Raw genomic sequence first — 57,671 nt, 5'->3', positions numbered from 1 at the left:
GTTCAGCCCTTCCTCGATCAGGGTATCGGCCAGAACTTTTGCGTTCTTCACCACATGCTCCGCATAGGTCTTGAAGGACGGATCCAATGCTTCACCAAGGGCCACAGCCTTGGAAGCAATGACATGCATCAGCGGTCCGCCCTGGGAACCCGGGAATACCGCTTTATCGATCGCTTGTGCCCAAGCTTTTTTGCACAGAATCATACCGCCGCGAGGCCCGCGAAGCGTCTTATGCGTTGTGGTGGTAACAAAATGAGCATGTGGAACCGGACTCGGATGAAGACCCGCCGCAACAAGACCTGCAATATGAGCCATATCGACCATGAATAACGCACCAACGTCGTTCGCGATGGCCGCAAGTTTTTCAAAATCAATGATACGTGGGTAGGCACTTGCTCCAGCCACGATCATGCGAGGACGATGCTTGAAGGCCGCTTTGCGAACTTCATCGTAATCGATCAGGAACGTATCTTCTTGCACGCCGTAAGCAACGAAGTTGTACAGAAGGCCCGAAGCGTTAACAGGACTTCCGTGAGTCAAATGGCCGCCATGAGCGAGGTTCATGCCAAGAACGGTATCTCCAGGCTTGAGCGCAGCCAAATACACCGCCATGTTCGCTTGTGCACCGGAATGCGGCTGCACGTTCACATGCTCGGCACCGAACAATTCCTTGGCACGGTCACGGGCGATATCCTCCACGATATCCACACGCTCACAACCACCGTAGTAGCGTTTGCCAGGGTAGCCTTCCGCATATTTATTCGTCAGCACGGTCCCCATTGCTTCCATAACCGCTTCGCTGACAATATTCTCCGAGGCGATCAGCTCAATATTGCTGCGTTGACGCTTCAGTTCCAAATCCATTGCTTCCAGTACAGCCGGGTCATTCTTCCGCAAATGTTCCATCATGTTCATATCCTCCCATAATCCATCGTTATTTTGGTTGCCAAATTAAAACTACAGATATAACAAATAACAAAAAAGCGAGCTTTCATTCGAATCAATCGCACTGCGCCCCATCATCCTTCTGCTCGAACCGGTACACCGCACGCTCCCCGCCAATCAGCTTCGGCCGGGTATAGGCAGCCGTAACGCGAGCCTCACCAACATAACGCACGCTTGGCCGGAAAGGTACCGCCACTCGCCGCAAATGCATGCCGATCAGCGTCTCGCCAATATCGACTCCTGCATGAGCTTCAATGGATTCCGCAAGGCAAGGCTCCTTCATGCTGCGATAGGCCGCCGAAGCCATAGATCCGCCTGCTCCCGGTATGGGAACAGCCGCCACTTCCGTCAAGCGCAGCCGCTCAAGCAGATCGCGCTCCATGACAAGTGCACGGTTCAAATGCTCACAGCATTGATAAGCCACAGCAAAACCGAACTCCGCTTGAACTTCGGCGATGCCTTGGAGAAGCTGCTGCGCAGTCTCAAGCGCGCCGCCTGTACCGATCCGGCGGCCGACCACTTCGCTGGTGCTGGCCCCGATGACCAGAACTTTACCCGGGCCCAAAACAGCCGCTTCGGCCAGTTCGCGGACAATGCCCGCTGTCTGTTCATTCAAGGAAATCTTGGAGATGTCCGTCATGTCACAGTCCTCCCGATGTTTTTTTCACAGAAGCACTTCATTCCCTCATCACGATAAGCCGCGATGAATAACATACTGATCGACACGAACTATCGCAATCCGTTCTTCAGGTAACGCTCCTCGATGGCTTTGATCTTGTTCACTCGGCCGACATGGCGTTCGCCTTGGCTGAAATCCGTTGTCAGCCATGCGCTTACGATCTCTGCTGCAAGTCCGGGACCGACTACGCGTTCACCCAGTGCAATCACATTGCTGTCATTATGTTCGCGCGTCGCTTTTGCCGAGAACACATCATGGGTCAGCGCGCAGCGGATACCGGGCACCTTGTTGGCCGCGATACTCATGCCAATCCCTGTACCGCAGATCAGAATGCCGCGATCCGCTTCACCCGAGACCACCTTCTCGCACACCGGAAGCGCATAATCGGGATAATCCACAGAATCGGAGCAGCCGCAGCCAAGATCCTCCACCTCATGTCCCAGACCCCGAATGACCTCCACGATCTCCTCTTTCAGACGAATGCCGGCATGATCCGTACCCAATGCGATTTTCATCTATGAAAAACCCCCTCGTATGTTCGCTTTTGCGTTTTAGCTTGTTCCATTATAACTCAAATTCCGCGCAAAAGACGAAAAAAGAGCAGTCGGCGCACGTGTTGTGCTCCAAATGCTCTTTGCCCAGGCGACCGGCCGTATATTCCGATGCTCCATCGTGGTTTCATCCACTTCGTCGCCAGTTACACCGGATCCTTTGTTTTTCACCTTCATCTTAAATCAATACGGGGTGAAAGGCAAGCGGCTTTTTAGCCCAATTATACGCTCGCTTCTAAACACAAAGGGGTCGCCCTATTTATGCCGCTCGGACTCCAGCTTGTCCAGCAATCGGAATAACGCCGTCCGAATTTCGGCCGCTGTCGCTTCGTATTCTTCCCGCGAACCGCCGAACGGATCGGAAATATCAAAGCTCGGAATGCGCTGACGCAGCTCAATCAGGCGTTCCCGATCGCTGTCACTTACATCCCTTCCGAGAGATCGGGCCAGCTCCAGCGTTGCATATAGGCTATCCTGCTCCTGCAGATCTTCGAGCACCCTGCGGTCATCCTCAACGAATTCCTTCAGCGTGTGCATCTTGTCTGCCGCATGCGGAAACTGACGAATGGCATACTGCTTATGCGACTGGGTCAACGTAAGAATCAGATCTGCCCACTCTACCAGTTGCGCCGTCAGAGGTTTGGACACCAAGCGGTCCTGGATATCCTGATCCCGAAGTATCGATTCCGCGTGATGGGACACCGGCATTCCATCCACGGCCGATACACCTGCCGAACGAATCTCCAGCGGAGTTCCCCGCTGCTTGGACAGCTTGCGCAGCATCCCTTCAGCCATTGGACTGCGGCAAGTATTTCCCGTGCAAACAAACAGTATATTTTTCACAGTCCCGTTCCTCCTGTTAGTAGGTTCTTTGGGGATATTGTATCAAATATTGCGTTAAATGATAAACATGATGCCGAAGATGACCAAAATGAGTCCTCCGAGCATCTCGCCATACTCCCCCAGCTTATCGCTTACCTGGCGACCCAGCAGCAAGCCGAGAATCGACATCAAGCCGCCCACGATACCGAAAGAGACCACAATCAACCAAACATCATCCACGAACATGCCAAGCGAAACCCCCACCGAGAACGAATCGATGCTGACGCTGAGGGAAAACAGCAGCATGGCCAAAAAGGCGGTTGGATGAATTCGCTGGCCTTCTCCGCCACGCAAGGCATTATAAATCATATGTCCACCCAGCAGGAGCAGCAGCCCACCGGCTGCAAGCCCTGTAACGTGGCCCAATAATATTCCCACATAATGGCCGGCAAATAAACCCAGCAGGGGCATTAGCATATGAAACAGCGCAATCATGAAACTAATGCCCAGCATATAGCCAAGGCGCATGCCGCTTCTCATCCCGACTCCGATTCCAAGCGAAAATGCGTCTAGCCCGAGTGCAACCGCCATCAGCAGAATCGCCGCAAGCTGTCCCGATTGGACAGACGCCTCCAACATGCTCATTCCCCCAAGTCCCATGGTCTTGTACACCATATGCGGACAAGGGTTAAATGATTCCAAAACCGTTTATTCGACTGGGGAATCCCGGCAAAGCCTCCCCTTTCTCTTGCAGATTACGAGAAAGGATTGAGAGAATCACTCACAAACTGGTGCCAGGACTTGGAGTTCAATCTACATTGATGATGTGGTGTCCCGCGGCCTTCAGCAGCCGGTTCATGACGGCTGCGCCAACGCCCCGATCCGGGCACGCTTCGGCCAGGATGAAGGTCGCGCCTTCGTCATCGAAGTGACGAAGGCCGGCGTACAGCCGGCGGGCCGCTTCCTCCGGCGCGGCCAGGCTGCCGAGCGAGACGGCAACGTCCGCGCGGTAGTGGCCGATGTGCTCGTCGAACGACAGCACACCGGTCACTTCTCCGCGCCGGGCGGCCGCCTCAAGCTCGGCCGCAATGCGTGCCGACACGGCGTCGGCACGCGGGCCCTGCACCACGCACATCGCACCCTTCGGTGCGTAGTGCGTGTACTTCATGCCCGGCGAGCGCGGCGCCGGGCCTTCCGCCTCCCCGGCGGCGCGCTGCAGCGCCGGGTCGAGGCGCACGCTTGCCGCTACGGCGGCAAGCTGCTCGGCCGTGACGCCGCCGGGGCGGAGCACCGTCACGGCGCCATCCTCGCCGACCTGCACAACGGTCGACTCGACGCCCACCCCGGCAGGGCCGCCGTCAAGCACGCCGTCAATGTAACCGGCGAGATCTGCCAGCACATGGCTGGCCAGCGTCGGGCTCGGCCGGCCCGAGCGGTTGGCGCTCGGTGCAGCAAGCGGACGCCCTGCAGCGCTGATCAGGGCAAGCGCAACGCTGTGATCAGGCATCCGCACAGCAACGGTATCCAGACCAGCGGTTACACGCGGTGACACAGCGTCCCGCTTCACGGGTAGTACCAGCGACAAAGGTCCGGGCCAAAAGGAGTCCATCAGCGCCCTTTCCGTTTCGTTCACATGCTGGACCAAACCCTCAAGCTGCGCAAGCTCCGAAATATGGACAATCAACGGATTGTCCGCCGGACGCCCCTTCGCGGCAAAGATGCGCTCCACCGCTTCGGTATTGCCCGCATCGGCACCGAGGCCATACACCGTTTCGGTCGGAAACGCCACCGTGCCGCCCTGGGCCAACACCAACCCGGCTTCCTGAAGCTCCGGCTCCGCCGCCATTTTCAAGCTCTCCTGGAAGAGCGAGGTTGGTACATGCCAAACCTTGGTTGTTGTCTCTGAATTATGGATGCCGCCATTCCGCTGTCCTTGTTGCAATACGTCATTTCCGTTCTGTTCCATACCTACCCCAAGCTTTCTGTATATAAAATATATAAACATCAAATTCCGTTTTGCGCTTACTTCAAAAATAAAAAGTGCTTTGGTTCTTCAGTCCCGTGCCAGTTCCAATCGAAACCAGTCGCGCCAAAGAGAAAGCACTCTTCTATACTAAAGTTTATCATACACCGTCAGGATTGAACATCAATCCGCTCCTAATCCTTAAAACAGGCTCGCCACCCAATTCCAAATCCCCAGAAACATATCCCACAGAAAGAACCGAACTTCAGGTTTACTATCGCCTGCATTCTTCGGAGTTTCCTCCTGAGGCGTTTCGCCAGCGTCGGCAGAAGCCGTTTGGACACCCGTGTCAACGGATTGTGCCGCAGCATCCCCGCTGCCGCCATCAATGAAGCAGAGCGGCGGGAACAAAACACACCACCAGTTTTGGCCTTGGCCTTCGCCTAAAGTGATCCGCAGCGCATCATAGTCGCCGGCCGGATAGACCGTTCCCCCGTACAGCTTGGTTGGGAACGGCACTACGCCAAGCTCCACTTGATAACTGTAGGTAATGCCTCTTTTTCTCAATTCTTCCCCTACCAGCTGACGGATTTCCGGAAGATGCTGACGGGTTTCTTCTTTGGCATCTTCAAGGCTCTGCGGATTCTCCAGCTGAAGAACCCAGAGCTGCATTTGCTCAACGACCGCGTCACGAATCTCTCGTTTCACGAGCTGATCGGACGGGTTATCTGAATTCGCGAGAATGCGAAGTCGAATCGATTCCTGGGGGATTGGACCGCCAACAACGGATGCATCAATCTGCTGTCCTTCCCACGTCATGATAACCATAAACATACAGGATAAGAGCACAACCATTTTCTTCACAATAATACGGAGGGTCTCACTATAATTCTTCATCTATGCCAGCCGCCTCTCTCAAACGAATAATCTATGATGCTATCAGTATGTCCGGCTGAGAGAGTTATAAACGTGGACTCTAGCAATTTGTTGCAATAATCATAGATTCGCACAAATCAGGTTGCAAAAAAATAAAGATGCCCTCCCCAGGAACAGGGAACAGCATCTTTCGTTTTAGAGGGATATGGGTGTTCAGTGGGATTTCAAGTTAATGGACATGGCCTATCTCAGATTAACTTGCGATACGCCATGATCATGTGACTCCTCATCCGAACAGGCTATGCCTGCTTAGGCGAAGCCGGACGGTAAGCGTGGGGATCGGGCATATCTTCCTCCACTTCCTGCCCATGCAGTTTCACACTCATGGCTACCCCCAGACTGGCCATGCTGATGACGAGCGAGGTCCCCCCATAACTGATGAAAGGAAGTGTAATCCCGGTCAGTGGCATTAAACCGATGAACATCCCGATATTCTCGAAAATTTGGTACAAGAACATGGCAACGATCCCTATGATAAGAAACGGCCCGGCACGTTCTCGGGATTCAAGCGAAATCAGGATCAGCCGGTGGATCAATATGAAATACAACAGCAGCAGCACCGATGAGCCAATAAAACCGAATTCCTCGGCAATCTGTACAAAAATCGAATCCGAATACGCATACGGCACTCTGCCGGATTGGATCGACGACCCCTGCATATACCCCTCACCGCTCATGCCGCCTGAGGCAATAGCCAGCTTCGCGTTATTGGTATGATAACTTGCCTTTGCAGTTGCCTTCTCCGGGTATAGCCATGGATCGATCCGCTCCACCCAGTGGGGCTTAAGTATTTTTGATTCAAGCAGTTCATCATGATAATGAATGTAGGCCTGCGCTCCGCCGAAGGCTAATCCCGCCACAAGTGCAAGACCGATTAGCGCATGGGAGAACTTCACATTCCCGATCCAGAGCAAACCCAGCAGGATGATCACATAACTTAGCGCATTCCCCAGGTCATTCTGAGCCATGACAAGCACAAAAGGTATGAACGCCAAGAGCCCAATCGGGATAATATCCTTCCAGAAGGACAGCAGCGGTTTGTTTTTGCGCACCAATACATAGGACAGGAAAATAATAAGGACCAGCTTGAACAATTCGGCAGGCTGAATGCTTAATCCCCCAATATAAATCCAGCCCTGGGCACCGTTGATATCCTTTCCGATGAACATAACGAGGACCAGTACGGCCAAACCGCCCAAGTAAATATATTTGGCATATTTAATCAACAACCGGTAATCCAGCAGGCTTATGCCGAAAAAGGCAATGAAGCCGACAATGTAAAAAGCAATCATGCGGATATGAGAGCCTTCAAATTTGGTGTCAACGGTCGTGCTGTATATCGACGTAATGCTGATACCCATCATCAAAACCAGTACAAAAACAATAACGTAATCCATCTTCTTGAATTTCTGAAGCATGCTTATGATCCCCCTGTGCCCGGAGTCGTCAAACCCCGGTTTGCCTATACAGGCATATAACGATTCTTCGAACAGAAAGTTTGCCTTGTTTCCTTGTTTGCTTTGGCTTGTTGTCGATACATGATCATAATAAGCCCCTAATGAATTATTCTAAAAGATTTTCCTCCTTAACACAATTCAAGGACGTCCATCCTGCAATCGCTGGGCAGAAAACACAAAAGAGATGCTGCTTTCGATAGCATCCCTTGGATTCCCCGCTATGATCTTGTAGAAACACAAGCATCCCGAATCAAGCCTGTTGGGATGGTGCGGCAACGTACGTTGGAGAATTAGGATTAGGCAAATCCTCCTCCACTTCCTGTCCATGCAGCTTCACACTCATCGCCACCCCGAGACACGCCATGTTAATAATAAGCGATGTTCCGCCATAACTGATAAAAGGCAGCGTGATCCCTGTCAATGGCATTAACCCAATAAACATGCCGATATTCTCAAAGATTTGATACAGCAGCATGGCAACGATACCGATGATAAGAAACGGCCCGGCTTTCCCCCGGCTTTCCAGTGAGATCAGGATCATCCTGTGAATGAGTATGAAATATAAAAGCAGCAGAACGGAGGAGCCGATAAAGCCGTATTCCTCAGCAATCTGCACAAAAATCGAATCCGAATACGTGTACGGTACGCGTGACGTTTGCACGGAGCTCCCCTGTAAGTACCCTTCACCACTCATACCGCCTGAAGCAATGGCCAGCTTCGCGTTGTTGGTATGGTAACTCGCTTTCGGAGTTGCTTTTTCCGGGATCAGCCACGGGTCAATCCGTTCCATCCAATGTCCGCGGCTCTCCATAATCTTCGATGCTTTAATCTCATCATGATAGTGGATATAGGCCTGTGCTCCGCCGAAGGCAACACCGGCTACAATCAGCAGCCCGATAAGCGCGTGCGTGAGCTTCACATTCCCGATCCATAACAGCCCAAGCAGGATGACGATATAACTTAGTCCATTGCCCAAATCATTCTGAACCATGACAATGGCAAACGGGATGAACGTCAACAATCCGATCGGAATGATATCCCGCCAAAAAGAAAGCTTCGCTTTATTCTTCCGAAGAAGAACATACGTTATAAATATGATGAGCACAAGCTTGAACAGCTCTGCAGGCTGAATATCCACGATACCGAGATCGATCCAACCCGTAGCATTGTTTTTGGTTTGACCGATGAAGGAAGGCAGCAGCAGCATGACCAATCCGCCGATGTATATGTGTATTGCGTATTTGGTCCAGATTCGGTAATCAATCAAGCTCAACCCGAAAAAAACTGCAAATCCGAGGATATAAATGACGGCCATCTTGATGTAGTGTCGCTCGTAGCCGGTCGTGTCAAAGGTGGCACTATATATCGATGTGATGCTGACAACCATCAGCATCAACAGCACAAAAACAATGACAAAATCAATCTTTTTGAGTTTCTGGAGCATGCTCTGGTCCCCCTGTGCCTGGAGCTGTACACACTGAGCTGTTATCAGTCCGTATCTACGATCTGAACGGAATAAAGATTACTCCGCCAAGTCCACTAACTATTCTAAAAGAAATCCACCCCGAATACAATTAACGGCAAATTCCCAGAACATGCCTGTCAATCCCGGCCAAATCCGGTACTGTGACGATTTCCTGCCAATGCCCTGTCTGGCGCAGCAGCTCGGCCACATCCCCGGCCTGGCCCATGCCCAGCTCAAAAGCGATCAGCCGCGGCGGCGCTGACAGCAGAGGCAGCTGTGCCATCATGATCCGGTACGGGTTCAATCCGTCGCGACCGCCGTCCAGAGCCGTGCGCGGCTCGTAATCGCGCACTTCCGGCTGCAGGCCCTCGATGTCCTCCGCCGGTATATAGGGCGGATTGGAGACGAGAATGTCCGGCGCAAGGCCGGCAAACGGCTCCAGCAGGTCCCCCTGCCGGAACTCCACATTCGCATGGAGCTGCTTCGCATTACGCGTGGCAACTTCGAGCGCTTCAGGCGAAATATCACTCGCCAGGAGTTCCCAGGAAGGGGCCTGCAGTGCCAGCGTAACAGCAATAACCCCGCTGCCGGTGCCAATGTCCATTGCCTTCAGCCTTCCTTCTGAACGCGGGGCAAGCTCCTGCCCATACTTCAGCACCGCCTCCACAAGCAGCTCGGTTTCCGGACGCGGAATGAGGACAGCCGGCGTAACTTCAAACGGCCGACCGTAAAATTCCTGCTCGCCGATAATATACTGCGCGGGAACGCCTTCCGCCTTGCGACGGATCGCTTCTTCCAAAGCGTGGCGGCATTCCGCCGGGAAAGGCTCCGGCAGGGCCATGTAATATGAGGATCCCGACAATCCCAGCACATGCTCCAGCAGCAGCTGCGCATTCCGCTGGGGCTCCATTACCCGCATGGCATCTAAAAAAGAAGAAGCCTCCACAAAGGCTTCTCTTATGCTGCGCTGCGGCGTCAATTCAAATATCGTCCGCTTCAAAGCGTTATACTCCTTTTTCCATCAGTTCAGCTTGCTCTGCAATCGTCAGTGCTGAAACGATCTCTTCAATCTCCCCGTTCATCACCTGATCCAGCTTGTGAACGGTAAGTCCGATCCGATGGTCCGTTACGCGGCTCTGCGGGAAATTGTACGTCCGAATCCGCTCGCTGCGGTCGCCCGTACCTACCTTGCTCTTCCGCTCCCCGGCATATTTCGCTTCTTCCTCTTGGCGCATCATATCAAAGATACGGGCACGAAGCACCTGCAGCGCCTTATCCTTATTGGAGTTCTGCGATTTGCCGTCCTGGCAAGTAGCCACGATGCCCGTCGGTATATGCGTCACACGCACCGCCGACTTGGTTGTGTTAACGGACTGGCCGCCTGCACCGCTGGAGCAGAACGTATCCACGCGGATATCCTTATCGTGGATTTCAATATCCACTTCTTCCGCCTCCGGCATAACGGCAACGGTTGAGGTGGAAGTATGAATACGGCCGCCGGATTCCGTTGTCGGAATGCGCTGGACACGGTGCGCGCCGCTCTCGAATTTCATTTTGCTGTAGGCACCGCGGCCGTTGATCATGAAGATGACTTCCTTGAATCCACCCAGATCATTCGTGTTAACGTCCATCAGCTCGACCTTCCAGCCTTGGGTATCCGCATAGCGGGTATACATCCGGTACAGGTCGGAAGCAAACAGGGCCGCCTCGTCTCCGCCAGCCGCTCCGCGAATTTCGATGATTACGTTCTTATCATCATTCGGGTCCTTCGGCAGCAGCAAAATACGGATTTTCTCCGCCAGCTCTCGCTCGCGCGTGGAAAGTTCCTCGATCTCCATTTTCACCATTTCGCGCATTTCGTCGTCCATCTTCTCGCCCTGCATGGTTTTGGCAGCTTCGAGTTCTTCAATTACATTTTTATATTCAACATAAGCCTCATATGCAGGCTGCAAATCGGATTGTTCTTTGGAATAATCCCTGAGCTTCTTGGAGTCATTAGCGACATCAGGATCGCACAACAGTTCACTTAATTTCTCGTAACGGTCCGCAAGGGATTGTAATCGGTCCAACAAAGGAATTCACCTCTCTAAGATATATTCCTGAAGATATGCCATTTCGCACTCCATATCCAAACAAAAATGAAGTGCAAACGACTTTTTATTTTACCATGAAACAACACATTTGACTAGCAGGCTGTTGACCTGGATAAACCATTCTTTCCTTACAGGGCTCCACCACTAGAAAAAAACCACAGTCCCATGCACAAAGTGACATGGAGCCATGGCCTTTGAAACCTCTCGTTTCTAAACGTTGAAACGGAAATGCATCACATCGCCGTCGCTGACAACATACTCCTTGCCTTCCAGACGGAGCTGTCCGCGTTCTTTCGCTCCGTTCATCGATCCAGCCGCAACCAAATCATCGTATGCGACTACTTCAGCACGGATGAAGCCCCGTTCGAAGTCCGTATGGATAACAGCTGCCGCTTGCGGTGCCTTCGTTCCTTTGCGAATCGTCCACGCACGCACTTCCTGCACGCCAGCTGTAAAGTACGTGTACAGTCCAAGAAGGCTGTACGCTGCCTTGATCAGACGGTTCAGGCCGGATTCTTCAAGTCCCAGCTCCTCAAGGAACATCGCTTTATCCTCGCCTTCGAGCTCGGCAATTTCGGCTTCCACCTTCGCGCTGATCGGAACCACAATCGCATTCTCTGCCGCCGCGAAATCACGAACCTGCTGCACAAACGGATTGCTGTCCGCTTCCGCTACTCCGTCCTCGCTCAGGTTAGCCGCATACAGAACCGGCTTCAATGTCAGAAGGTGCAGGTCGCGAACAATCAGCTTCTCATCATCGCTGAGTTCCACACTGCGTGCAGGCTGGTCGTTGTAAAGAGCTTCCTTCAGGCGCTCCAGCAGCTCAACTTCCTGGGCATACTGCTTGTTGCCGCCCTTCATATTCTTCTTGGCACGGTCAATCCGCTTCTCCACGCTGTCGAGATCAGCCAGGATCAGCTCCAGATTAATGGTCTGGATATCGCTCACCGGGTTCACTTTGCCATCGACGTGGGTAATGTTCTCATCTTCAAAGCAGCGAACCACGTGAACGATGGCATCCACTTCACGAATGTGGGCAAGAAACTTGTTCCCAAGCCCTTCGCCTTTGCTTGCACCGCGAACCAGACCCGCGATATCCACAAATTCAAAAGCCGTCGGAACCGTCTTGTTCGGTTGAACGAGCTCCGTCAGTTTATCGAGGCGCTCATCCGGCACTTCCACGACACCGACGTTCGGGTCAATTGTACAGAACGGGTAGTTAGCCGATTCGGCGCCCGCCTGTGTAATCGCATTAAACAATGTAGATTTGCCGACGTTTGGCAAACCGACGATCCCTGCCTTTAAAGCCATTTATGTGACAACTCCTTATTATAAGTTACTCTTATTAGTAAGTATTCAAAGCTTGGGTTCATATCACCTAAGCTGCCAATCCCAGCTAAACAATCTTATTAATTATAGCAGATACCCCATAGACTTCAATACGAATATACTGCCATCACTCCGTCCCGATTCCGGCAGTCAAGCCGGTCAATTCAGGCACGAATCAGACGCGCGGTGGACCTCAGAGCTTCGATGTTCCCTGCGCCAATTCCAAACATGGCTGTCTGCAGCTCCAATTCCACCTGCGCCAGCCGCTGGTCCAGCGCCTCTACAGAGTCAACGGCGGAGCCCAGCAATCCGCGTCCGAAGCCAGCCAGGTCAGCGCCCAGCGCTATCGCTTTCGCCGCATCAACGCCGTTTTGCAGCCCGCCACTGCCGATCAGGGTACAGGCAGGAGCAGCTTCCCGCACCTCCACAATGCATTCTGCGGTGGGATTGCCCCATCCGGCAAAAGCTTCCGCAGCGCCGCGGCGTACCGGGTCCTTGCTACGGAATTTCTCCACCTGGCTCCAGGAGGTGCCGCCCGCACCAGCCACATCGATGAACGCTGCCCCGATATCCAGCAGTCTTCGCGCGGTTTCTCCATCAATTCCCCAGCCGACCTCTTTAATGCCCACCGGCACTTCCAGCGTTCGGCACAGATCCTCAATTCGGCCAAGCAAACGGCCAAACCGGGTATTCCCCTCCGGCTGAAATACCTCCTGGAGTCCATTCAGATGAAGAACGAGCATATCGGCACCCGCGATATCCACCGCCCGCTGGCAATCGTCAAGACCAAAGCCATAGTTCAGCTGTACAGCCCCCAGGTTTGCGATAACCGGCACACTCGGTGCACACTCTCTCACGCGGAACGTAGGAGCAAGCTCCTCCTTCTCCACAGCAGCCCGGACAGAGCCCACCCCAAGCGCCCAGCCGCGGCGCTCCGCAGCTTCGGCCAGCCTCATATTGATCTCTCCGGTCGCCTTGCTTCCTCCCGTCATGGAGCTGATCAGCAATGGCGTTCGTACCGGAATATCCAGAAACGTGGTGTCCAGTTTAATATCTTCAAAGTCGATCTCCGGCAGCGCGGAGTGACGGAAGCGGTAACGTTCAAAGCCTGATGTTAAACCGACGGAACCTACCTCCTCATCAAGGCATAGGCGCACATGCTCTATTTTTCGTTCACCGGTTGGTACTTCCGGCAGCAGCCGGCCCTCGTATCTCCCGGTTCCACTGCCAGTAATGGTTTCAGCGGGCATGCCCGCAGTATCTTTATGTTCTGAATTCATTCCGTGCCTCCTTGTTCAAGTAATTCATCCTTAAATTAACCATCTTATTAACGTGCACAGGGTGCCGGATATGGCCGGTTGTATGATATGAAGAACAACAAGCAAAAATATAAGCCAGATGTCCGTTTTCTGCCGCATGGAATGAAACAAAAAACCGTATATTATCATTCTACCCCTGAAACGGGTCAACAACCCGGCATAAGGAGCCTTATCACATATGGCAGACGGAGTGCGTCATGTCCAGTGATTGATGTTAATTAACGTTATACAACTGAAAGTTATAGGAGGATGGGCTATTTTGGATTTCCGTCATTTATTTCGCAGCCGCACTTCAGATCATCCGCATCCCCCTGATGGAGATACTCCACTTATGCCAGGTAAAGCGCATACCAAAGGTTCCCGAACACGAAAATATATTTTTACCGGCCTTGTCCTTCTCATTCTATGGCTGATCGGCGTGATGATCTATCAGACTCACAAGCCTCTGCCCAAGGGGATTTCTTACGAAAGCCCGCTCTATCAGAGCGAGGTTGCCATGTGGGTCGACCTGACCTATCCCGGTCCGGACGGTCAACCGGTCCATGATCGCGAGATCGGACCGCGCATCGGCCAGATTATTGATGAATCCCGAAAATTCCTGGTCATCGATATGTTTCTGTTCAACGGTTACGCCCATAAAGGCCAGACATTTCCGAAGGTGAGTGAGGAGCTCACCGATCGCCTTGTGAAGCATAAACAAAAATATCCCGATATGGACATCTTCTTTATCAGCGATGAAGTCAACACCGGATATGGTTCCTATCCGCTTCCGGAGTTCGAGGCCATGAAGGCCGCGGGCATTCAAGTCATTATAACCGATGTCAACCGGCTGCGGGATTCGACGCCGATCTATTCCGCTGTATGGCGCACCTTTTTCCAGTGGTTTGGTCAATCCGGCAAAGGAACGCTCCCCAATCTGATGGCAAACGAAGCGCCCGATATTACCATTCGCTCCTATCTGAAGCTGCTGAACGTGAAGGCCAATCATCGTAAGGTCGTCATCAGCGAAAACACAGCGCTTGTCACTTCAGCCAACATTCATGATGCCAGCGCTTTCCACTCGAACATCGCTTTTGAAACAAGCGGCGACATCATTGGCGATATACTGGCCACTGAGCAAGCTGCCGTCAATCTTTCAAGCGATATCAAACTGCCGGCATATGAACCGAAGGCGGCAGCTCCCAAGCAGCCTTCCGGGCAGGCTGGCAGCGTCGATGTTCGGTACCTGACGGAAGGGAAAATATACAAATACGTTTTGGAGTCCATTGAGCAGTCTCAATCCGGAGATACACTCTGGATGGGGATGTTCTATCTGGCTGACGGCAAGGTGATGGACCAGCTTCTGAAAGCCTCGGAGCGCGGCGTCGACATACGCCTTATCCTGGATCCGAACCAGAATGCATTCGGCAGGGAAAAAATCGGGATCCCCAACCGTCCGGCTGCCGCTGAACTCATCAAGAAATCAAAGGGCAATATCTCCGTTCGTTGGTACAACACCGGTAAAGAGCAGTATCATACCAAACTGATGTACATTGCCAAACCAACTGGCAAGTCCGTAATGACGGGCGGATCCACTAATTTCACCCAGCGAAATCTGGCCGATCTGAATCTGGAGAACAACCTGTGGATCGCCGCCCCAAAGGATCATCCGCTTGCCCGGGACCTGGACCGGTATTTTAATCAGATATGGTTCAACGAGGGCGCCGAATTCAGTCTTGATGCCGGAGCTTATCAGGGAAAAACCACCTGGATCAAAGATGTTCTGTTCCGGATTCAGAAGTTCCTCGGGTTCACAACCTTCTAACAATTAGGCCGACATGAACGCGCGTTGAGTGCAGCTGCATTCAACGCGCGTTCCCCTGCCGATTTACAACAGAGGTGACATCAGCCGGGCTGCCGATTCCAGCAGCCTGGTCATGATCCTCTTCTTGCGGGTATGGTTGCGGTCATACACGATGGCCGATTCCAGATCCTGCTCGAAATCCGACACAAGCTTGGCCACGCTTTCCGTATGTACCAAGAGTGCGTTAACCTCGAAATTAAGATGAAAACTCCGCATGTCCATATTGGCGGTGCCAATCGTCGCGATTTCCCCGTCCACGATCAGCAGCTTGGAATGCATGAAACCTTTCTCATATTCATATACCCGCACCCCAACATCCAGCAGAGCGGGAAAATAGGAGTGGGAAGCCAGGAAGGGCAGCCACTTGTCCGGTTTCGACGGAAACAGGATCCGTACGTCAAGCCCTGACAAGGCAGCAACCCGGAGCGCGGTTAGAATATCTTCATCCGGTATAAAATAGGGTGTCGCCAGCCAGACGGATTTGCGAGCCGACACAATCATGGAGAAGAAAATATTTTTGAGCGCCCTCCGCTCATTGTCCGGTCCGCTCGCAATAATCTGGACCGCTCCACTGCGGTTCTCCAGCAGATCCGGTGAATAATAGATCGGCTCGCTCGGCTGCTCTCCTGTCATGTACTGCCAATCCTGCAGAAATACAACCTGAAGCGTCCTTACAGCCTCTCCACGGATAAGCATATGGGTGTCTCGCCAGAAACCAAAGGCCTTGCTGCGGCTCAAGTACTCATCACCTACATTCAATCCGCCAACGAATCCAACACTGCCGTCAATGACAACGATTTTGCGATGATTGCGGTAATTTACACGGCTGGTAAAAAATATCGTTTTCGGACTGCCAAACACGGCGACCTGTATGCCGGCATCCCTCATCTCCTGAAGGAAGGCCGGCGGCAGCTGCAGGCTGCCCACGGCATCTACCATAAACCGAACGGCAATGCCTTCCCTCGCCTTGCGGATCAAAATTTCCTGAATCTGCGTGCCGATGGCATCCGGCCGATAAATGTAATACTCCATATGGATATGATGCACGGCCCGTTCCAGCTCCGCTATCAATGCCGCGAACGTCTCTTCCCCATCGGTCAGCACCCGCGAGTCACTGGAGAAGGAAATCGGCGTGCGCGCCAGCCGGGAAGACAGCTGAAGCAGCTGCTGCGTTTCAGGCTTAAAGCAGGAAACGTCAGGGGTGCTCTTGCGGAGCACCTCGCTGGTGTATACCAGGACGTCCTTCTGTGCTTTTTTATCATATTTTCTCCGTTTGAAGTAGTTCTGCCCGAACAAGAAATAAAAAACAAGCCCGACGATGGGAACGAGCGCAAGCAGCAGAATCCAGGCCATGGTGCTGGAAGGATGGCGGTTCTCCATAAAAATCATGAATCCGATAGATACTACGGTGAGGGTGGAGAAGATCCCGATGACCGTCCCTGTCGTCTTTCCGAAATAATGCATGCCAAAATAATAAAACGCGATCAAAAGCGCGGTGATCAGTACAGCCTCTATTCCCTTTCTCATATCAGTTTACCCCTTGTTATTCATCGTTTCTGTCTCTTTTGTATGGACGATGTCGATCACACATATTCTACATGATCTCCCCCCGGAACTAAAGACTGTTCTCTTGCAGATAGTCAGACAGCACCAAGCCCAAATATTGACATTGACAATACTGGCATCATTTGATAAAAATATAACTAACGACCGTTAGTTAGGAGGAGTGTTATGAGTGCCGCCAATATTAAACAGTCCGCCCTTGCCCATTTTGCCAAGAACGGTTATGAAGGGGCATCGCTGAAACATATCGCCGACGATTGCGGAATCAAGAAACCGTCTATTTACGCTCATTTTTCAAGCAAGGAGGATTTGTTCCTGCAGGTGCTTCAAGACGTATTCCAACGACAAGAGAAATTAATGGTGGGCTATTTCCTTAACCACACGGATTTGCCGCTGGAGCAGCAGCTGCATGGATTTCTTGAGAACAGTCTCCAGGCTTACCAAGGGGATGATGAAGTGCGATTCTTCATGCGGATGGCCTTCTTCCCGCCTAGCACCTTCTACGATGAGGTGATGGCTATGTTGTATCCGCTGCTGGACGAGCAGGAGAACAACCTGTCCAGACTGCTTGCGGCAGGCTGTCCCGTGCATGGGCGTATCATTCGATACCCACGTAAAGCAGCCATCGCCTTTATGACCCTGCTCGATGGAATTCATCTGGAAGCCGTTTACGGCGGGGAGGAACGCGCCTTGAAACGTCTGACCGCCGCTTGGCCGATATTTTGGTTAGGGGTAACGAAGCAAAGTTCTAACAGCAAGAGTTAAATTATCGCAGAACTACGCATGATAAGTATAAATTTCAAGGAGAATAAGGGTCTGCAGGTGAGATAACAATTCTTTTTCATTAAAAGGAGTGACAATCATAATGAATCGCAACTGGATTTATGTACTGCTGGCTGGATTGGTCGAGGTCATATGGGTTATGGGTCTGAAGTATTCCAACAACACGTTGGAGTGGCTGGGTACTATAGTCGCCATTACAGCCAGCTTCTATCTTATTATCGAAGCAGCCAAACGCCTGCCGGTCGGAACGGTATATGCCGTCTTTACAGGTATCGGAACCGCCGGAACGGTGGCATCGGAAATGCTGTTCTTTGGAGAACCGTTCAAATTGGTCAAGGTTCTTCTGATCTGCGTGCTGCTTGCAGGTGTAGTCGGCCTTAAGCTGGTTACGAGTGATCATGCAGAACCGGAGGTGAGTAAATAATGGCTTGGGTTGCGCTTATATTTGCCGGATTATTCGAAATTGGCGGTGTCATTGGTATTAAAGGCGTGTCGCAGCGCAAGGGATGGCATTATACACTGATTCTGGCCTTATCGTTTGGTATCAGCTTCTCCCTCCTCTCTTATGCCATGACCGTGCTGCCGATGGGGACCGCTTATGCCATCTGGACGGGAATTGGAACAGCCGGTGGAGCCATGGTTGGGATGTTTCTGTTCGGAGAGCCGAAGGATTGGCGGCGAGTGGTGTTCATTTCCATGATTCTGTGCTCGGCTGTCGGTCTGAAATTGATAAGTTAGGCGATTTTTCTAGAAAATTTCATATATTTTCAGAACCAAGAAAAGGGACGACCGTAGTAAAGTTGAAACGGTCGTTCTTTTTCATATATACTTATTCTTGACCATATGGTCAATCCCAGAACTGAAAAGTTCTCAAGTGAGGTGAGCTTTTGATTGGCTGATAAAACGGCAGAGAAACGACAGCAAATTCTCATCACTGCGATGCAGCTGTTTTCCGCGAAGGGCTCTTCGGTTACCTCCATGCAGGAAATCGCCGAAGTATGCGGGATGTCGAAAGGCAGCCTTTATCTTCATTTCAAGTCCAAAGAGGAACTGGAAAAGAGCATTTACGAGCATATCGCAAACCGGATTAAAGATGAGATCCTCCGTGTCGATCACGATCCGCTGCTTGAGCCTAAGGAGCAGCTGCGCAAGCAGACGGAAGTGCTTCTTGTCCATTTTCTGGAGATCCGGGAATATCTCCTGAAGCAGTTCCATGATCAGATGCCGGGGAAACCGCCTATTGACAAGGAAAACATGCGGCAGGAAATGCTCGCTGCATTGCAGTGGTTTAACAATAAGCTCAAAAGCATTTATGGACCGGACGTAGAGCCTTATACGATGGAGATTGGCATGTTTATGGCCAGCATGCTGGGTTCGTATATTCGCTTCCTGTTCATGCCAGGGTTTCATTTGAATGTGGGAATCACTGCAGACCACCAGATCCAGCTGCTCGATGATATTGTAAACAGCATTCTGCGCAGACGTCCCGAACCTCTGATTCCGATGGAGGCGATTGGGCAATTGAGTCAGTTATGCCAGGCCGACATTCGTACAACCCGTCACCCGCTTATCGTCATTAAAGCAATGAAAAATGAACTGAAGAAGAGTACGGTAGAGACGGAAGTCCGGGAAGATGCTATGGAGTCGCTCAATATTATGGAGAAAGAGCTGCTTGGCCTCCAGCCCAGCAGGGCCGTTCTAAAGGGAATGCTTGCTAACCTGGAGGGGATCGAGGACCTGGAGGCACTGTATACCGAGCTCAAGGGCACCATTGTTACCGTGCTGGAAAGCTATCTTACCCCTGGTGGAATTATGCAGGGAAACGGGTCGAAGTTAGAGACATAGCGTTATTTTGGAGAGGAGAGAGAATCACCTAATGAAAGGAATTATCAATTTTTCCCTGCGCAACAAGTTTGCGATCTGGCTGCTGACCATCATCGTCAGCTTTGGTGGATTGTACAGTGGACTGACAATGAAACAAGAAACCATTCCGGATATTAACGTCCCATTCTTAAGCGTCACCGCCATCTATCCGGGTGCAGCTCCTGAAGGAGTTGTAGAGGATATAACCAAACCGCTTGAGACAAGACTGAGAAATATCGACGGCGTAAAAACCGTAACCTCCACTTCCATGGAGAATGCAGCCAACGTGATGGTTGAATTTGATTATGGTAGTGATCTGGACAACGCTACAGCAGCTGTTCGGGAAGCAATCAATGAAGTCAAGCTGCCTGAGGATGCTCAGAAACCTACCATATCCAAATTCAGCATGAGCTCCATGCCGGTTGTCTCCTTGAGTATATCGAACAAAGACAACATGGCACTGGATGAATTAACCCGTATCACAGAGAATGACATTGTACCCGAGCTCGAGGATTTGGATGGAGTTGCTTCCATTCAGGTAGCCGGACAATTTGTCAATGAAGTCCAACTGAAATTTAACCAGGACAAAATGAACGAGCTTGGCCTGACCGAAGATACCGTTAAAGGCATCGTGCAGGGTTCAGCGCTGTATGTTCCGCTCGGTATGTTCGAAATGGAAAAATCTCAAAAGGCCGTAGCCATTGATGGCGGCATCATCGGCATTGACGATCTGAAGAATATCGCCATTCCTGTTATTCCAGGCGGAGGCGGTGCCGATGCATCTGCCGGTGCTGGTGCAGCTCAACAGCAGCAACCTCCTGGCGATGCGGCTGGGGCTGCAGGTCAGCAGGGAGCTCCCGGTGATGGTGCCAGTGCTGGTGGACAGAATGGCGCTCCATCCGCTCCCACCGGCATTCCAACCGTAAAACTCAGCGAGATTGCCAAGATTGAAGTTATCGGAACCTCGGAATCCATCTCCCGCACCAACGGGAAGGAATCCATCGGTATCCAAATCGTTAAGGCGAACGATGCCAACACGGTTGACGTTGTTAATCAGGTAAAAGACAAGGCAGAGGAATTGAAAGGCCTATTCCCTGGCATGGATCTGACCATCATGCTGGATCAAGGTAAACCGATCGAGGACTCCGTTCATACCATGCTCTCCAAGGCATTGTTCGGTGCATTATTTGCTGTTCTGATCATCATGATCTTCCTGCGCAATATCCGTTCGACCATCATATCGATCATTTCCATCCCGTTATCCTTGTTGATTGCGGTACTGTGCTTGAAGCAAATGGATATTACCCTGAATATGATGTCACTCGGTGCCATGACCGTTGCCATCGGCCGGGTTGTCGATGATTCGATTGTTGTTATCGAGAATATCTACCGGCGCATGTCCCTCTCGACCGAAAAACTGACAGGCCGAGAGCTCATTAGTGCCGCTACACGTGAAATGTTTGTTCCCATCATGTCTTCCACCATCGTAACCATCGCGGTATTCCTGCCGCTTACACTGGTTAGCGGTATGGTCGGCGAGCTGTTCATGCCATTCGCATTGACGATGGTCTTCGCGCTGCTGGCTTCCCTGGTCGTGGCGGTTACGCTTGTACCTGCTATGGCGCACAGCCTGTTCCGCAAAGGCTTGAAGAACAAGCATGATCATGAGGAGAAGCCGGGCGCAATGGCCCGCGGCTATCGTTCGATCCTGAAATGGACTCTGAATCACAAAGCCATTACATTCCTGGCAGCCATCGTGCTGTTGGTAGGAAGCTTGTTCCTGACCAAGTATCTGGGGGTTAGCTTCATCCCGGAACAGGAAGACAAATACGCAATGGTGACCTACTCTCCTGAACCTGGCGTTATGCTGGAGGATGTAGAGGAACGTGCACTAAAAGCCGAGAAGCTGATTCTGGATCAACCTGGCGTACAGACAATGCAGTACTCCATCGGCGGAAGCAATCCGCTTGGAATGGGCTCCGCTAATTCCGGATTGTTCTACATTATGTACGATCCGGACACGAAAAACTTCGAAGATGTCAAAACGGCACTTATCGAGGATCTAGCCAAGGAAGTTCCGGATGGCACCTGGTCCAATATGGACATGGCAGCCGGCGGATTCGGAGGCAGCCAATTGACGGTTAACGTCTTCGGCGACTCCCTGGAGCAGATCAAGCCTGTGGCTGATCAAATTGCCGAGCTTGCGAACAAGGATACCGCTACCTTCGACAATGCGGAGACCAGTTTATCCGAGTCATTTGAGCAGTACACGCTGGTTGCCGATCAAGAGAAGTTAAGCTCTCTTGGCCTCACAGCCGGACAATTGGCTATGAAGCTGGCACCCGTACGGGAGCGTCCAGTCTTGACGGAAATTAAGATTGAGGACAAAACCTACAATGTTTACATTGAAACCGACAGCAAAACCTATAAGAGCATTAAAGAAATTGAAGACGAAACGGTAACGTCTCCACTCGGTATGGAAGTACCGATCAAGGATGTAGCCAAAGTTGAAAAAGGAACCACGCCTGACTCCATTACACGCATCGACGGTAAAATGGTTGTGAGTGTCACAGCCGATATCCTGTCCAGCGATGTAGGCTCGGCTTCCACCAATCTGGAATCCGAAGTCAGCAAACTTGAGCTTCCAGACGGGGTATCCGTAGAGTTCGGAGGCGTTACCGAGCAAATCAATGAAACCTTCGGACAGCTTGGACTCGCCATGCTGGCGGCCATTGCTATTGTATACTTTGTACTCGTGGTCACGTTTGGCGGGGGTCTTGCACCATTTGCCATCCTGTTCTCACTGCCATTCATCGTCATCGGTGCCATTATCGGCTTGCTCATCACAGGCGAGACACTGAACGTATCTGCTCTCATGGGCGTACTCATGTTGATTGGTATCGTAGTCACGAACGCAATTGTATTGATCGACCGCGTTATCCACATGGAACGCGAAGGAATGAGCACTCGCGAAGCCTTGCTCGAAGCCGGTGCAACCCGTCTTCGTCCAATCCTGATGACGGCACTGGCCACCATCGGTGCGCTGCTGCCTCTCGTATTCGGTTGGGAGAACAGCGCGGGTATCATCTCACGCGGGCTCGGCATAACCGTTATCGGCGGTCTGATCAGTTCGACGCTGCTCACACTCGTTGTTGTACCTATCGTGTATGAGTTCCTGATGAAGTTCAGCAAGAAAAGAATCGAAGATTAATCCGATATAACACAAAAGCCCCGGCCTCCTATTTAGGAAGCCGGGGCTTTGTTTTTGTAGATGACTGCGATTCGCATGATAACTTGCTATGGTTTTCTTATCTGCTGCTCTAATGCACCAGTACAGCTTCCCTGGATTGCTTCCACGTCTTCAGCATGTTCAGATCCTGTGCGAGGAACTCCTCGAGCAGGCTGAATAATGCCTGATACAGCGGACTCTCCGTAGAACCTTTCAGATCCTTGCAGAGAGAGGGCACCCATGACAACAGATGCTCTTCCAGAAACTTCTCCTGAACCTGCATTAATTGCAGCATGCTGTGTTCACAATACGTATTGTTCAGCATACGGTCATGAAGCAGTGTCATAAATTCCAGTTCGAGGGCTATATGATCGTCCGCTTCGCCATGCAGTTTATTGAATGCTACACCAGCGGATGCATAACACTCGGCCAAATCCTGAGCGCATCCATCCTGGGTATAATGGGACTCAGCGGCCTGACGCTGTTTGGTCTGCTCAAGCAGTCGGCGGTATTCCGCCCCTTCATACTCGCAAATCCGAACCAATTCCTCAGGCGAGCGTCCGCACAAATATTTCATCAGGTCTGAACCTGCCTTCGAACACTCCGCAGCCTTGCTAATTCCGCTTCCGCGGCTCCATTCTGCAATCATAGACAAGCTGGGCCAGTTGCCCAAAAAATCAATCAGCAGCTCATAAACCGTTCCCCGGTTTTCAAGCCACCTGTGACAGACGTCAGGTACCTCCAAAGTTTGAACAGGTGATATCCCCATATCGAACCTCCTACTTTGTAACCTCTCTTGTTGGATGTGATATCCTTGACAGTATATCTTAGATGAACGTCTAATGAAAGCAGCTTGAATTGATTTCCGAAAATTTCGGAAAAATAAGGAAACTTTCGGAAATCTAGAATGTCACTACTCGCTTTCAAGGGGAGAAAGCTTTTGTCCACAGGTTCAATATACATGATTTCGAAAGCGTTTTCTGTGATACTTGTCACAAAATCATGACCATCTGCCTGCAGCTTGTCCGCCGGGAGGGACCTAAATGCCGCATTGACTCCGATTCAGGGAATAGCTACAATGTGACCATGTATGCTACGAAAGGGGGATTTCCATGATTGAACCGCTTAAAGACTCTTTCGGTCGGGTCCATGATTATATTCGTATCTCGGTGACGGACCGATGCAATCTGCGTTGTGTCTATTGTATGCCGGAAGAAGGAATGGAATTCCAACCTCACGATCAGATTATGAGTTACGAAGAGATCGCCGCGATCCTCCGCGTTCTTGCCCCCATGGGCGTATCCAAAGTACGTCTTACCGGCGGTGAGCCGCTCGTGCGCAAGGATCTGGAGAACTTAGTCCGTATGATTGCTTCCATAGAAGGAATTCAAGATATATCCCTCACAACCAACGGGATCATGCTGCCATCGAAAGCCCGGCTTCTTAAGGAAGCAGGACTCACGCGAATCAACATCAGTCTGGATTCGCTTCACGAGGAGCGTTATGCACGCATTACGCGCGGCGGCCATGTGTCTAAAGTGCTGGAAGGCATCGAAGCAGCCTATGAAGCCGGCCTGAATCCCATCAAGCTGAACATGGTGCTGATGAAGGGCTTTAACGAAGATGAGATCCGCGATTTCATCGCCATGACACTCGATCGTCCCTTACATGTCCGCTTTATTGAATATATGCCGATTGGTCAAGCATCCGATGTCTGGCGCGATTCGTACCTGCCACTAAGCCGAGTATCCGAAGTGTGTCAGGAGGCCGGATGGAGCATCCAGGAAGAGCAGGGTCCATCCGGCAACGGGCCCTCTCGCAACATGAAGGTTGTCGGAGCTACAGGGACGTTTGGCTTGATCCATCCGGTCAGCGACCATTTCTGCGACTCCTGCAACCGGCTCAGGCTGACTGCGGACGGCCATATCAAGGCTTGTCTGTACTGGTCCGACGAGTTTAACGTTCGCCGCGTCATCGATGATCCCCAGGCGGTTGCGAACCTGTTCCGGAAAGCGCTGGGTGCAAAGCCGCTCAATCATGAAATGGCACTGGCACTTGAGAAGAAAGCGCAGAGCCACACCCCCACTGTGCGGCGCATGTCGCAGATCGGCGGCTAGCCCTCTGCGAGCTGTAAGCGAGCGGAAGACAGATTGTATTTTAGGCTCAATAATAGAAGTGAATAAGCAAACCCCCGCCAGCATCCAACGGGCGGGGGTGTTTTTTAGGATGAGGAAATCCCTCTTGCTGTCTCATAATCATCTGGCGTATTCATATTAAATAAGACCTTTCGCGGATCAAGACCTGTCATGTGCTCTAATTGCTCTTCGTTCACGTATGCAGCCTTTAGCTCCTCCACCCATTCGACCATGCGGTACTGTTCCGCCTGAAGCTTTCGTTCGAGACTCGTCATAACTTCCCTGCGATATACCGCCAGCAGCGGGTGCATTCTCCCTTGAACAACCGGGATTACGGCCTCTACCGTGTCCTGCGTAATCGCCAGATTCAGCAGTCCCTGAAGAAACTGCTCGTGAATAAACGGCATGTCGCATGCTGCAACCACATTCCATGGAGTATTCGACGCCCCAAGTGCTGCATAAAGACCCGCCATGGGGCCCTTCCCCGCGTGGATATCCAGAACGCATTCCACTCCCAAAAAATGATAGGATTTCGGATCGTTGGTCGATATGATCACCCGGCTGCTCACCTTGCCTATAGCCTGTACCGCCCGCTCGATCATACTCGTTTCTCCCATAGGCAGAAGGGCTTTGTTCCTCCCCATCCTCCGGGAGGCTCCTCCTGCCAGCACGATGCCCGTCACCGAATCGGATGGCAGATTGACAACGACGGTTTGACCACTCATTCGTTTCACCACACTTTCTTAACAGGTTGTAAAAACATCATTCAGTCTATGGGATAATAACCAGATAAATGGAAAATTATTTAAAAGATGGTTTGTATCCCTTTTCAATGCGTGATACATTGAAAGGAAAGCGGCTTTTTTGGACACCGTTATTTTTGATTGTATTCGGTTTGAAAGGAATGACCTACTTGCAGAATATGGACAATGCTCAACCTTCGCTGACATCGCTCAAGCTGTTCAACTTCTTCATTTACGGAACCATGGTCATCTTCACTGGTTTCTTTCAGCTGTATTTGCAAGATATCGGCATGAGCAAAATTGAGATCGGCAGCCTGATGGCCATCGCGCCATTTGTGTCCATCTTTGCAAATCCTTTCTGGGGATTTTGGAGTGATCGGGCGGCAAACATCAAACGCGTGCTTCTGATCATGATGACCGGTACACTGCTGCTGGTTCAGTTTGTATTTCAAGCGAATACCTACGCAATGATATACATGACGATGATTTTCTTTTATTTTTTCCAGACTCCGATGTTCTCGCAGACGAATTCACTGATTCTAACCTATATTGATGGAACGCAGCAGAAATTCGGCTCTTTTCGGCTATGGGGCTCCCTGGGATGGGCCTTGACAGCAATTGTCGCAGGACCAGTAATCGATCAACTCGGATCCGGACGCATCTCCATTGTGTTCTCGATCATGCTGCTCGTGGCGGCTTTGTTCATGTTCACACTGCCCTCCATTCAGAAAACAACAGCATCGGCAACCGTCAACCTAAGAGGACTTACCCGACTGGTCCTGAATCCCCATTTTGTCTGGTTCATTCTGTTAGGCATCATGGTATCCATCCCGAACACGGCCAATAATACCTTTATGTCCTTATACATTCTGGAGCTTGGCGGCACCAAACAGATGGTCGGTCTTGCAATCTTCCTCTCATCGATATTTGAAGTGGCGATCTTCATTCTGTTTGATCGCTTCCTGAAGCGGAAGATCAATGTGCTGGTCGGCTGCCTGACCATTGTCAGCCTGCTCTTCGCGCTCCGCTGGCTGCTTATGGCGGAAGCCAATGGCCCGCTCGAGGTAGCCTTCATCCAGCTTCTGCACTGCGTAACCTTTGGCGGATATTTCTATGTCGGCGTACAGCTCACGATGCTGTTTGTTCCGACGCCTTACCGGGCATCCGGACAAGCGATCTACACCTTAAGCTGGAGCGGCATCTCCGGCGTCATCGGCGGTTTGGCCGGCGGCTGGATGTTCCAGAACTTCGGGGCGCAGATCATGTACCGAACCGGCATGATGCTTGCCATTGTGGGTGCCATCGGTTTTGGCTGGATGTGGTACAACCTGCGCAAGCATGGTTACCAGCCGCTGCACCCGGATGATGAGGCTGAGGGATACACTGCGAATTAGATCGTCTTGAATGTATGCCAGACTACCTACCGTAAATATAACAAGACTCGAATGACTCCCCTACGGGAGCCTTCGAGTCTTGTTTATGTTATGGGGAGCATGAAAGACATCAGCAGCATCTGTCCATGATCCTTTTGTTCATTCTACGAGCCCTCTCACTTCTTCGGAAGCTGGAACGAGCTCTTCAGGGAGACTACGCGGTTAAATACCGGACGCCCCGGCTGTGAATACTTCGAGTCCACATTGAAATATCCGTGGCGGAAGAACTGGAACTTGTCCTGTGGTGCCGCATCCTTCATATTGGGTTCCACGAAGCCCTGCACAATTTGCAGTGAATTCGGATTGATGTCGTCCAGGAAGGACTTTTCCGCTGCGACTTCCTGCTCTTCGCCCGCAATTTCTTGCACCCCTTCCGCTTCCTCCTCTTCGCCCTTGAACAGCGGTTCGAAGAGACGGAATTCGGCTGGTACAGCCTGGGTGGCCTCCACCCAGTGGATCGTCCCTTTCACCTTCCGTCCGGTAAAGCCGCTGCCGCTCTTCGTCTCCGGATCATAGGTGCAGTGAATCTCAACAACCTTGCCGCTCTCATCCTTGATGACCTCATGGCATTTGATGAAATAAGCATGTTTTAAACGAACCTCATTGCCAGGGAACAAGCGGAAATATTTGCTCGGAGGATCTTCCATAAAGTCCTCTTGCTCAATATAAATCTCGCGGGAGAATGGAATCTGACGGATCCCCATTTCCGGATTCTCCGTATTGTTCTCGGCGTCCAGCCACTCCGTCTCACCTTCAGGATAGTTCGTGATAACCACCTTCAGCGGGTCCAGCACAGCCATCGTACGCGGCGCCTTCAGCTTCAGGTCTTCCCGGATAAAGTGCTCCATCACCTGACGATCCACTGTACCGTATGCCTTCGAAATTCCCGTCTCAAATACGAAGCTGCGAATAGCCTCCGGAGTATAGCCCAGACGGCGAAGTCCGGAGATCGTCGGCATGCGCGGATCATCCCAGCCGTCCACAACGTTCTCGTCTACGAGCTGCTTCAGCTTGCGCTTGCTCGTTACCGTCTGCGCTACGTTCAGACGTCCGAATTCGTACTGGTGCGGCGTGCTGTCCATCTCGCATTCCGCTACCACCCAGTCATAGAATGGGCGCTGATCTTCAAACTCTAGGGAGCACAGGGAATGCGTGACGCCTTCAATAGCATCTTCCAGCGGGTGCGCAAAAGCATACATCGGATAGATGCACCATTTGTCGCCCGTATTATGATGATGTGCATGAGAGATACGGTAAATGACCGGATCCCGCAGATTAATATTAGGCGAAGCCATATCGATCTTCGCACGCAGCACGCGCTCGCCGTTGGCGAATTCCCCTTTGCGCATCCGCTCGAACAGATCCAGATTCTCTTCAACGCCGCGATCCCGGTAAGGACTGTTTTGACCAGGCTCGGTCAGGGTTCCGCGGGTTGCGCGGATTTGGTCAGCGGTTTGATCATCCACGTAAGCCTTCCCTTTTTTGATCAGCAGCACCGCGCGATTGAACATTTCTTCAAAATAATCAGAAGCATACCGCAGCTCTTCCCAATCGAAGCCGAGCCACTTGACGTCTTCCTTAATAGAATTGACATATTCAATGTCTTCCTTCACCGGGTTCGTATCATCAAACCGCAAGTGTGTCCGTCCGCCGAACTCGTCGGCCAGTGTGAAATTGATCCAGATTGCCTTGGCATGTCCGATATGCAAGTAACCGTTCGGTTCCGGCGGAAAGCGGGTAACGATCTCCTTGACCTTACCGGACTTCAGGTCTTCGGTAATTACATTCTTTATGAAATTGGAGGGGGTTCCCCGATGGTTCTCCACGTTGATCAACCTTTCATTCTGTGAATTTCTGTCTATCTCCTGTATAAACGTGTTTCCCTTAAATATACCTGTAATGCGGGGATTGTTCAAGGAATTCGGCGTTCCAGCACCACAAGCCGCCCATTTCAGATGTGCAATCGACAGGCAATCCAATCGATGCATTCAACCTGCGAACAATTCATTCGGCAGAAGGTGATATGCCTGCAACAATCATTTTGACGGGGGCTTTTTTATAGGGTAGCATGAAGAGAAAACAGCCATTATAGGAGGCCTGTCAATCTTATGAAACCTAGCAAACTTCCCAAAGAGCAGCGCGAACAGCTTATCGAAGGGGTCCAGGAATATTTTGAAACCGAGCGCGGCGAGACCCTGGGTCATCTGGCTGCGGAGAGCGTTCTCGATTTTTTCATGGAAACGCTGGGGCCGCACTTATATAATCAAGCGCTCAGCGACTGCAGAACGGTGGTCAGTCAGCGTATGATTTCCCTTGAAGAAGATATTTACGCATTAGAGCAAAAAGTGAAGCGAACTCGTTAAGGCTGACATACCCTTCACGATGGTGAACAAAGGAGAATACATATATGTTTGGATACGCATTAGACGACCATGTAGAGCTGCGGCCACTGGCCATAGAGCATGCACGGGCCCTGTTCGAGATGACAGACCGGTCACGGGACCGCCTCCGCAAGTGGCTTCCCTGGGTGGATGCCGTCACAGAGATAAACGATTCCGTCAATTATATTAAAGGGGCCATGAAGCAAGCGGCCGACAACGGTGGCTTCTCGGCAGGCATCTGGGTGCGCGAGGAGCTGGCTGGGACCATCTCATTCCATGAGATTGATTGGACCAACCGTTCCGTCAGCATTGGCTATTGGCTGGATCAGCATTTTACCGGCCAAGGCCTGATGACAAGCGCTTGCCGGGCGTTCACGGATCACGCGCTGATGCGCATGGGGCTGAACCGGGTGGAGATCCGCTGTGCGACCGCGAATCATCGCAGCCGGGCCATCCCGGAACGGCTGGGATTTGTGCTGGAAGGCGTTATCCGCGAAGCGGAGAAGCTGCCTCAAGGCTATGTAAACCATGCGGTTTACGGCATGATTCAAAGCGAATGGAAGCGGATGAGATAACCAGCACCTGCGCTTGATCATAAGACAGCCTTTGGCCTCTCATCACGCCGCAAGAAAACGTCGTATTGTCATTATAAGACAGATCATCTTAAAGAAACCGGTTTGTATCCTGTGGAAGGGACGCAAGCCGGTTTTGCCATCCGGCAAGGAATATTGAGAACAAGGGAAGTACGCAAGGGCAGGGTCGGTTTGACCAATCGCCTTCCAGAAACATCAATCCGTCCTGCTCTGCAGGGCTTCAAGCCATTTTCCGAACTGCGTCTTCAAACTAACAGACAGCACATCCAGTTCAAGCATGCGGTTCAACCCCTGCTCATCCTTCCGTCCATCCTTCATCATACGAAGCACCTCCAGCACCGTCGCGCCCGCAGCGTGAGACTCCAACTTGGTGACGGAGGAATCGGCACGAACATCCCCTTCCTCCAGCACTCGGAAGTAAAACCCGCTATAACCTGTGTTCAGCACACGTACCGGCATGTCCTTGACACCAAGCTTCTGAGACAGCTTGAAGCACGGGTATCGGGGCTGGCTGATCTGCACCACTGCGTCTCCTACCCGGTACATATCGCCAATGCAGACCCGATCCTCCAGCATTCCCCGCAGTGTCAGATTCTCTCCAAAGGTGGCATAGGGGAGCTGCTTCCCCAGACTGTTCTCCCAATAGGCGTAATGCTCGTAGGGATAAGCGCACACCGCTTTATCTACGCCGCCGTGATTGACGAGGTCAGCCTGCCCGTCCCCTGCGAAATTCACCGTGCTCAGAAACAAAGGTCCGTCCACTGGCTGCTTGTAGATTCCAGTAGACAGGTCTTTTCCCTGGTATTCAACGGTTACAGGCGTTCCCACATTCAGTGATACAATTCCTAAGGTCATGGAAGTAACCTCCGCCCTCTTCTTTTTTCATCTACTATATGCAATCGCCTGTGCTCTTGTCCAGAAGCGGTCAAGCTGCAGAAATAGAAAAAACAGCCCGGCAAGCTGCCGGGCCGTTCCAACCTACTTCTCATCCTCTTCTTGCACATGGACAGTGCTTTTGAGCGATGCGCGGTTTATAAGAAATAACACATTAAGATATCATCGACGTAACGCCCGTCCACATAGAACTCCTGAATCAGTCGGCCCTCTTCCTTAAATCCACAGTTCTTGTAGAAGGAAAGTGCACCGGGATTACTGGACAGCACGCGCAGCCTCAGCTTCGTTATGCCCTCCGCCCGTGCCATCTCCTTCACTGCTTCTATAAGGCGCTGCCCGATGCCCCGCCGTTGATGGGAGGGATGAACCGCTATATTCAACTCCAGCACATGACGATTGCTGTGAAGGCCTGTTGGCGCACGGAATCCAACATAACCGCATAACTCCTCCTCATACAGCGCCACAAGCTGCGTGCCGGGCGGGCATTGCAGAAGGTAGTGATCCCTTGAGGTCCATTTCAGCGGCTCAGGGGCTGTATTACGATCCCATACCAGTTCATCAAGCTCCATGAGTGAAACGGCGTCCTTCATCTCGGAGAACCGGATGGTCACTGTCTCTTGACGGGTCTTCATCGCCATCCCTCGCTTCGATAACCATTCCATTCATTATATCAGAACGATGTGTTTCCTGCTGACGAGTTATAGGGGTCAAGCATTATTGTTCATTAACTCCACTGTAAATATCCACAACACATCCATCCTGACTCTCTGTGGCTAATCGCTTGAAGTCCGCGTTGGAAATGCGCACGCCGCCTGTGCGGTAACGGTTCCGGATGGAACCGGCGGCTACATCCTGTCCGTTGATCGTGACACGGGTCTCCTCACGGCTATCAATGTGATAGCTGAACGTAACCGGGATTCCGGCATAATGGAATTCGAACTGAAGACCATCGAGTGACGTCGGCAGAACCGGGTCGATCACGAGATCGCCCCCGGCTTCACGAATGCCAAGCGCATTGGAGATCAGCTGGTTCATATAAATCCCTGGACCGCTGGAATAAATTCTCCATCCTCCCTTGACGGGCACGCGTCCGCTGCGCAGCTCATCAAAAGATTCCTGTGCATCATAGCGGGTGTTGAACTTCCCGTCGGAGCTGCTGAAATACGCATTGCTCTGACGCAGCTCCGCATTCGGCACAACCTCGGTAATGCCGATCGGGTTGATGCGCTCAAGCCCGCTCCATACCTCGCTGCTCTTGCCAAGCTTCGCCATGGCCTCCACAAAACGAATGTGCGCATGCACATATTGAAGGCCCACTTCCCGGCCAAAATTGGCTGCCTGCTCCGCCCGCTTAAAGTGGGTACTGACGCCGCCGGCATATACAGCCGGACGATTCATCAGCCTCACCCCGTCCGGGCAGAACAATTGTTCACGGATAATCTCGTAATGGCTGGCTGCCTGCTCCGGCGTTAACAGCTCACTGATCATGCTGCGCGTCATTGGCAGCAATCGATACTGGATTCCTGTCTCCTGATCCGTTGGATGAAGCAGGAATTTGCTGTGCTCTTTGCTCTCCATATATACAAATCCAGGAATGACTTCGGAATTCAAGATGTACGTATTGAAATCCCGCTGGATTCCTTCAGCGAGTTCCCCCATCTCAGCGGACATTCCTGTATCCACGTTCTCCATGACATGGGAGAACTGGTTCAAGGTCTGATAAGTCAAGGCTACCGTCCAGCTGCTGACCATGAACTGTTTCAATTGGGCGTTGGCCGGCTGCAGCGTATCATCCCAGTCCCCGTCTCCATAGGAAGACAGATGGGTGTCATGAAGGAAATGATTCCGAATGTAGGACAATTGTTTCTTCACATGCTCAAGCACGGTATGCGATTGCTCTGTAAAATCGAAGCTGTGTTTTCTAGTATAAGGGACGGCCAGCTCCAGAATGTCGTAATCATGAGTAACGGCCAAATAATCGCCAAGCACCTTAAGCGGCCAAACGATAATGTCGCCATGGCTTTCTTCCTGCTGTATATGTGCATACTGATCAAACATGAACCACTGCGGCCAATTTCCGTCATCTTCGTATTGGTGGGAGTACACCTCCAGCAGAATATCCCGAACCTGCTCGTATTGATGAGTTGCCATGAAATACTCGACAGGTCCCTGGCATACATCGCGTGTCCCCCACGCCGCACCGCCGTATTGTTCCAGCCCGTGCGGTACGGAGTAATGAACCAGCATGTTGTGCGTGTACCACCAGGCCAGCGCATTCACCTTGAACAAGCTGTCATCCTGACCATCCTTGAAACTTAAGTGGAACCCGTTCATAACCGAAGCATAGAACGAGCGGTAGCTTGCGATCTCCACTTCGGGCTGCCGAGCCTGAATCGGGGCATTCGCCGCATCGAGATTGCCTTGTATGGTCATAGTCCATTCAGCGCTCTCACCAAGCCTTAACACCGTCAGGGAAGCATCTCCCGATACAACATTGCTTGCCAGAGCGGTTTCGTCTGTAACATGCACATCAGCTCCATTTACCTGAAGACGGTAATGGAGATCCTTGTATACGGACGCGCTGAGCGAAGCCGAATCCGCACGGAACGTGATCACGTTGCCTTCCTGAACACGGTGATACGGAACCTCATATTCATTGACGTCCATCGTCATTTGCATAGTGACCAGATAACGGTAAGCCCTGCCGCTCTTAGAACGAACCTCAAGCGTCAGCACCGGCGATGCGGCCGAGGTGAAGTTGGTAATGATCAGCATGTCATTGTCAGTCTTATAATACCACCGTACATAGTTAAAGCCGATCTCAAACACGGATGGCATGGTAAGAAGACGATACTTCCCGTCAATGTCTACATAGATACGCTGACCGGACGTTTTGAGCACGTTAAGCGCGCTTCTGGCGTGGCTCATCATTTTGTTGAAGTTGGTATTGCCCGTAACCACCTGAGAATTGAACACCCCATACATGTACGAGGTTGTCGTTAGGACAGGACTGCCAAGCGTCACATTCTGACCGCTCATCAGGATATGACCGTGCGGACGCTCCACTCGAAGCTCTTTCTCCTTCATGACGATATGCTCGTAGGTATCCGTGAAGAAGGACAACAGCTCTTCCCCGTCACGCTCCTCTTGGCGGCGTACAGGATACAATGCCTTCAGCTCGTCTGCAGTCAAAGGCACGGTACGCAGAGGTTCCCCAAGGAACTCCGATCGTTCCGTGCGCGTTAGTTTATGACCCGTTCCTGTCATGCCGATAGCTTCAACCTGCTGCCAAGTTGACTGAAGCTCATCCTGGAACTCCAATTCGGTGACAGCCTCAGGATGATGCTCTTTAAACAATCCATAAAATACGAATCTCGCCTTGCCATCAAGCTCGAGGCATGGTGACTGCAGCGCAGTGTAAGCAAATTCATATTGATACACTTCATTAGCCAGGCTCTCCTTGGACAAGGCCTCCGCTTGGTTTGTCTCCTTATAAGAAAGACCAAAAAACTGAAATCCATCCGTGGCATAGCCAACGGCTGTTGTCAGCGCGCCTTGCTGAAGATAGGGGAACACGCCTCCCTGCGGCTGGTTTTGACGGGAACACACGACATAACCCAGTACTTCCTGTTCAAACACGGCATGGTCGATATACTGGGACAAATACGCTTCATTGGTTCGAACGGCGCCCGGATGCGCGATCCCTACGTCCTGTCCATACACAACATCAACTTGGATCCCTTCCCCTTGGAGCTCAATATCCCAGAACCAGGCTCCTGATTCTGTCGGGGTGAATAGTACCTTATAGGCAACTCCCTTAACGTTTCCTTCCCACATCATCCGATTATCCAAGCGGGTAACCACGCTGTTCGAATGCACCCCAAGCAGGGGAATCGCCTCGATGCCGGCCTCGGTATGAATTCTCAGAAACAGATTGTTAAGGGCACCATCAATCGAATTGGAGAGGAGCTGGTTTATCATGGTGCTGCCGTAAGTCGCCTGAAACAGATCACCGCTAGGCAAAAAGGTAAACGTTAATTCTCCCGCCTTGAGAACCATCTTGTCATCGTTCATTACATTGCTGGCTGTCACAAGTATCACTTCCTGTCTGCAAAAATATGTGTTTATTTCCGAAGTCGAAACCGCCGTGTCTCTGTATCCCTGCTATTCTTTCCGACCATAATATCGAATTCCCCCGCATCGCTGGTGAAGGATAGATCCGAATGATGATAGCGCAGCTGTTGTTCGGTCAGCGTAAAGGTTACATCCTGTTGTTCGCCTGGCTGCAGCTGTACCTTGCGGAAAGCCTTCAGTTCCTTGACCGGTCTGACAACTTCGCCGGATCGATCACGAATATACAGCTGTACTACCTCTTCGCCGGCCCTGTCTCCGGTATTCGTAACCGAAACCGTGACCTCCAGAGATTCATCCGGCGATATTTCATCCGTTGACAGCGTCATGTCCCCATATTTGAAATCGGTATAGCTTAGACCGAAGCCAAACGGAAGCAGCGGCTCATTCGGAATGTCCAAATATTGCGATACATAGCGCTCCTGCGCGTCTGGCGCATCCTTCGGACGCCCGGTGTTGAAATGGTTATAATATACCGGTACTTGTCCAACGGAATATGGAAACGACATGCTGAGACGGCCGGAAGGATTCACTTCGCCTGTAAGCAGTGCAGCTACAGCTGCTCCGCCTTCAGTTCCCGGGAACCAGGCTTCCAGTACTGCATCTGCCTCATCCAGCACACCGTGCAGATCCAGCGGGCGGCCGTTGAACAAGACGGCAACCATCGGCTTCTGCAGCGTTTTGAGGTGCTGAATCAGCTGCAGCTGCGGCTGTGGCAATGTAATGAGGGCGCGGCTGCCCGCTTCTCCACTCATCTCGGAATCCTCCCCCAGCGCAAGCACGATAACGTCGGCTTCCATCGCAGCCTTCATGGCTTCTTCCAATTGCCGTCCGGTCATTGTGCTCACACCGCAGCCCTCGGCTACCGTTAGCTGACCAGATGGCAGCTTGGAGCGAAGGCCCTGCTCCATCGTCACTGCATCTTCCTTGGAGCCCGTCCACGACCATGGGCCGAGAATATCGCCGCTTGCAGCAAAAGGGCCGATCAATGCAACACGCTGCTCCGCTTGCAGCGGCAGCAGAGCTTCATTCTTCAGGAGCACGCAGGATTTAGCCGCTGCTTCCCGTGCCGCCTGACGATGCTCATCGCAGAACACGATTTCCCGCTCAGCCTGCGGATCAGCTCCCCTCGTAGGACGCTCAAACAGTCCGAGGCGCTTTTTCAAAGTTAGAATGCGCAGCACGGCCTCATCAATCAGAGACTCATCCACACGTCCCTCTCGGACCAGTGCCGGTAAATGATGAACATAACTGGAAGTCATCATCTCAATGTCAACGCCAGCTTCCATGGCCTTCAGTGCCGCTTCTTCTTCATCCTTCGCAATGCCATGGGGAATCATCTCTTTGACCGCTCCCCAGTCGGAAATCAGTACACCATCGAAGCCCCATTCGCTTCGCAGCAAATCGCGCATCAGCCTTTTATTGCTGGTAGCCGGGATTCCATCCACGGTATTGAAGGCGGTCATGACCATCTCGACGCCTTCATCCAGCGCCGCCTTGTATCCAGGCAAGTAATATTCCCGCAGCTGACGCTCGGACATGTCCACCGTGTTGTAATCACGGCCACCTTCGCCTGCTCCGTAGGCAGCGAAATGCTTCACGCAAGCTGCAAGCCGGTTCAGGTCGCCGCTCAGGTCGTCACCCTGAAACCCCCTGACAAAAGCTCGCGCAAATTCACTGTTCAAATAGGGATCTTCGCCGGTCGACTCCATTACGCGTCCCCAACGGGGATCGCGAACCAGGTCCACCATTGGTGCAAAGGTCACGTGAAGACCGGATACCGCGGCCTCACGTGCAGCGATCTCCGCACTCTGCTCGGCAAGACTCGGATCCCACGAACTTCCCATTGCCAGCGGCACCGGAAAGATGGTCTTGAACCCATGCACGATATCGGCCATGATCAGCAGCGGAATGCCCAGCCTATTTTTGCGCATATGTGCTTCCTGAACAGCGATAACTTCCTCTGCACCCGCTAAACCCAACACGGAGCCTGCATTACTTACAATGGCATCCGTTATGCCGAGCGACTCCATAGGACCTGTAATCTGTCCGGATTCCTGAGTTCCTTCGAAAAAAGGGACGGCCAGTTGTAGAAGCTGCGCGATTTTTTCCTCCAGCGTCATCTGATCTACCAGAGAAATCAGTTGTTGATCTGCCATTTCCCATCCTCCTTTGTCTTTGCAACATTCCATTCTACATAAATTCGAAACGTTTTGATTTTATCAAACACAGTCGTTTTAAGCCATTAAAATATAGATTATATAAGGTCTTAATGCTAATTATGAACAGACTTTAGATTGAATAAATCACATCATATATCTCTATAAATTCGAAACGTTTCAATGAATTTGAACAGAAAATTCAGGGCAGGGGCAGCCAATCCAGCACCCGCTGAATTTTGTTGTCCCAATATCCCCATTCATGTCCACCCGGCTCTTCTTCGTATGTGATATGAATTCCCAGGCTGTCCGCATATCGTCTAAAGGTTTGATTGTCCTTATACAAAAAATCTTCGGTTCCGCAGCATTGATACAGCATCGGTTTGTTTCCGGTGTATGCGGCAAACTCTGCAGCTAAGAAGAGCAAATCATCCCGGCTCCCCCGCACGTTCTCCACACGGCCGAAGATCGTGCGGATCTCCGACTCCTGAAAGCCCGCTCCTGCTGCGCGGCTGGCAAGATCCAGCCCGCCCGACAAGCTTGCACCAGCCGCATAACGCTCCGGATAGCTAAGCGCCAGCTTAAATGCACCATACCCACCCATGGAGATTCCAGCGACAAAGGTATCTTCTCTTCGGCCAGACACCGGAAAGAACGTCCGAACAAGCTTGGGAAGCTCTTCGCTGAGATAGGTGAAGTATGGCAGCCCATTCGCCATATCCATGTAATAGCTGCGCCCGAATCCCGGCATCACGAGTGCGAGGCCTTTGCTCTCGGCATATCGCTCGATGGATGACCTGCGCATCCATTCGGTATGATCTGCCCCTCGTCCGTGAAGCAAATAAAGCACCGGCAGCTTCGAAGAAGAACGGAGTGGCATTAAGCTGCCTTGGGGTAGAAACACCTCCATGCTGGTGGACAGCTGCAGTGTTTCCGAATAAAAATCACATGTGATCCACGCCAAGTTCCTCATCTCCGATCCGGCACCTTAATTCCCTGCTTTACCCTTTCCTACCGATGCACGTTCCATCATATCTGTAGTCAGCATGTAAGACTGCTTCACCGATTCACCGGCCAATGCTTGAAACAGCAAATGGGCTGCAAGCGACCCCGCTTCACTCTTGGGCTGTCTTATGGTCGTTAACGGCGGATTTACGTATTCGGCTAATTGGATGTCATCATATCCGATGACAGAGATGTCATTCGGTACCGATATCCCGCATTCCTCAAATGCCTTCAATCCACCGATGGCCATTTCGTCATTGCCGTAAAACACAGCCGATGGGAGCGATCCCTGCATAATCAACATTTTGGTGGCATTATAACCGCCCTCGCGCACAAAATTGCCGCTGAGACGCCATTTCGACTGTTCCTCCAGCCCAGCCTCCGCAAGTGCTCGCAAATACCCTTTGTAACGTAAATGGTTATCATAAGAATCAGAAGAACCACTGATATAGGCTACATGTTTGTGTCCATTCTCCAGCAGATAACGGGTAGCCGTATATCCTCCTTGCTCTCCGTCAACCAGCACGTTAAGCAAATAATCACTGGACAACTGACGATCCATCACAACGATCGGAAATTGGGGACCGGAGGTCTCAACCAGAACTTCATCACGAATATTGGGTGCCAGAATGATGGCTCCGTCCGCCCTCTTCTCGCGCAGAAATTTAACCGCCGTCGAATCTCTTCCGCCCATCGAGCTGCAAGCAATCAGATCATAACCGTTGGTTAATGCCACTTCCTGCACACTTCGAATCAGTTCAGAATAATAAGGGCCGGACAGATCCGTCAGAATAAGCGCGATGGTCTTGGTACGACTCCGCTTCAAATCCATGGCGAATCCGTTCTTCCGATAATTCAATTGTCTTGCTGCATCGAGCACTTTGGATCTTGTCTTGGAACTCACCCTGCTATCGCCGCTTAGTGCATAGGAAGCGGTTGACAACGCAACCCCGGCGAGCTTTGCCACATCCTTAATCGTTGCCATTTCCTTACGCCCCTTCTAGTACATAAAAAACTCTATTTAACTTATTTCATACCGGAGATCGTATATCCTTCAATAATGTGTTTTTGGAAGAAAGAAAATACGATAATAATTGGAACGACCATGAATGCCGCGCCTGCCATCTGCAGACCGAAGTCAGATCCATGCTGTCCTTTCAGAAGCTGCAAACCAACCGAAAGCGTGTAGAGCTTCTGGTCGTTTGCCATAATGAGAGGCCACAGGAAGCTGTTCCAGGCTCCAATGAACGCCAAGATTCCCTGTACCGCGAATACGGGCTTTGTGATCGGAACGATCAGCTGGAAGAAGATACGCAGCTCCCCTGCTCCATCAAGCCTTGATGCCTCGATTAAATCCGTTGGAATGGTGGACATAAACTGACGGAATAGAAAAATACCGAAAGCGCCAACCAAGCCCGGCAGCACAATACCTGCCATCGTGTTGGTCAAGCCCATTGCATTGATCAGCAGATATACTGGAATCATGGTAACCTGCCCTGGAATCATCATCGTGGCAAGCACGAGATAGAACAGCTTTTTATTGCCAGGGAATTCGTATTTGGCGAATGCATATCCTGCAAGCGCATTAAGGAACAGACCGACAAAAGACCAGAACACAATGATAAGTGTATTTTTCAAATATACAATAAAGTCCAGCTTCGTAAATAAGTCCACATAATTCTTAATTGTAAATTCTTTTGGTAATAACGTTGGCGGAACCGCTGTAAATTCATTTTCCGGCTTGAACGAGGACGTGATCATCCAGATAAACGGAATCATCATGAGCAGTCCTCCTGCAATGAGCAGCACCGTCATGACTGTTTTCTCAATTCTTTTAGCTGCCATACTCTAAAGCCTCCTTCAGTTACGATACGGGATGGTCGCTTCAACCTGAGCCTTAATATTCGACATCTTTTCTCTTGACTGCGAATTGCAAGACCGTTACAGCAATAATGATGATGAAGAGTACAAACGATCCTGCGGCCGCATAGCCAAAATTGCTAAGCTGGAAGCCATTGTTATAGATAAAGAGAGCCATCGACATCGTGGAGTTGAGCGGGCCACCCTTGGTCATAACCAGCGGCTCTTCGAAGAATTGAATCCAGCCGATCAATGTCGTAATGGTGACAAAGAAGGTCGCGAAGCTAAGCAGTGGTACCGTAATGTACAGGAGCTTCTTCCATTTGCTTGCACCATCAATCTCCGCCGCTTCATAATAGGAGCGCGGAATCCCCTGCAGCGCAGCCAGGAAAATAATCATATTAAGTCCGATGGATTTCCAAACGGCCAGAAGAATCAGCGATAGCTTGGCTAGTGCCGGATCTGTCAGCCACTGCTGAGCCGGCACTCCGAACCAGGACAATATATGGTTAAAGAGGCCGTAATGGCTGTTATACAAGTAACCCCAAACAACCGCGACCGCCACAATATTCGTAATGGAAGGCATATAATACACGACGCGGAATGTCTTAAACAACAATCCCGTGCCATAGTTAAGCAGCAGGGCAGCGCCCATGGCAAGCATTACGACAAGCGGAACTCCGATAATAACATAGAACATGGTGTTAAACATGGATTTCAGAAAGACCGGATCTTTAAATACATTGATAAAATTATCAAAGCCAACGCCTTCAATGTTTGAATAATTCGCGAGGCCGGCAAGGTCAATATCCGTGAAACTGATGACTAGCGCAATGATGATCGGAATGATTGAGAACGTCAGAAGCAGCACCAGTGCGGGCGCAATAAACATATAAGGATACTTATAATGGTTAAAGCGCTTGATAAAGTTCTGCAATGTCATTCACCTCCTGCAAGTGTGGGTTTCTCAATATAAGAATAACGTACGTTTGAAGCAGTCAGGCTTGTTTCATCCTTCGATGAAACAAGCCGGGCTGCGTTTAAGACGCACTCTTATTTTTTGTTTAGCATTTCGGTAGCTTTTTGATTCAGAAGATCCATTTCTGTTTTGATGTCAGCTCCACCAACGGTAATTTTCTCAAAAGCTGCAATTGCTTCCTTGGAGATCGCATCCCACTCCTTAATGAACGGAACAGGTTTAGCGTTTTCGAGCTGCTTTCCAAAGGTAGCAAAAATCGGATCTTCAAAGCGTTGATCTTCCCATGCACTCTTAACAGCAGGCAGGTTTTTAGCTACATCGTAGTTGGTCAGCTGCGATTCTTTTTCACTCATGAAAGAGATGAATTTAACGGCTTCCTCTGCATTTTTGGTTGTGTTGAATACCGACATGTTCGCTCCACCGAGGAACGATGCATTGTTTTCTTTAGCCGGAAGTGTTGTTGTTGCCCATTTACCTTCAATCTCAGGCGCTTTGTCTTTAACACCTTGAATCATCCAAGGACCGCTGATAAACATCGGGAATTGTCCGTCTTTAAATGCGGCAAACAGATCCAAATCGCTCGCAAGCGGCGTCATTCCGGTATCGTAGAAGCTCTTCAGGTATTCCATGGCTCCCATGAATTCCGGTTCGTTAAAATGAGGCTTCCGGTTCTCGTCAATCATGTCGCTTCCATTCTGCCAGGCAAACATGGACAGGTAGTTCATGTCTTTGGCATCAATGGTAATGGCGTAATTGCCGTTTCCTCTAGCTGCCAGCTTCTCACCGGCATCCTTCATTTCATCCCAAGTCTTAGGACCTTCCGGGTAGCCGACTTCGGCCAGAATGTCTGTGCGATAGAACAATACGCGTGTCTCCACGTACCACGGGATACTGACAACCTTGTCATCATAACTCATGGTTTGGATAGCACCGTCAAAATAGTTCTCTTGTTTCAGGCTAGGATACTGCTCAAGATACGGCGTCAGATCGAGCAAAGCTCCAGCCTGGGCAAACTCTGGAATCCAGGTGGTTCCCATTTGCACGACATCAGGACCACTCTTCGATGCAACCGCCGTAAGCAGCTTGTCATGTGCACTGCCCCAAGGGATCAATTGAACGCTCACCTTAACGCCTGGATTTTTCTCTTCATATTCCTTAATTAAGGTTTCGTCTGTTGTGTCACCCATCAACCAAACTTTCAGTTCTTTCTTGCCTTCGCCGCCTTCCTTGACATCTTCAGACCCACCAGAACATCCCGCTAAAACAACCGAGAACATCAGCATTGCTGCCAACGTCCATAATAATGATTTTTTTCTCATTCTACATTCACCCCGTTTTTAATGTTTACCAGCATGCAAAACGTAATACGGAACTTAAATTGAAAGCACTTACTTCGAAACGTTTCGATATTATTCGAAAAAAATAAAGACGCCGGATAAAGTACAAATCTATAATCCTAATGTCTCTTCATTCCCCCTATAAAGCACCTTTCCATGCTTATTTCAGGTATAAACATGCTTTTGTGTATTCATAATAATCTGCTTGATTGCTTGATAACTTCAAAAACCGCATTCTGTTTTGAAACGTTTCGACAAGTTCATTATAGCTTCCCTTGAGAGCGATTTCAATATCCTTTTTATTTTTTTATGAGTCTATTTTTTGACAAGCGCTGTGAGCTTCGACCCCATAAGAAAAAGCAGCCGGCCGGAAGCATGCCTGCTGCTTTATAACATTCCATGTTATTTTTCTTAGTGAGGGCTGGAAGCGTCAGCTTGTCTTGCATTCTTGTCGTGGAGGTTATGATTCAGCGAGCTGTTCTTGCTAAGCCGTGCATGCACCATGAAGGATAAGCAGGACAACACCGCAACGCCTGCTGCTAGCCACGCCACTGGCGTCAATCCCCCGCCATCATACATCGTTCCCATAGCATAAGGACCTATCACCCGTCCGACAGCTCCCATACCGCCTGTAACGCCGATATAGAACGGTGCTGCATGACCTGCCCGCTCCGAGATAAAGGCCGGTATAGCAGGTGAGATGAGCATTTCGCCGAGTGTAGCCAGCACCATCGCAAGCACCATACCCGGATAGCTGTGCATCGCCACAATAACGAGGTAAGCAGACAGGTAGAACAGTGCGCTCACCGTCATCTGGCTGCTCTCCGTCCGGGCAAACCAGCGCTTGATTGCATTGGTCAGCGGCTGTGCGGCAAAGATCAATATGCCATTAAGGGTCCATAAATAACCATAGGCTGTCTTGGACATCCCCTCTGAGATGATGAAGGGAGAGACGCCCGTATTCCAGATCGAATTCCCGAACCACAGAAACAGAGAGCCCAAACCCATGAAGAGATAAATTCGGGTGTTTCCCAGCAATGCCCAAGCACCGGGGCCTGCGGGAAGCGGAGTTTTGGGCTGCGGGTGATGGGACTGCTCCGGTACGCCGGGTCCGTCCAGCTTCGTCAGATAGGACAGGAAGAAAATCGCAAACCCGAAGGAAGTGACTCCGTTTAAGACAAAACTTAAATGATAGGATATCTCTGCCAAAAATCCACTCATGGCCGTACCTAGCGCTACACCGATATTGTTAGCAACATAGATGACATTGAACAGCTCACCCCGTCGATCGGCAAACCGGAATCCGATAAAGGCCTGAATGGCCGGCATGGATACTGCGTTGCAGAACCCGATGAATCCCATCATCGCGATGAAGAGGCCCCATAGTCCGTTAATGAACGGAAGAGTAAACAACCCCAGCGCATTCAGCAGCAGGGAGCCCACGATGAGTTTCTTCACCCCAATTCGGTGATACATGGCCCCGCCCAGGAGCTGGCCCGCAATTCCCCCCATCGATTGAATCAGAATGACAAAGCCGGCATCCTGCATGCTGCGTCCCAGCTCATCAAATACATACATCGTTGTCAGCGGCCACATCAAGGAGCCGCCTGCAGAGGCAACGAGACTTGCTACAAGAAAACCTTTAACTTCCTTAGGGTACTGCTCCAACCATTTCATGTTTATTATCTCCCAGCAGCCTCGCAGCAGTATAATCGGCATAAGCATATATAATCAAAAAGAAAAGCCCTTGCGGGCTTCTATGGTTCTTCTAATAGAAAAGAGAAAGACAACGTCTTTTACTTATCATATCATCCTGTGAAATTTACATTGCTTGTCATTTCTTCGCCCAAATCCTAGTATCGCTTGAGGCCTATGTTTTTAGCAAGCACACTCATTGACGCTTTACCTTGACAGCGAACATGAAACTAAACTGAACGGATCCCTCTTCCCTGGGCAGAGCTATAGTTTGGGGCCCCGTCTACCCTCCTCTCTTATCGGAGTTTGCATTTCTGGCTCTTGCCGGTATGCGTATTTGAACCGAAGTTCCGATTCCCACTTTGCTGAAGATAGACACGCCGTACTCGCTCCCGTAATGCAGCTTCACCCGCTGGTCGATATTGCGGATGCCGCAGCCCGTATGGTTGTTATCCCGGATATCGAATATTTCCTCGATTCTCCCCTGCTTCATGCCGAGACCATCGTCGATGATCCGATAGAGAATCGTATCCCCTTCCTTTTTGACGACAATCCGAATATGAATGCGATCCCCGCTCCACGCATGCTTCAGCACATTCTCGATAAAGGGCTGCAGAATCAATTTAATGGTCTCGTGAGGCCATATACTTGTATCCACATCAAAATTGACTTCCATGCGCTGTCCGTATTTTACCTTTTGGATATCCAGATACGCATTGGCCTGCTCAATCTCTAATGCAATGGGTATTAATATTCTTCCCGAATTTAGTGTAAGCCGATAAAATTGTGCCAACTGCACAACCATATTCTGCAGCTTCTCCGTCTCGCCGAATTTCGCAAGTTGATTAATGGAGGATAGCGTATTGTATAAGAAGTGGGGATTAATCTGCGATTGCAGCATTTCAAGCTCTGCTTCCTTCTTTTGAAGCTGGGTTAGATACACTTTATTGATTAACGCCTCGATATCCTCGCCCATTGCATTCAAGGCATTCGCAATTTGCGGGAACTCCCCTTTGCCCCGATAAGCGATCCGTTTATGCAGGTCCCCTTCCCGAAATGCATTGAGTACCCCTACAAGCTTCTGGATTCGCTTAGAGAAAGATCGGGATATCACATACCCTGTATATGTAAACAACACGATGCAGATGATACAGATTACTATTAATACGGTTCGTACTCTCTTCGCTTCCTGTTCAATGATGTTAAGCGGAACCTGCGCAACAATCTTCCAGTTCTTCTGCGGCAAATCTTCTTCAATAACCAAATAATTCCTCTTATCGTTGGGTGCTATAACGGCATGCGGATTTACCTTGTCACTGGTATGGTCAGGGTCTTCAACCATTGATCCGGAAGTAAACACCACATTCCCAAAAGGATCCAGCACCGATAATACACTTCCGTCGCCAAGCTTCGTGTAATCCACACTGTCGAACAGCTGCGACAAGCGAACACTGAACCTCATGATTCCCACTTCTTGAATATCGAGCGGATTATTCATATCCACGATGCGCCGAATCAGCGAAATCCGCCCATCCCGCTCATCCTCTTCTACCTGCCTCCACGTCATCGTTGAATTATACTTCTCTTCCGGCAGCGTGAAATACCAAAACTCATTCGAAATTCGAGTCATATGGTACATATCCCAGCTTTGTTCGTTGAAATCTTGATTATTGGCATTATCCCAATCTCTATATCTCTCGTACACCGTTTGATTATGAAAATAGACGGATAGCCTTAAATTAAGGCCAACCGCCTTCGCAGCGCTCTCCAGCTTCGGGAGAATGACATTGTTCATGCGGATATGATTATCAGCGCCTGATAAATTCCTGAGGACACTCTGAATGAAGGCAGGATCATCGTACAATGTCGCTGAGGTCTGGACGATATCATCCACTTTATAGGCCACATTATCCCGGATCTGATTGAGCGTCCCCTGGATGTTGACCCGGCTCTGTTTGCGCATGGTGTCATCGTACATCGAGTGTGAAATATAAAAGTTCACGAAAACCAACAGCAATATAAATATCGTAAAGGTCAGCATGAGCTTGTAACCGATGGGTATATACCCCAGCTTCTTACCGTTTATTCTGGATGATGTGGTCCAGCGAGTATTCATCCCAATTCTCTCTTTCGAAATTCCATGGGTGTCATCGCGAATTTCTCTTTGAACTGCCGGCTGAAATAAGGAAGATAGCGGTATCCTACCTGATCGGCGACTTCATAGACCTTGAGACCCGGCTGTTTCAGCAATTCGCATGCTTTTTCCATACGCAGTTGGACAAGCAGTTCATTGAACGTATTTCCTGACCTCTCTTTAATCAGGAACCCGACATGACTCGGCGAAAAACAAAAATGCTGCGCAATATCCTTGATCGTTATATTCTCACTCATCCGCTCTCTCATCAATTGGATAACACTGCGAATGAATTTACCATCCTTAGAATTGGATTTCTCATATAATCTTTCGGAAATTCCGAATATGTGCTGTATAAACCAGGAACGAATATCACTGACGGTTTCGAATTGCATCAAAATATCCAGGTGATGGATCTCCATGCCCAACAGGTCAAACAAATCTTCATTTCGACTGCTTAAATATTGTTCGAGCTTCCAGATAATATAATTCGACATATTATGCACGGTAAAGCGGGAGCGCAGATTCCTTATAGAACCAAATAACTTCTCCAGTTCATCACAAATTTGAACCAGCTCATATTTCTCCATCGCTTTTAGGAGGACATTCATGCGCTCATCAAGCATCCGCGCATCGAGCATGCCTGGCTCCGCACTGACATCTTCATACTTGATCATACTACCCTTGCCAAGAAACATCTTGGCCTCCACAGCTTCCACCGCTTGCCTGTAGGACAGCTGAAGCTGATTCAAGTTGTGTACGGGTTCCCCAATACCCGTTGTCAGGGATGTCGTCAAATGCAACTGAACGTTATCCGTCAAGGTACGTATCGTATGGGTGGCGCTTACGTCCTCAAGCAGGATCGCTACCCGTTGCGAGGACAGCTTGCAGTATGGAAGCATGCCGCCATCTGTAATTGCCTCCTGGATACGCTGCAGAAATATTCTTGCCAGTTCCCTCTTTGAAAAAAGACTCCCTGTTTGGCGCCAAGACAGATTATCCAGTTCCATAACGGCGACGCGGATCGGCCACTTCAACTGGTCGAATTCATAAGAAATACTCATCTGTGTCAATAATTCCTCTGATTCTTCCCGTTCAAGCAGGCGTATGAGAAAGTCACTTTTGACAATAGGGATCATCTCCTGATAAGCCATCTCCACCTCGCGCTGCTTGATCTCCTCATCCAAATCCCGTTTTACCTTGATTAATGAAGCAACCAGTTCCCGATCGTTCATGGGCTTCAGAACATAGCTATACGCTTTCAATAAGAGTGCTTGCTGTACATAGCTAAATTCCTGATATCCGCTGACGAATATGATCCGAATGTTAGGTTTATGCTCAATCGCAATCCGAGCAAGCTCGAGCCCGGACATATAGGGCATATTGACGTCGCTGACCAATATATCAACTTCCTGGTTCTTTATTATTTCGCATGCCGACAATGCATTATTAACGCTCCCCACTAACTCCATGTCCAAATCAGACCAAGGAATGAATCTTCTCATTCCTTCAAGATCCAGTTCTTCATCATCCACAAGCAGCACCTTGTACATGGAACCCCTCCATAATGGTAGATACACCTCTACTTACACATACGCGCAAAAGACTATTTGATAATAAAACAGAGATATCCCAAAGAATCTAGTGGATTCTTTGGGAGGCTTCCCTGTAATAACGCTGTAATTAATTATTTTCTCTTCGCCAAGTTCTCCTGCCAATTGGCTGTACGGTAATCAAGAAGCTGCTGGTAACCCAGATCCATCAAATCCTTGTTCCCTTGGTCAAGAATTTTATCTACCTCTTCGTCACTCTTAGCCATTACGGATTTGGCATAAATTTCGAGGAACAATTCATTTACAGATGTTTTTATAATGCCTTCATCGGAATCCGGGGATGGTTCAATACCGGAAAATTCCGTAACGTTTAATTGAGTTGGCCAAGTAATCGTTTGTTGGTAACGTGTTCTCCAATCCTGCTCTTCGAACGGAAGATCCTTCATATATTTATATTTGGAAGGGTCAATATAACTCGTATTCCCTACAAACATAACCGGAGAATTTTCGGATTGAATTTTGGCTACTTCTTCGGGATTATAAGTCTCGGTGAAATTCGGCTGACCCTGCTCATCAAAGCCTTTCCAGTTCTTACCCTCAGGACCGAAGAATTGCACGTTCATTCCTTCCGGACCTGTATACCAGTCAAGGAATGCAAAGATCGCTTCAGGGTCTTCGGCAGCCGTTGTAATATATGCAGCATTCCATCCAAAGCTTGTGTAGGTCCCTGGATAAATCTTGTTCTTATCCAGACCGGGCTTATGAATAGGCCAGATCATGAAATACCCGCCGTCCGGATCCTTCTTAATTAACTCCGGCTGTGCTTCTCCTGCCATATCTGTCGGACTGGCTCCGGCAAACACAGCGACTCGGCCTGTCATGACTTTCTCCAGCACTTGATCTTCCGTTTGGTTAAAGGCATCTTGTGAAATGAGTTTCTCTCTGTAAAGTTTAGCGATATATTTCTGAGCCTCACGGAATACCGGATCCATGAGTAGCGACGTCAGCTTGCCATCCTTTGGAACCGCTAACAAATTAGCGTTAAGGTTGGTGTAGCTTGCTCCCTCTCCGAAAGCCGTATATAACACACCCAGTCCTTGTCGATCCTGTGCGCGATGCGGCTCGAACGGAACAATCTCGCTGCCATACTTTTCTTTAACCTTTACCAGGTAGTTATATAAATCATCTGTGGTTTCGAGTGGCGGCTTGCCCAGCTCTTCGTAAATTTTCTTGTTAATTACATAACCTGCGTTTCCGTAAGGATTGGATGAGTACCAGTTAGGAAACCTGTACAGCTTGCCGTCTTCAGCACGAAGCAGGTCCAGATCGCCCATCCACGTTTTCAGGTTGGGATACTTATCCAGATATTCATCATAGGCTACCAGCTTTCCTTCTTTACGAAGTCTCTCCATATCCTGATCCTCACGGTCTGCCCAGATCATGTCAGGCAAATCGTCTGATGCCATCATCGCGCTCAGCTTTTGCGTATGTGCTCCGGCAGCCGCTATCATATTGAGCTTAACTTGCTTTTCTTCGCTCAAATATTTGCCGATAGGCGTGCTTTCCCATTTAGGGAAGTCTGTGTTTCCATAGTGTGCATAAGCTGAGAATTCCAGCGGCTTCTCGCCAAGCACCCATTTACCTCCATCCCCCTCTGCTGGAGGGTCAGTCTCTTTATTCCCCTCATTGGTTGTTGCAGGCGGTGTCGCCGGCGGTGCGGCTTCTTTTTTACTCCCGCATCCGGCAAGAACAGTAACCATGACCAACAGAAGCGATACCATTACGAGCAATGGCTTTTTCGTCTTTCTCATATACCTAACCCCTCTCATTTCCAAGAATATATATGTTCAAAGCTGTTCGCCTTAAACCGTTCGGCCACCTACTCTTTCAACGAGCCTACCAGCACGCCTTTGACAAAATATTTCTGCACAAAAGGATAGACCAAAATGATCGGCAAGGTCACAACAATCATCATCGCCATCGTAAGCGACTTCGAAGTAATTTGCCTTGCTTGATCCAGAAGAGCAACCGAAGCGCTGTCGAGCACGGTGCTTGAACCGGATACAATATTGGCATTCAAGGTCTGTCTCAATATCGTCTGAATGGGCAGCAAAGTATCGCTAGTGATGTAGATGCTTGGCAGGAACCAGTCGTTCCAATGGCCAACGGCGGTCAACAAGGACAGCGTGGCGATAACCGGCCCGGACAATGGAAGAATAATCCGGAAGAATATACCCCAATTGCTGCAGCCATCAATATTGGCCGATTCTTCCAAGCCAACGGGAAGGCCCTTAAAGAAGGTTCGGAATATAATCATATTCCAGACGCTGATAAGCGATGGAATAATAAACACCAGAAAGCTGTCCATCATACCCAGTGAACGGATCAAGAGATAGGTTGGAATCAATCCTCCACCAAAGTAGAGCGTGAATATAAAGAACACCATATAATAGCTCCGTCCGATCAGATAGGATCGAGTCATCCCGAAGGCAAGGAGCGCTGTCATGAAGATGGAGGTTGCGGTTCCGATTACGGTACGGCCTATGGATACGAGAAACCCGTTAAGCAGTCTTTCATCTTGCAGTATGATTTTGTAATTTTCGAGTGTGAATTCTCGTGGCCAGAAGGTGACCCCTCCCTTGGCGGTATCCACACCTACATTGAAAGAAACAGCCACCGCATTCCAGAACGGATAGAGTGCCGTGAAGGCGAGTAGACTGAGCAACGCGTATACCACAATGAGCATGACCTTGTCACCAAAGCTAATTCTTTTTAACATGCCGTACCTCCTGAGGGCTGCTGATTCTTACCATAAGCTGTTACCAGATCTTCGAGCCAGATAGTTCGCGATCGTTAGCAGTCCTACACTGATGATTGCCTTGAACAATCCGATAGCAACCGCATAAGAATAGCGATGTGACCCCAAGCCTACCCGATAGACATACGTATCAATCACATCAGATACCGGCCTTAGCACAGGATTGGATGCCAGGAGCAAGATGTCCTCAAAGCCTGCGTTGAGCAAGTTGCCGATGGCAAGAATCATAAAGATAATGACTACCGGCATAATCGAGGGAAGCGTAATCAAGTAGATCTGCTTCGCCTTGCTTGCCCCGTCGATATCTGCAGCCTCGTACAGAGCAGGATCAATGCTTGCAATCGCAGCCAGGAATACAATCGAGTTAAATCCGATATCCTTCCATACGTTGGCCGAAATGAGGATCGACCAGAAATATTCTTTCAACGAGAGAAAATTGATCGGTTCATCAATGGCCCCTATGCGCTCCAGCAAAATATTGATGCTTCCATTTTCCGTGGATAGCAAGGCGGTGGCAAACCCCGCAACGATGACCCACGATAAGAAATAGGGCAGATACGTGATCGTTTGAATCACTCTTTTGAACAACATATGGCGAACTTCGTTCAGTAAAAGCGCCAGTATGATCGGTGCCGGAAATCCGATAACGAACTTCAACAGGCTGATGACAATCGTGTTGCGCAAAATCCTCTCAAACTCGGGGGCGGCAAAAAAGGCTTCGAAATGCTTAAAACCGACCCACGGGTTATCCCAAATCCTTGATCCGGTGAACAGGTTATAATCCATAAAACCGGTTATTACGCCATACATGGGCATATAGGCAAAAATGAAAACCAGAATGACCCCGGGTAACACCATGAGCTGAACATCCCATTGCTTCATCAAGCGTCTGAGGAAACTTTTACTGTGAACTTTGGGCTGCCGGGAAATGGGTGATTGCTGTTCTGCAGTAGCTTGCGGCATATTTATCCTCCCGTTACGAATTGATCTAAACGCATGCCGGGTCTCTGAATTTCTGCCATTCCGAAACCGCTTGCAATTGACTTAGTACCATTCTACCTATGGAAATTTATTCAAGCTATATAACAAAACCCCGATTTTTTATACTTCCACCGGAATGTGTTATCACTTTCAGCCCCCCACTTTCTTATCTATAAAAAAAGACTGCCTTCAGGTCATATAGACCTTCAAGACAGTCTCGTATTCATCTTTTAGATACCCTTCTCTTTAGCCCTGACCTCGACTACCGTCGAGAAAAAGGTGGCCCCTTCGCCCATGTCGGACAGCCTGTCCGGCGTAAGGGCGTTAGCACGCTGCTTCCGGCCTTCGCCTTCCCACCACAAGCCTTGACTGACCACGGTGCCCGGCAGCATTTTATCCGTTACCTTCGCCCGGACCTCATAGGTTCCGCGGTCATTATATACCGTAACCATATCTCCATCCTGTAACCCGCGCTCCGCTGCATCCTCCGGATGGATCTGCAGTGCGGGCTCCTTCTCCAGCTTCTGATGTTTCTCCACATTCGCAAAGGTTGAATTCAGGAAATTGTGATTCGGCGGGGAGATGAACATCAGCGGATATTGATGCCCGCGGCCTCGCCTCACGCCATCATATCCTTCCTTCAATGGCACGTAAGTCGGAAGAGGCGGAAGACCGGCTGCTTCCAGCTGTGCCGAATACAGCTCAATCCGGCCGGAAGGCGTCGGCAGACGGTCCAGATACGTCTCCAGCGGGGTCATGTCGAGCTTCACGTGGCGGTGCGCTTTCAGCTTGTCCAAGGTAACGCCGTTCAGATAAGGGTTGTCCGGATAGTCGAGCGCCCTTGCAATCATCTCTTCTTCTGTCTCATAGAAAGCAGGCTCATTGAAACCCATGGCCCGTCCCAGCAACGAGAACAGCTCCACATTGCTCTTGCTCTCCCCAAGCGCTGGAATGACCGGCTCCTGAAGCTGGATGTACTGATGCCAATAGGAACTGAACAGATCCGTATTCTCAAATGAAGAGGTTGCCGGAAGCACGATATCTGCATATTTCGCTGTGTCCGTCATAAACAGGTCATGTACAACGGTAAACAGATCTTCCCGTGCAAAACCTTCGCGCACCCGCTCCGTATCTGGAGCGACAACGAGCGGATTGCTGCAATAAACGAACACGGACTTAATCGGCTGCTCGGTCATCGCAAGCGCCTCGCCAATCCGGTTCATGTTGATGGTTCGGGCCTCGGGATTCGGTCTCAGATCCGGGCGCTCCAGTGCATCGCTGTCCATACTGTTATAGCCGCCATTCGACTTGGAGGCACCTCCGCCCCGCTTGAGCCATTGTCCGGTCAAAGCAGGAAGCGCCGCTATGCTGCGTACCGTCAATCCGCCATTATCGTGATGCTGAAGTCCGTTTCCGATGTGGATATAAGACACCTGGGCTCGGCCATACAACTCAGCCAGCTTCTCGATATCCTCAGCCGAAACGCCGGTAATGGAAGACACATACGCCGGCGTGTATGTTCTCACATGCTCGCGCAGCTCCTCATGACCCAGGGTATAGTGCTGGAGGAACTCCTCATTCACCATGCCATCACGAAACATAATGTGCATGATACCGACGGCCAGGGCCGCATCCGTGCCCGGAAACAGCGGAATGAACCAATCCGCCCATTGCCCGGTCTGATTTTTATGAACATCAATGACAATGACCTTGGCACCGGACTTGCGCGCTTTCTCTGCGAGCACCACCTGGTGCATATTGGTGCTGACGATGTTGCCGCCCCAGACGATAATGACGTCAGCCAGCACCGTGACCTCAGGCACGGTGCCTCCGTTAAAGCCCATGACGGACTTCCAGCCTTCACTGCCTGCCGAATTGCAGATGGACTGCTTCAACCGGCTGGCGCCCAGCCTGTTGAAGAATCTCCGATCCATGCCGTCCACGCTCAATATGCCCATGTTGCCGTAGAAGCTATAAGGCAGAATGCTCTCGGAGCCGTGTTCCTCGATCAGCCCCTTGTAGCGCGTGGTAATCTCCTGAACCGCTTCATCCCAGCTGATTCGTTCGAAAGCTCCCTCTCCCTTGGCGCCTACCCTCCGCATCGGATAGAGCACACGCTCCGGATGGTATACCCGGTGTGCCATATTGCGGACTTTATTGCAGATGGCTCCTTGCGTAACCGGATGGTCGGGATCTCCGGTAACCTTGACGATTTTCCCGTTCTCTTTATGCAGCAGCAGGCCGCATGTATCGGGACAATCCAACGGACATACCCCTGGAAATATGCCATTTTCCTGCTGAATCATGTCTTGAGTCATTTCGTCCATTTCCCCCTTCTGCTCGGCTGCATCCTATCCCTTATCTTAAAAGAACATCAGGGTTCCAGTAAAGTCATACATTTTTTTCTAAATAGGGTGATTCACGCTTCTCCCTGCCGGGTATATTCCTATCAAGAGCAAAGAAGAGGAACCCAGACCCTTTCTCTTCCTTGCCAAATCATGGACCACTCCCAAAAAATTCGCCATGCCGTGTCTCCTCCCCCGAGACCGGCATGGCGAATTTGCTTTTTATGGTAGACGTTCCCTTGGTGCCCGCGATTTTCTGCAATCGATACTGAATTTATTATGATACCTGTTGTGCTGAATGAACCTCAGGAGGACTTCCAGCAGCAGGAGTCGTTGTCACGGCTGCGGCGTCATGGTGAATGCCGGATACCTCCTCCGCCCTATTGCTATTCTTCAAGTAAACAGACCCGTAAGCAGCGGCCACAAACAGCGAGCCGCCCACAAAATTGCCAAGCCATACCGGAACGAAGTTCATGAAATACTGACCCCAGCTGTAATAACCTTCGAATATCGCTGCCGGGATCAGGAACATATTTGCCACCACGTGCTGAAAGCCGATAGCTACAAAGGCCATGGTCGGGAACCAGATCCCCAGAATTTTGCCGCTCATCTGATCCGATCCGTAGGAGAGCCATACGGCAAGCGCAACAAGCCAGTTGCACCCGATGCCGGACAAGAACGCCTGCAGGAAGCTGTCGTCCAGCTTATGACCTGCCATATTAACCAGCTTCTCCAAGTATACGCCGCTGCCTGTTAGCCCGGTCACATGGCCAAAGAAATAGGCAACAAACAATGCCCCCGCCAAGTTGCTTACCGTGACAAGCGCTAAATTCCGGATCAGTTCCTTGGTGGAAATCCGCTGCTTGAATCTGGCCAAGGACACCGCCATCATGTTGCCCGTCAGCAGTTCTCCGCCTGCAAGCAATACCAGAATAAGCCCGACCGGGAATACCGCCGCACCTATAAAACCGGCAATCCCTCCCCAGGCCGGAGATGCTCCGGCGATAACGCGGATATCCAGCAGAAAGCCGAGCGCAATGAATGCCCCTGCCAAAAAGCCGAGTATCATAACATTTAAGGTGGAATTGCGTGCTTTTTTCACACCGGTCTCCACGGTAATTTCTGCGATACGATCAGGTTTGTAGTAGGCCATGGTCTCTTCCTCATTCCTCCTGCATTCGTTCTATTGGGTATGTCCGATGCAGCTCTTGGTTTCCTATTTATCGTTTACCTTCATTGTAACGCAGCTTCATCACCTTGAACGTGAATTATGTCACGTTTGTGTCCATCAGGGGAGGACAGCCTTCAGATGAGACATTCCCCCTTTCAAAGAAATTCGTTTTTCTTTATAATGTCGAATGGATGGGTCACACATCGGGGAAATCTATCTAAATAAACATCTAGGAGACTCCATTTATGAGCTTGAAACACAATCTGCTTCGCAAGAAGCCGATCCCTAATATGCAAGGTGGGGAAGTACGTTCCGCATTAAAAAAACAACTCAGTGCCATGGACCTTATCATCCTCGGCGTGGGTTCTATCGTGGGAACAGGGATTTTTGTATTAACCGGCGTCACCGCCGCAACCCATGCCGGACCGGGATTAATCGTTTCGTTCCTGCTGGCGGGGCTGGTGTGCGCCTTCTGTGCACTCTGCTACGCAGAATTCGCCTCCACCGTACCGGTGGCGGGCAGTGCATATACGTACAGCTATTCAACCTTTGGCGAAGGTTTTGCCTGGCTGATGGGCTGGGACCTGCTTCTGGAATACGGCTTCGCCAGCGCTTTGGTATCCAGCAGCTGGTCTGGTTACGTCCAGAGCATCCTCGCGGGCTTCGGGATACATCTGCCAACCGCGATAACCAATGCCTTTAATCCGGCCAACGGTACCTATGTGGATGTGCCCGCTGTATTTATCGCGCTTCTGATCACGTGGATTGTATCGCGCGGAGCCAAGGAATCGACAAGGCTTAACACCTTCATGGTTTATCTGAAAGTTGCCGTCATTCTGCTGTTTATCGGCGTGGGGATATTCTATGTAGAACCGGATAACTGGACGCCGTTCCTGCCATTTGGCATGGAAGGTGTCATGACGGGAGCGGCCATTGCCTTCCTCGCCTACGTGGGTTTTGATGTCATTGCAACGGCAGCCGAAGAAGTCAAGCATCCACAGAAAAGCCTCCCGATCGGCATTCTGGGTTCCCTGCTGATTGTGTCCGTGTTATATATTGCGGTTACCGCGGTGCTGACAGGACTCGTACCATACAACCTGCTCAATGTGAAAGACCCGGTTGCCTTTGCGCTGCTCTACATCGAGCAGGACTGGATGTCCTATTTCATCTCGCTGGGGGCCATAGCTGGACTCACCACCGTGCTGATGGGTGTCATGTTCGGACAGTCCCGACTGCTGTATGCACTCGGCCGGGACGGACTCCTGCCGAAACGGATGAGCTCGGTCAATCCGAAAACGAAGTCGCCGGAATTCAGCACCTGGGTGTCCGGTATCAGCATCGCCCTGCTGTCCGGCTTTGTCCCCCTTGGCAACCTGGCGGATTTGGCCAGCATCGGCACGCTTTTTGCCTTCATTACCGTCTCGCTCGGCATCATTGTGCTGCGCAAAACACATCCGGATCTAAAACGCACCTTCCGCGTGCCGTTTGTGCCTTGGCTGCCTTTGATTGCTGTTGCCAGCTGTCTCTATCTGCTGACCACGCTGCAGTGGATTACCTGGATCGGGTTCATTGTATGGATCGGACTCGGTGTCGTCATCTACGCTATATACGGATACAGGCATAGCGCATTGTCAAAAGGCGACTCATCCGGTTACGAGTAGATCACCCTTACAGGATAGGATGTCAAACCACTTGGGATGATAGGAATAACCGCCGGACGTTAGAGCACCTCTGTTTATTGGTTCAGACAACATTCTTTGATTAGAGCAATTTGCCTGCTCAATCTGAGCAAGGGTACGCAAAATAGCGGTGTGTGGATTAAACCCATACACCGCTATTTTTTATGGAATATGCTGCTGTACCCGATCACCGTTATTTACCGAAAAACCGTTGTTTACAGAATACCCGTAACTGTTGATAAGTCTGCTCGTTTTAGAACTATAGGGCAGTTGGTTGTCTAACGGACTAAAGAGACGCTATTGGATGGAAAAAGTAGCTTTTTGAATTCTAACGGACCTGATAGGCGTTATTTAGCCAATCTGATGGGAATTGGCATTCTATCGGGCTGCATAACGACGCTGGTGTCCGTTACGTTCATAATAGAAGCTAATTAGCGCAAATAGCGCTTCTGGAGTCCGTTAGAGATGGAGCTGGTGTGCATGAGAGTGTGCCGAAATGTTAGATCAAGCTAATTAACGTAAATAACGCTTCTGGTGTCCGTTAGATGGAGCTGATGTGCATGAGAGTGTGCCGAAATGGCAAATCAAGCTAGCTTCCAGAAAGTGTACCCCAATGTTGGATGGAGCTAACCATCCACAAAGTGCATCCTAATGTCCGATTGAGCTCACGTCCAGAAGACACCAGCCCAGTGGACTGGTCTAACGGACTGGAGAGACGCTATTGGACGGAAAAAGTAGCTTTTTGAATTCTAACGGACTTGAGAGGCTTTATTTAGCCAATCTAATGTGAATCGGCCTTCTATCT

45 protein-coding genes and 1 riboswitch (1 of these 46 only partly in view) are annotated in these 57,671 nt (G+C 50.5%); of the genes, 11 read left to right on the top strand and 34 right to left on the bottom strand.

What is annotated here, in order from left to right:
* The 13 genes from M2277_RS18540 to fni form a co-directional block, all read right to left on the bottom strand.
* Positions 1-909, bottom strand: partial view of a serine hydroxymethyltransferase gene (locus M2277_RS18540; protein WP_006213104.1) — the 5' portion only. Its footprint begins 342 nt before the window's first position; only the first 909 of its 1,251 coding nucleotides appear in the window; the start codon lies at positions 907-909; its stop codon lies beyond the left edge, outside the window.
* A 91-nt stretch (positions 910-1,000) separates the two neighbouring features.
* On the bottom strand, positions 1,001-1,585 hold the full coding sequence (locus tag M2277_RS18535; RefSeq protein WP_006213105.1) for a TIGR01440 family protein: 585 nt from the start codon (positions 1,583-1,585) through the stop codon (positions 1,001-1,003).
* 89 nt (positions 1,586-1,674) lie between these two features.
* A complete protein-coding gene (gene rpiB, locus M2277_RS18530) occupies positions 1,675-2,139 on the bottom strand; it encodes a ribose 5-phosphate isomerase B (RefSeq protein WP_006213106.1) in 465 nt (154 codons plus the stop codon).
* Between the two features lie 114 nt (positions 2,140-2,253).
* Positions 2,254-2,335, bottom strand: a riboswitch (ZMP/ZTP riboswitch).
* A 95-nt stretch (positions 2,336-2,430) separates the two neighbouring features.
* A complete protein-coding gene (locus M2277_RS18525) occupies positions 2,431-3,018 on the bottom strand; it encodes a low molecular weight protein arginine phosphatase (RefSeq protein ID WP_063478010.1) in 588 nt (195 codons plus the stop codon).
* A 54-nt stretch (positions 3,019-3,072) separates the two neighbouring features.
* Complete coding sequence (locus M2277_RS18520) at positions 3,073-3,636, bottom strand: manganese efflux pump MntP (RefSeq protein WP_036640001.1); 564 nt, start codon at positions 3,634-3,636, stop codon at positions 3,073-3,075.
* Positions 3,637-3,805: 169 nt separating this feature from the next.
* On the bottom strand, positions 3,806-4,963 hold the full coding sequence (locus M2277_RS18515) for an L-threonylcarbamoyladenylate synthase (RefSeq protein ID WP_006213110.1): 1,158 nt from the start codon (positions 4,961-4,963) through the stop codon (positions 3,806-3,808).
* Between the two features lie 198 nt (positions 4,964-5,161).
* Positions 5,162-5,857: a stage II sporulation protein R gene (spoIIR, locus tag M2277_RS18510; protein ID WP_280755320.1), complete on the bottom strand. Its 696-nt coding sequence runs from the start codon at positions 5,855-5,857 to the stop codon at positions 5,162-5,164.
* Positions 5,858-6,135: 278 nt separating this feature from the next.
* Positions 6,136-7,314: an FtsW/RodA/SpoVE family cell cycle protein gene (locus M2277_RS18505; protein WP_006213112.1), complete on the bottom strand. Its 1,179-nt coding sequence runs from the start codon at positions 7,312-7,314 to the stop codon at positions 6,136-6,138.
* 289 nt (positions 7,315-7,603) lie between these two features.
* Positions 7,604-8,797, bottom strand: coding sequence for an FtsW/RodA/SpoVE family cell cycle protein (locus M2277_RS18500; RefSeq protein WP_148248659.1), 1,194 nt, complete (start codon positions 8,795-8,797; stop codon positions 7,604-7,606).
* Between the two features lie 130 nt (positions 8,798-8,927).
* Positions 8,928-9,818 carry a peptide chain release factor N(5)-glutamine methyltransferase gene (gene prmC / locus M2277_RS18495; protein WP_063478014.1) on the bottom strand — a complete coding sequence of 297 codons (891 nt, stop codon included), beginning with the start codon at positions 9,816-9,818 and terminating at the stop codon, positions 8,928-8,930.
* 4 nt (positions 9,819-9,822) lie between these two features.
* Positions 9,823-10,890, bottom strand: coding sequence for a peptide chain release factor 1 (gene prfA / locus M2277_RS18490; RefSeq protein WP_006213115.1), 1,068 nt, complete (start codon positions 10,888-10,890; stop codon positions 9,823-9,825).
* Between the two features lie 231 nt (positions 10,891-11,121).
* Positions 11,122-12,222 (bottom strand): redox-regulated ATPase YchF, encoded by a 1,101-nt coding sequence (ychF, locus tag M2277_RS18485; RefSeq protein ID WP_036640012.1) that lies wholly within the window; start codon positions 12,220-12,222, stop codon positions 11,122-11,124.
* 182 nt (positions 12,223-12,404) lie between these two features.
* The gene (gene fni, locus M2277_RS18480) at positions 12,405-13,490 is read right to left on the bottom strand and encodes a type 2 isopentenyl-diphosphate Delta-isomerase (RefSeq protein WP_481857776.1); all 1,086 of its coding nucleotides are present in this window, start codon (positions 13,488-13,490) and stop codon (positions 12,405-12,407) included.
* Between the two features lie 400 nt (positions 13,491-13,890).
* Between fni and M2277_RS18475 the strand changes: the two genes are divergently transcribed.
* Complete coding sequence (locus M2277_RS18475; protein ID WP_253806199.1) at positions 13,891-15,363, top strand: phospholipase D family protein; 1,473 nt, start codon at positions 13,891-13,893, stop codon at positions 15,361-15,363.
* A 63-nt stretch (positions 15,364-15,426) separates the two neighbouring features.
* Here M2277_RS18475 and cls read toward each other — a convergent pair whose 3' ends face one another.
* Positions 15,427-16,929 carry a cardiolipin synthase gene (gene cls / locus M2277_RS18470; protein ID WP_006213117.1) on the bottom strand — a complete coding sequence of 501 codons (1,503 nt, stop codon included), beginning with the start codon at positions 16,927-16,929 and terminating at the stop codon, positions 15,427-15,429.
* Positions 16,930-17,133: 204 nt separating this feature from the next.
* On the opposite strand from cls, the gene M2277_RS18465 reads away from it, so the two are divergent.
* The 5 genes from M2277_RS18465 (at position 17,134) to M2277_RS18445 (ending at position 22,822) form a co-directional block, all read left to right on the top strand.
* On the top strand, positions 17,134-17,730 hold the full coding sequence (locus tag M2277_RS18465; RefSeq protein ID WP_006213118.1) for a TetR/AcrR family transcriptional regulator: 597 nt from the start codon (positions 17,134-17,136) through the stop codon (positions 17,728-17,730).
* A gap of 100 nt (positions 17,731-17,830) precedes the next feature.
* The gene (locus M2277_RS18460; protein WP_006213119.1) at positions 17,831-18,172 is read left to right on the top strand and encodes a DMT family transporter; all 342 of its coding nucleotides are present in this window, start codon (positions 17,831-17,833) and stop codon (positions 18,170-18,172) included.
* On the top strand, positions 18,172-18,486 hold the full coding sequence (locus tag M2277_RS18455; protein WP_006213120.1) for a DMT family transporter: 315 nt from the start codon (positions 18,172-18,174) through the stop codon (positions 18,484-18,486). Before M2277_RS18460 ends, M2277_RS18455 begins: the two co-directional genes overlap by 1 nt.
* Positions 18,487-18,639: 153 nt before the next feature.
* The gene (locus M2277_RS18450) at positions 18,640-19,593 is read left to right on the top strand and encodes a TetR/AcrR family transcriptional regulator (protein ID WP_006213121.1); all 954 of its coding nucleotides are present in this window, start codon (positions 18,640-18,642) and stop codon (positions 19,591-19,593) included.
* Between the two features lie 31 nt (positions 19,594-19,624).
* Positions 19,625-22,822 (top strand): efflux RND transporter permease subunit, encoded by a 3,198-nt coding sequence (locus M2277_RS18445; protein WP_280755319.1) that lies wholly within the window; start codon positions 19,625-19,627, stop codon positions 22,820-22,822.
* A gap of 109 nt (positions 22,823-22,931) precedes the next feature.
* Here M2277_RS18445 and M2277_RS18440 read toward each other — a convergent pair whose 3' ends face one another.
* Complete coding sequence (locus tag M2277_RS18440; RefSeq protein WP_006213123.1) at positions 22,932-23,609, bottom strand: TorD/DmsD family molecular chaperone; 678 nt, start codon at positions 23,607-23,609, stop codon at positions 22,932-22,934.
* A gap of 343 nt (positions 23,610-23,952) precedes the next feature.
* Here M2277_RS18440 and moaA point away from each other — a divergent pair, with 343 nt between their 5' ends.
* Complete coding sequence (gene moaA, locus M2277_RS18435) at positions 23,953-24,957, top strand: GTP 3',8-cyclase MoaA (protein ID WP_280755318.1); 1,005 nt, start codon at positions 23,953-23,955, stop codon at positions 24,955-24,957.
* Positions 24,958-25,061: 104 nt separating this feature from the next.
* On the opposite strand, the gene mobA is transcribed toward moaA, so the two are convergent.
* On the bottom strand, positions 25,062-25,700 hold the full coding sequence (gene mobA / locus M2277_RS18430) for a molybdenum cofactor guanylyltransferase (protein WP_280755317.1): 639 nt from the start codon (positions 25,698-25,700) through the stop codon (positions 25,062-25,064).
* A gap of 188 nt (positions 25,701-25,888) precedes the next feature.
* On the opposite strand from mobA, the gene M2277_RS18425 reads away from it, so the two are divergent.
* Positions 25,889-27,112, top strand: coding sequence for an MFS transporter (locus tag M2277_RS18425; protein ID WP_481857775.1), 1,224 nt, complete (start codon positions 25,889-25,891; stop codon positions 27,110-27,112).
* Between the two features lie 155 nt (positions 27,113-27,267).
* Here the strand turns inward: M2277_RS18425 and M2277_RS18420 are convergent, their stop codons facing one another.
* The gene (locus M2277_RS18420; RefSeq protein WP_036640582.1) at positions 27,268-28,986 is read right to left on the bottom strand and encodes a glutamine--tRNA ligase/YqeY domain fusion protein; all 1,719 of its coding nucleotides are present in this window, start codon (positions 28,984-28,986) and stop codon (positions 27,268-27,270) included.
* Positions 28,987-29,259: 273 nt separating this feature from the next.
* Between M2277_RS18420 and M2277_RS18415 the strand changes: the two genes are divergently transcribed.
* On the top strand, positions 29,260-29,514 hold the full coding sequence (locus M2277_RS18415) for a DUF2164 domain-containing protein (RefSeq protein ID WP_006213129.1): 255 nt from the start codon (positions 29,260-29,262) through the stop codon (positions 29,512-29,514).
* A gap of 44 nt (positions 29,515-29,558) precedes the next feature.
* Positions 29,559-30,107 carry a GNAT family N-acetyltransferase gene (locus M2277_RS18410; protein ID WP_006213131.1) on the top strand — a complete coding sequence of 183 codons (549 nt, stop codon included), beginning with the start codon at positions 29,559-29,561 and terminating at the stop codon, positions 30,105-30,107.
* Between the two features lie 213 nt (positions 30,108-30,320).
* On the opposite strand, the gene M2277_RS18405 is transcribed toward M2277_RS18410, so the two are convergent.
* The 17 genes from M2277_RS18405 to M2277_RS18325 all read right to left on the bottom strand — a co-directional run bounded on the left by M2277_RS18405 (position 30,321) and on the right by M2277_RS18325 (position 55,169).
* Entirely contained in the window at positions 30,321-30,980 is a 660-nt protein-coding gene (locus M2277_RS18405; RefSeq protein WP_280755316.1) for an MOSC domain-containing protein, read from the bottom strand.
* A 176-nt stretch (positions 30,981-31,156) separates the two neighbouring features.
* Complete coding sequence (locus M2277_RS18400) at positions 31,157-31,651, bottom strand: GNAT family N-acetyltransferase (protein WP_280755315.1); 495 nt, start codon at positions 31,649-31,651, stop codon at positions 31,157-31,159.
* Positions 31,652-31,733: 82 nt separating this feature from the next.
* Positions 31,734-35,111, bottom strand: a complete 3,378-nt coding sequence (locus M2277_RS18395) for a GH36-type glycosyl hydrolase domain-containing protein (RefSeq protein WP_280755314.1) — start codon at positions 35,109-35,111, stop codon at positions 31,734-31,736.
* Between the two features lie 32 nt (positions 35,112-35,143).
* On the bottom strand, positions 35,144-37,309 hold the full coding sequence (gene bglX, locus M2277_RS18390; protein ID WP_280755313.1) for a beta-glucosidase BglX: 2,166 nt from the start codon (positions 37,307-37,309) through the stop codon (positions 35,144-35,146).
* 202 nt (positions 37,310-37,511) lie between these two features.
* Positions 37,512-38,273, bottom strand: coding sequence for an alpha/beta hydrolase (locus M2277_RS18385; protein WP_006213135.1), 762 nt, complete (start codon positions 38,271-38,273; stop codon positions 37,512-37,514).
* 24 nt (positions 38,274-38,297) lie between these two features.
* Positions 38,298-39,299 carry a LacI family DNA-binding transcriptional regulator gene (locus M2277_RS18380; protein WP_006213136.1) on the bottom strand — a complete coding sequence of 334 codons (1,002 nt, stop codon included), beginning with the start codon at positions 39,297-39,299 and terminating at the stop codon, positions 38,298-38,300.
* A gap of 41 nt (positions 39,300-39,340) precedes the next feature.
* Complete coding sequence (locus M2277_RS18375) at positions 39,341-40,159, bottom strand: carbohydrate ABC transporter permease (RefSeq protein ID WP_006213137.1); 819 nt, start codon at positions 40,157-40,159, stop codon at positions 39,341-39,343.
* 52 nt (positions 40,160-40,211) lie between these two features.
* Positions 40,212-41,117 (bottom strand): carbohydrate ABC transporter permease, encoded by a 906-nt coding sequence (locus M2277_RS18370; protein WP_063478024.1) that lies wholly within the window; start codon positions 41,115-41,117, stop codon positions 40,212-40,214.
* Positions 41,118-41,227: 110 nt separating this feature from the next.
* Positions 41,228-42,472 carry a sugar ABC transporter substrate-binding protein gene (locus M2277_RS18365; RefSeq protein ID WP_280755312.1) on the bottom strand — a complete coding sequence of 415 codons (1,245 nt, stop codon included), beginning with the start codon at positions 42,470-42,472 and terminating at the stop codon, positions 41,228-41,230.
* A 429-nt stretch (positions 42,473-42,901) separates the two neighbouring features.
* Complete coding sequence (locus M2277_RS18360) at positions 42,902-44,167, bottom strand: MFS transporter (RefSeq protein WP_063478025.1); 1,266 nt, start codon at positions 44,165-44,167, stop codon at positions 42,902-42,904.
* A 301-nt stretch (positions 44,168-44,468) separates the two neighbouring features.
* Positions 44,469-46,301, bottom strand: a complete 1,833-nt coding sequence (locus M2277_RS18355) for a sensor histidine kinase (RefSeq protein ID WP_280755311.1) — start codon at positions 46,299-46,301, stop codon at positions 44,469-44,471.
* Positions 46,298-47,872, bottom strand: coding sequence for a response regulator (locus tag M2277_RS18350; protein ID WP_006213142.1), 1,575 nt, complete (start codon positions 47,870-47,872; stop codon positions 46,298-46,300). Before M2277_RS18350 ends, M2277_RS18355 begins: the two co-directional genes overlap by 4 nt.
* Before the next feature lie 134 nt (positions 47,873-48,006).
* Entirely contained in the window at positions 48,007-49,683 is a 1,677-nt protein-coding gene (locus M2277_RS18345) for a type 2 periplasmic-binding domain-containing protein (RefSeq protein ID WP_063478027.1), read from the bottom strand.
* A 68-nt stretch (positions 49,684-49,751) separates the two neighbouring features.
* The gene (locus tag M2277_RS18340; RefSeq protein WP_036640043.1) at positions 49,752-50,651 is read right to left on the bottom strand and encodes a carbohydrate ABC transporter permease; all 900 of its coding nucleotides are present in this window, start codon (positions 50,649-50,651) and stop codon (positions 49,752-49,754) included.
* 27 nt (positions 50,652-50,678) lie between these two features.
* Positions 50,679-51,653, bottom strand: coding sequence for an ABC transporter permease (locus tag M2277_RS18335; protein ID WP_148248645.1), 975 nt, complete (start codon positions 51,651-51,653; stop codon positions 50,679-50,681).
* Positions 51,654-51,901: 248 nt separating this feature from the next.
* Entirely contained in the window at positions 51,902-53,989 is a 2,088-nt protein-coding gene (locus M2277_RS18330; RefSeq protein ID WP_280755310.1) for a molybdopterin-containing oxidoreductase family protein, read from the bottom strand.
* Between the two features lie 304 nt (positions 53,990-54,293).
* A complete protein-coding gene (locus M2277_RS18325) occupies positions 54,294-55,169 on the bottom strand; it encodes a formate/nitrite transporter family protein (RefSeq protein ID WP_148248643.1) in 876 nt (291 codons plus the stop codon).
* 263 nt (positions 55,170-55,432) lie between these two features.
* On the opposite strand from M2277_RS18325, the gene M2277_RS18320 reads away from it, so the two are divergent.
* Entirely contained in the window at positions 55,433-56,848 is a 1,416-nt protein-coding gene (locus M2277_RS18320; RefSeq protein WP_063478030.1) for an amino acid permease, read from the top strand.
* Positions 56,849-57,671 lie beyond the last annotated feature (823 nt).

Origin of the sequence: Paenibacillus sp. LBL (assembly GCF_029893715.1) — a bacterium.
Classification (GTDB): domain Bacteria; phylum Bacillota; class Bacilli; order Paenibacillales; family Paenibacillaceae; genus Paenibacillus_AQ; species Paenibacillus_AQ glucanolyticus.
The sequence above is the reverse complement of the archived record's forward strand: the minus strand, read 5'-3'. Positions and strand labels throughout refer to the sequence as shown.

Excerpts from the sequence above, each read along its gene's own strand:
- spoIIR (WP_280755320.1), bottom strand. The coding sequence starts at position 5,857 with ATGAAGAATTATAGTGAGACCCTCCGTATTATTGTGAAGAAAATGGTT.
- M2277_RS18455 (WP_006213120.1), top strand. The coding sequence starts at position 18,172 with ATGGCTTGGGTTGCGCTTATATTTGCCGGATTATTCGAAATTGGCGGT.
- mobA (WP_280755317.1), bottom strand. The coding sequence starts at position 25,700 with ATGAGTGGTCAAACCGTCGTTGTCAATCTGCCATCCGATTCGGTGACG.
- fni (WP_481857776.1), bottom strand. The coding sequence starts at position 13,490 with ATGCCCGCTGAAACCATTACTGGCAGTGGAACCGGGAGATACGAGGGC.
- cls (WP_006213117.1), bottom strand. The coding sequence starts at position 16,929 with ATGAGAAAGGGAATAGAGGCTGTACTGATCACCGCGCTTTTGATCGCG.
- M2277_RS18360 (WP_063478025.1), bottom strand. The coding sequence starts at position 44,167 with ATGAAATGGTTGGAGCAGTACCCTAAGGAAGTTAAAGGTTTTCTTGTA.
- M2277_RS18365 (WP_280755312.1), bottom strand. The coding sequence starts at position 42,472 with ATGAGAAAAAAATCATTATTATGGACGTTGGCAGCAATGCTGATGTTC.
- M2277_RS18475 (WP_253806199.1), top strand. The coding sequence starts at position 13,891 with ATGCCAGGTAAAGCGCATACCAAAGGTTCCCGAACACGAAAATATATT.
- M2277_RS18460 (WP_006213119.1), top strand. The coding sequence starts at position 17,831 with ATGAATCGCAACTGGATTTATGTACTGCTGGCTGGATTGGTCGAGGTC.
- M2277_RS18330 (WP_280755310.1), bottom strand. The coding sequence starts at position 53,989 with ATGACTCAAGACATGATTCAGCAGGAAAATGGCATATTTCCAGGGGTA.
- ychF (WP_036640012.1), bottom strand. The coding sequence starts at position 12,222 with ATGGCTTTAAAGGCAGGGATCGTCGGTTTGCCAAACGTCGGCAAATCT.
- M2277_RS18370 (WP_063478024.1), bottom strand. The coding sequence starts at position 41,117 with ATGACATTGCAGAACTTTATCAAGCGCTTTAACCATTATAAGTATCCT.
- bglX (WP_280755313.1), bottom strand. The coding sequence starts at position 37,309 with ATGGCAGATCAACAACTGATTTCTCTGGTAGATCAGATGACGCTGGAG.
- M2277_RS18515 (WP_006213110.1), bottom strand. The coding sequence starts at position 4,963 with ATGGAACAGAACGGAAATGACGTATTGCAACAAGGACAGCGGAATGGC.
- moaA (WP_280755318.1), top strand. The coding sequence starts at position 23,953 with ATGATTGAACCGCTTAAAGACTCTTTCGGTCGGGTCCATGATTATATT.
- M2277_RS18445 (WP_280755319.1), top strand. The coding sequence starts at position 19,625 with ATGAAAGGAATTATCAATTTTTCCCTGCGCAACAAGTTTGCGATCTGG.
- M2277_RS18465 (WP_006213118.1), top strand. The coding sequence starts at position 17,134 with ATGAGTGCCGCCAATATTAAACAGTCCGCCCTTGCCCATTTTGCCAAG.
- M2277_RS18505 (WP_006213112.1), bottom strand. The coding sequence starts at position 7,314 with ATGCTTCAGAAATTCAAGAAGATGGATTACGTTATTGTTTTTGTACTG.
- M2277_RS18350 (WP_006213142.1), bottom strand. The coding sequence starts at position 47,872 with ATGTACAAGGTGCTGCTTGTGGATGATGAAGAACTGGATCTTGAAGGA.
- M2277_RS18440 (WP_006213123.1), bottom strand. The coding sequence starts at position 23,609 with ATGGGGATATCACCTGTTCAAACTTTGGAGGTACCTGACGTCTGTCAC.
- M2277_RS18320 (WP_063478030.1), top strand. The coding sequence starts at position 55,433 with ATGAGCTTGAAACACAATCTGCTTCGCAAGAAGCCGATCCCTAATATG.
- rpiB (WP_006213106.1), bottom strand. The coding sequence starts at position 2,139 with ATGAAAATCGCATTGGGTACGGATCATGCCGGCATTCGTCTGAAAGAG.
- M2277_RS18345 (WP_063478027.1), bottom strand. The coding sequence starts at position 49,683 with ATGAGAAAGACGAAAAAGCCATTGCTCGTAATGGTATCGCTTCTGTTG.
- M2277_RS18325 (WP_148248643.1), bottom strand. The coding sequence starts at position 55,169 with ATGGCCTACTACAAACCTGATCGTATCGCAGAAATTACCGTGGAGACC.
- M2277_RS18500 (WP_148248659.1), bottom strand. The coding sequence starts at position 8,797 with ATGCTCCAGAAACTCAAAAAGATTGATTTTGTCATTGTTTTTGTGCTG.
- M2277_RS18520 (WP_036640001.1), bottom strand. The coding sequence starts at position 3,636 with ATGTTGGAGGCGTCTGTCCAATCGGGACAGCTTGCGGCGATTCTGCTG.
- M2277_RS18410 (WP_006213131.1), top strand. The coding sequence starts at position 29,559 with ATGTTTGGATACGCATTAGACGACCATGTAGAGCTGCGGCCACTGGCC.
- M2277_RS18535 (WP_006213105.1), bottom strand. The coding sequence starts at position 1,585 with ATGACGGACATCTCCAAGATTTCCTTGAATGAACAGACAGCGGGCATT.
- M2277_RS18355 (WP_280755311.1), bottom strand. The coding sequence starts at position 46,301 with ATGAATACTCGCTGGACCACATCATCCAGAATAAACGGTAAGAAGCTG.
- M2277_RS18340 (WP_036640043.1), bottom strand. The coding sequence starts at position 50,651 with ATGTTAAAAAGAATTAGCTTTGGTGACAAGGTCATGCTCATTGTGGTA.
- M2277_RS18335 (WP_148248645.1), bottom strand. The coding sequence starts at position 51,653 with ATGCCGCAAGCTACTGCAGAACAGCAATCACCCATTTCCCGGCAGCCC.
- M2277_RS18375 (WP_006213137.1), bottom strand. The coding sequence starts at position 40,159 with ATGGCAGCTAAAAGAATTGAGAAAACAGTCATGACGGTGCTGCTCATT.
- M2277_RS18380 (WP_006213136.1), bottom strand. The coding sequence starts at position 39,299 with ATGGCAACGATTAAGGATGTGGCAAAGCTCGCCGGGGTTGCGTTGTCA.
- M2277_RS18400 (WP_280755315.1), bottom strand. The coding sequence starts at position 31,651 with ATGAAGACCCGTCAAGAGACAGTGACCATCCGGTTCTCCGAGATGAAG.
- M2277_RS18415 (WP_006213129.1), top strand. The coding sequence starts at position 29,260 with ATGAAACCTAGCAAACTTCCCAAAGAGCAGCGCGAACAGCTTATCGAA.
- M2277_RS18405 (WP_280755316.1), bottom strand. The coding sequence starts at position 30,980 with ATGACCTTAGGAATTGTATCACTGAATGTGGGAACGCCTGTAACCGTT.